This is a genomic window from Pseudoalteromonas sp. PPB1 (assembly GCF_015356275.1).
Lineage (GTDB): Bacteria > Pseudomonadota > Gammaproteobacteria > Enterobacterales > Alteromonadaceae > Pseudoalteromonas > Pseudoalteromonas rubra_D.
The window spans coordinates 115,344-173,014 of record NZ_JACEQV010000010.1; the positions used below are offsets into that span (position 1 = coordinate 115,344).

A 57,671-nucleotide genomic window follows, 5' to 3' on the forward strand; every position below is an offset into this window, starting at 1 on the left:
AAATCCTGGTGACAGCCTCAGCGCGAATAGCCTTTTTACGCGACTGAGCCCGACTGCGCGTGGGCTACAAAGCCACTATATTGCGGCTAATCCCAATCCGTTAGGGAGCAAAGATCAACTGCTGGATGCAGGGGATAACAGCACCTATAGTGCCGTACACCGCCGTTATCACAAAGCACTGCGCGAGTTTCAGGCACGTTTTGGCTTCTACGATGTGTTTATTACCAATCCTCAGGGTGATGTGGTGTATTCCGTATTTAAGGAGCTCGACTTCGCAACATCACTGACCAACGGTCCATTTCGCGAGTCTGGTTTAGCACGTGCCTATGAAGCAGCCCGTACCCAGCATGTACGTGAAGGACACTTTATTGACTTTAGCCCCTATATGCCCTCTTACAATGCCGCGGCAGGGTTTATCAGTTCTGCAATTCTGGCTGATGACGGCACTTTACTGGGGACTTTGATATTTCAACTGCCTGTGGATGAAATTAACCGTATGTTGACATTAAATGGGCAATGGCATGAGCAAGGGCTGGGTGACAGTGGCGAGCTTTATTTGGTCAATCAAAATAAAATATTGCTAAATAACAGTCGATTTTTTGTGGAAGATCCGGGTGGCTTTATTGCTCAGCTCAGATCATTTGATGTCGACAAAGACATGGTGGATAACATTGAACAGCAACATACCACCATAGGCACATTGCGAATTGACTCTCCGGGCACTCGGGCTGCGCTGTCAGGTCAGAGCGGCTTTGCCATTTTCTCTGACTACCGGGCTGTTTCGGTGGCATCGGCTTACGCGCCGTTAGAAATCGACGGGCTACACTGGGCGATCGTGAGCGAAATTGATGAAAGCGAAGCGTTTGCCATGATTTCTGAGCTAAAGTATTCCGTGCTTCGATCCTCAGTATTATTTGTGTCTGTGGCGGCAATCATAGCCAGTGTGGTGGGTTTCTTTGTTGCTAACCGGGTTACACGGCCTGTTATTGCTGCCAGTAATGCGATCCGTGGTATCGCAGATAATAACGATTTCAGGTTGCGTGCGCCCGATGAGGGTGATGATGAGATCCGCGATTTAAGCCGTTCGGTCAATAGCCTGGTTGAGCGGTTGCAGCAAAATTTTGCAGACTTATTGCACAGTGCTCATATGCTCAAAGAAATGTCGACGGCGCTGTCAGAGCGGGTCGCGGGACTGATTGACGGGGTGAATAAGCAGTCTCAGGATTGTGAGCAATCGGCGACTGCCGGGCAGCAAATGCAGCACACAGTTCAGGAGGTGGCAAGCAGTGCGCTGAATACCTCGGAGCAGACCCAGCAGGTAAGTACACTGACTTCTCAGACTAATCAGCTGGTGGAGCACTGTGCTGATGTCTCGGAACAGTTGGCCGAGGAGATGGATAAAGTCGGTGAAGTGATGAATGGGTTGTCGTCTCAGAGTGAACAGATAGGCAGTGTGCTGGATGTGATCCAGGCCATTGCTGAACAAACCAACTTACTGGCATTAAATGCAGCTATTGAGGCGGCGCGAGCCGGTGAATCAGGACGCGGGTTTGCGGTGGTCGCAGATGAAGTTCGTGGCCTGGCTCAGCGTACTCAGCAGGCGACAGAAGAAATTGAACAGATGATCAAATCGCTGCAAAGTGGGGTTGGTGAAGCACGTCAGTCAGTGCAACAAAGTCGTGAGCGCTCTGTTGATAATGCTCAGACATCTGAACGGGCAAAGGGGTCCCTGATCGATGTGTCTGATGCGATTGAGCAGATTGTGGCTATGAATACACAGGTGGCGACTGCGGCGGAGGAGCAGTCGGCGGTGGTTGCACAGATCAGTCAAGCCATCAGTGCCATCAGTGAAGAAGCCAATGGTAATTTGGAACGTAGCCAGGATATTGACGACCGATCACAACATTTGGCGAAGTTAGCCGTACAATTAGACGACATTCTGGCGCGTTATCAAGTGTGATTTTTTCACATCAGCCAGAGTGCAGTGAGCGGGTGCAAAATACCGCATCAGCTCACCTCTTATTACGGGGAGGATCTTTGGCGATATAGGAGGTTTCACCCATAGGCCGGTATTGACTGGGTTTATCTATCTGAATGGCAGCCAGACGTTGATATAAATGGGGGATCAGCAAATGCGTAAAGCGGCCACCATCATGTATTGTGCTGTCCAGCCAGGCATTGAGTTCAGCAGGGTCGGGTGGCAGGATCAGAGGGCTGGCTTTATCATGATAGCAGCGCAGCTTAGGATGTGCTGGCAAGGTGATGACTGAGCAGGAGTAGTGCTTTTGCCCGCTGTCCGGGTGGTACCACACTTTATATAATCCGCCTAAACATAACGCCCCGTCTGCGGCGATAAAATCGTAATAATGTTGTGGTTTACCCTGTGCAAACTGGGTTTCGCCAAAGCCTTTTACCACGATAATACAACGACTGTAGTGAAACGGCTGATAGGCAGCACTGCCTTTGACATGCAGTTTGTCATAGCGGCTATTGAATGAGGTGTATTTAGATGGCTTAAAGCCTTGCCCGGGCTGTGGATCCAGTAATAGCCACCAGGTTGCGTTGCTGAGTTGTCGCTGACCGTTTTCTTCATGCACAATACTGATGCTGTCAGTTGCCTTTTTAAAACGGCCAAAGTGCATTGTCTCTTTGGGGTTTGCAATACCTAACCCTGCTAATACCTCGATCACAAAAGGATCATCGGTGATATTTAATCGTCCACACATACTATGCTCCTGTTGTCTTAATTACTTTAGCTGACTTTGAATGTAACTGCTTGATCTGGATTAAGTATTTTATGCTTTTCGGATACCTTAACGCGCCTGTCTGGTACGCGTCGCTCACAGCATGCTTGCACTTTGCTCAACAGTAATTATACTGTATAAATATACAGTTTGAGGTGTGTTATGAGTAATTTAATCGAACTATTAGAACGTCAGGATCTGGTATGGCAGGGGGCAGGGCTTGCAAAGCGCCAACAGCAGCAGCGGGCTGTCACTGCGACGGGGTTTGCTGAATTAGACAAACATCTACAGGGCGGTTTTCCCAAAGTAGGTGTGGTTGATTTACATACAGAGCTGGGGATTGGTGAACTCAGGTTGTTATTACCCAGTCTGATACAGCAAGACGGCCTGACTGCGGTCATTACACCCCCTGCACGATTGAATGCCGATGCATTACAGAGTACCGGAATGGATACCAGTAAACTCCTGGAGATCACACCCGGATCTCCACAAGAAGCGTTGTGGGCCGCTGAACAATGTTTGAAAAGCGGTGCCTGCAACAGTGTATTGCTATGGCATGGTGAGCTACAGGTACACCAGGTAAAACGTTTACAACTGGCGGCTAGCACGGGTGAAGCGTGCCTGTATTTACTGCGTCATGAACACCATTGCCAGGGGACGTTGCCGGTGTCTTTAAGCCTGGGTCTTAGTCCGCATGCGAGTGGCCTGAATATCACTATTAAAAAGCGCCGAGGTGGCTGGGCTCAGTCCCAGTTTGCATTGGATATGTCATCGCAATGGCCTGAACTGACCGAGCACTTCCATACCCAGCGCAAAGAAATTCCGGATACAGTGCGGCAGTATCGTACTGGCGGATAGTAACCATGACTTTGTGGTTGTATTTACATTTTCCTACTATTCAGCTCGATAAGCTGAAAATTGCTGCTCAGGCGCAAACACCGGATGCTCAACAGTCCGCTGAGGTATTCGCAGCATCATCCCGGCCTTGCATTGTGGTAGGGGGGCGAGATAACACTGTGATGCAACTAGATCAGGCTGCTATGCAGCTGGGGATTTCAGAAGGTATGGGGCTGGCCGGCGCGGCAGCCCGCAGTCGCGATCTGCTTGTGCACCCGTATGATGAAGCGGATGAAAGTCGGACTATGCGTGAAATTGCCCAGTGGCTGTATTTGATCACTGCCGATATCGCCTTATTTGCACCTCAGGGGCTTTTGTTAAAAGTCAGTGGTATGTTGGCTATGTATCGCGATTTATCTCACTATCTGGCTACGCTGCGCTCACACCTCGATACTCAGTCATTCACTTACCGGTATGCTTGCGGTTACTCCCCTGAAGCTGCCAGGCTGTTGGCACAGCATCATGGTGCGTTAGTGAGTGAGGACTCAGCAATGCTTGAAAGTGCTTTGCATAATCTACCTCTGATGGCTTTATCACTGCCATCAAAGCAGCTTGAACGGTTACGGCGGGTAGGGTTTAAAACCGTGGCCGACTTGTTTGCTTTGCCTCTAGTCGAGCTGGGTAAACGTTTTGATTGCGAGTTGGTGCAGTATGTGTCGAGGTTGCGAGGAAAAGTGCCTCACCCTGTGACTTTTTATCAACCGGAGCCAGAATTTGAACGCCATTTGCCCCTGCTATATGACATAGAAAACCTTGATTGGTTAAACAAGCCGTTACTTAAGCTTTTGGTACAACAGGAGCAGTTCTTACGCTTACGTAACCGCCATGCCAGACAATTAACACTGACCCTGTATCAGCGCGATGCTGAACCGCAGGTACTGGAGATAGGTCGCGCAGAAGGCACAGATCGCGCTGATCTCTGGCTGATTTTATGTGATCTCAAGTTGAGCAATGTGACACTCAATGGCCCGGTACAGGCGATAGGATTGAAAGTGACCGAGATGAGTCAGCCTGATGAGCTGATGCCTGACTTATTTACTGAGCGGCGCGGCACCATGACACCAGCCGGGTTGGTTGCGTTATTACAGGCTAAGTTAGGAGAACAGGCAGTACAGGGACTGGCTGTGTGCGATGATCTGCGCCCTGAGCTGGCAAGCGGCTATTGTACGCCATTGAGTGCACCGGGGACGCCTTTGTTGGAGAAGTCTGGCAGGCTCCCTGCCACTGATTACCTTCGGCCCGTCTTTTTATTGCCGAGTACGCAGCCTTTGCAGCATAAAGTGACTGTCCATCTTGGGCCTGAGCGGATCTGTACCGGCTGGTGGGATGCACATGGGGTCGAGCGTGATTATTTTGTTGCTCAGGATGAGCAAGGGCGTTGGTTGTGGGTATTCAGAGATCGCCAGCAGCGGTGGTTTTGCCACGGAGTTTTCAGCTGATGGCCGCGCATAAATCTCCCATGTTCACACTGCCTGCTACGCGTGCAGAGAATGAACAATCAGATCGTCAGTGTACAGGGGAGCCACCAGGAGGGACTAAGCAGCCAGGCTATGCAGAACTGTTTTGTCAAACTAACTTCTCTTTTCTGCAGGGGGCATCCCGTCCGGAAGAATTGGTGAGGCAGGCGGATTTCCTTGCCTATACTGCGCTGGCCATCACCGATGAGTGTTCGCTGGCAGGCGTTGTCAGAGCTCATACACTGATTAAAAATCAGCAACTAGATTTACAACTGATAGTAGGCAGCCTGATGCGTTTTGAAACGCTGGACCTGGTGTTATTGTGCCCGGATAAAGCAGCATACAGTGAGTTGTGTCGGGTTATCACCAATGCCCGTCGACGCGCTGAAAAAGGCCATTATCGATTAGCCGAGTGGGATTTATTGTCGTTGCGTCATTGTCTGCTTATTTGGCTTCCAGCAGGCAATGAGCAGGATGAGCAGTGGGGGACCTGGCTGGCACGCCATCATGAAGGTCGCAGCTGGTTAGGCATACAGCGACATTTGGTCAATCAGGAACAGCGTTTTATTCATCATTGTGAAACGTTGGCTGAACGTTATCAATTGCCCGTCACGGCGTGTGGCGGAGTATTAATGCATCACAGTGAGCGGCTCAGGTTGCAGCATACACTGACAGCGATCCGGCTGAATCAGCCGATTGAGCAAGTTAAAGGTGCATTGCTTGCGAATGCTGAGCGGGCGCTGCGTAGCCGGGAAAAGCTGAGTAAGTTGTTTAAGGCGTCCTGGCTGGCTGAGTCGTTGCGCATTGCAAAGCAGTGTACCTTTGACTTGGAATCGTTGCGTTATCAGTATCCTGCAGAGCTGGTTCCTGAAGGCAAAACGGCTATGCAGCATTTACGTGAGTTGGTCGAGGTCGGTCAGCGGCGGCGCTTTGCGCAAGGTATCCCTGATGAAATTGCTCAGACGATAGACAAAGAGCTGGCACTGATTGAGGAGCTAGACTACCCCTATTTTTTCCTCACCATTCATGATCTGGTGTGCTTTGCGCGTAGCAAAGGGATTTTGTATCAGGGGCGGGGTTCGGCGGCCAACTCTGTGGTGTGTTATTGTCTGGAGATCACCGCGGTTGACCCCCGTCAGGTGTCGGTGTTGTTCGAACGTTTTATCAGTAAAGAACGTAATGAGCCACCAGACATAGACGTTGACTTTGAACATGAACGCCGCGAAGAGGTGATCCAGTATATTTATCACAAGTATGGCCGTAAACGTGCTGCGCTGGCTGCAACGGTGATCAGTTATCGTTTTAAAAGTGCAGTCAGAGATGTAGGTAAAGCCCTGGGGATTGAAGCAACTCAGCTTGATTACTTTATTCGCAATGTCAATCGCCGTGATCGGGGGCAAAACTGGCAGACCCAGTTAACTGAGCTGGGCTTGCAGCCAGAGTCGCTCAAAGGGCAACAATTTATTTCACTGGTCGAAGAAATCATGGGTTTTCCCCGCCATCTTTCACAGCATGTTGGGGGCTTTGTGATCTCAGCTGGCCCTTTGCATGATCTGGTCCCCATTGAAAATGCGGCCATGGCGGAGCGCACGGTTATCCAGTGGGATAAGGATGACCTGGAAAGCCTCAAACTGCTTAAGGTCGATGTGCTGGCGCTGGGGATGTTGAGTGCCATTCGTAAAACGTTTTCGCTCATTGCACAGCATACCTCAAGAGAGCTGGATCTGGCTGAGTTAACCCGTATGGGCGATGACCCTCAGGTATACAAAATGCTCCAGCGTGCAGATACCGTAGGTGTATTTCAGATAGAGTCCCGAGCACAAATGAGTATGTTACCCCGGTTGAAGCCCCTGTGTTATTACGACTTGGTGATCCAGATAGCTATTGTCAGGCCTGGGCCTATCCAGGGCGACATGGTGCATCCTTTTTTGAAGCGTCGTAACGGTGAAGAAGCTATCACTTACCCTTCGGAGTCTGTGAAAGCTGTGTTATCGCGTACCATGGGAGTGCCTATCTTTCAGGAGCAGGTGATTAAACTGGCGATGGTGGCAGCCGGGTTTTCTGGTGGGGAGGCTGATCAGCTGCGTCGGGCCATGGCTTCATGGAAAAAAAGCGGCGAACTGATGCAGTTTAAAGAGAAGCTGATCAGCGGTATGCAACAGCGGGGTTATGAAGTCAGTTTTGCAGAGCGTATTTTTGAGCAGATCTGCGGCTTTGGCGAGTACGGATTTCCGGAAAGTCACTCTGCTTCATTTGCTGTGCTGGCTTATGCATCAGCCTGGCTGAAGTACTACTATCCAGCCATGTTCTATACAGCGTTGCTGAACAGTTTGCCAATGGGGTTTTACAGTGCTTCTCAGCTCATTCAGGATGCCAGACGTCATCAGGTTGAGGTGCTGCCTGTGTGCGTGAATGCCTCCGAGTATGACCACTATATTTTCCAACAGCACAACAGGTTTGCGATCCGGCTTGGCCTGCGCCTGGTTAAAGGGTTACAGCGTAACAGTGCAGAGCAACTGCTGGCTGGTCGTCCTGACAATGGCTTTGCTGATATGCAAGCGTTACAGCGCCTTGGGTTGCCTGGTAATGCATTGGAGAGTCTGGCATCTGCCAATGCACTTAACGTGTTACAGGGCGACCGTTATGCCGCGCGTTGGGCATTGATGGATCAGGAGCAGACGCTCCCCTTATTTGCCGAGTCTTCGGTGGCTGAGGTGTCATCGTGTGCTTTTCAGCCGGATGACATGGATGATCTGGTGGAAGACTATGCTGCATTGGGGCTTACCTTGGGAGCACATCCGGTGACTCTGCTGGATAATGCCGGAAAACTGGGGCGCTTTACTCGCATGACGGAGCTCAGTGCCTGCCGTCATAAATCCTTGGTAACAGTAGTTGGGGTGGTCACAGGAAAACAGGCACCCGGCACCGCTGGTGGCGTGACTTTCTTTACGCTGGAAGATGATACAGGGAATATTAATGTGGTGGTCTGGGCTGGTACTGCACGAGCTCAAAAGCAGGCGTATCTCAGTGCCAAATTACTGGAAGTAAAAGGAATTGTTGAAAAAGAAGGCGAGGTTATTCATGTCATTGCCGGCAGACTGATTGACCGCAGCGAGGTACTGGGCACGTTACACAGCAAATCGCGCGATTTTCATTGAGTGCATCATGCTGTGCAGAATTGGAGCTAAAAGCCAAAGGTAACCTGCAAGTTACCTTTGGTTATTTGATAGGATCTGCCCACAGGCAGCCTATACCGTTAATTAATGGATGCGCTCTAACGTTACCTTACCGCTAGACAACCCTCCGCCGCCATTGTAATCCAGTTTAGCGTAAATTTTGCCACCATCGACTTTGAATTTGATACGGCCAACTCCCGAGGTGTGATGTACTTTGGCGTATTTACTTGCGCCATTCCAATTGAAAATAGCGTACTCTTCCAGCACCGGCTCATAACCATCTCGAATACCTGAGATCATCACTTTATAAGCGCTGTTGCCTGCAATCGCCATGTAAGGTGGTAATGCAACCCAGCTACTATTTGCAGGTAAGCTGATGCTGGCTGTAAGTTTACCCGGCAAATAGGTTGAACCTGAGTCTGCGCTTGCCGTCCCACCAATAGCTGGAACATGGCCTTTCACTTTGGTGTTTTTTAGCACTACATTATGACTCCACCAGTCTTGGCCAGTCATGCCGTTGACTGTGATCACACCGCCGTTATCAGCATCAATGACGGCATATGCTCGCGCATTGCTTGGGCCCCCTTGAGCAAACACGCCGTTAATATCCAATGTTCTTGAATTTTTGACCTTGAATACGGTTTTCACGCCTTCAGCATAAAAATTATCGATCTGGTTGTTCCAGGTTTTGTGCTCAGCTGGGCCATAGATCTCGACACCAATCTGGGAGTTCTGAACGGTAGAGTTTGTGATATTACTGCCCATAGCGGCAAGTTTGATACCCGTGTGTGAGCCTTCAACATACACGTTGTCGAATACGTTGACATTGTTAAACCAGCCGTTTGGTTCAATATTCCAGTACGCCGGATCACTACCATTGCCATGTAAATGAATGCCGTAATTGACGTTGGCAATAAACAGGTCTTCAAAGCGGCTCCAGATCACCCATTTACCGTAAATACCATTATCAAACCCGGAAATATCCAGTTTAGAAAAATTTGAACGATAAGATGCAAAAGGGATATCAATTGCAGTGCCTTGCTTAAAGCTTGCCGTCTGCACCAGAGCCAGATCATGTACTTCTACATTGTGTGCTACTTTCAGCAGGCTGATATTGGCATTGGTAGTCAGTCGAGAGAGATTACGTTTCTCACCATACAACTTAACTCGTGAGTTGTGCGAGCCCTTTACACGCGTTACGTCCAGTGTGCTGGAAACATTAAAAGTACCAGCAGGGATGTAGATGCTTTTATTATTCTGTACTGCGTAATCTATTGCTGCCTGAATTTGTGCAGCGTCATCACGGTTATCGTTGGCAATGGCACCAAAACGTGGGTCAGTAATTGAAATCGTGTCTGCGTCCAGTGCAGCCGCGGAGGAGGAGATCAGCACAAGACCGATCAAAGAAACTTTGTAGTTCATAATTATCCTTATAATTAGATGAAAATATCCGATAAGAGCTGGGTTATTACCCATTAAGGATACTAATGAAAAGAGCAGGAAAGTGCACTGTTTTATTTTAAAAACATGCATTTATTGAGTCTGGACTTGAGAAATCAGCAAATATAGAAAATGACAGGTGCACAAAGTGTACACCTGTCATGATAAGCTTCATATTGCATGAACAGTGCTAACTTCTCAGCCTGAACTTACGCACTAACTGAGCCAGTTGCTCTGCTTGTTTATTGAGCTCCTGTGCGGACAGGGCGGCAACCTGGGTATCTTGCAAAGAACTTTGGCTGGATTGCTCGATATTTGAAATGTCTTTGGCCATTTCGCTGGCAACCACAGACTGCTCCTCAGTAGCTGTGGCAATAGCCTGGATCATAGCGGCAATTTCTGATGCACCCTGCACAATATCATCCAGCTGGGTTCCTGCAGCCTCGGCCATAGACACACTTTGATCAACCTGAGACACACTGTTTTGCATTGAACTGACAGCATGCTCTGTCTGAGACTGAATAGACTGTACGGTTGATACGACTTCTTCTGTTGCTTTTGAGGTCCGCTCTGCGAGTGTTCTGACTTCGTCGGCGACTACCGCAAAGCCGCGCCCCTGCTCACCTGCACGGGCTGCCTCAATGGCTGCGTTTAATGCAAGCAAGTTAGTCTGCTCTGCAATGCTGCCAATGACACCAATTACATTACCAATTTGACTACTCAGTTCACCCAGATGAGTCACATTTTCAGCGGTTTTCTGTACGTTTTGTGAGGCGGTTTTTATCTTGCTGACGGTTTGTCCGACGGTATCTCCACCACCAGATGCTAAAGTACGAGCCTGATCTGCGTGGCTTGCAGCAACCTGACTTTGCGATGCAACTTCAGAGACGGTGGCGCTCATCTCTTCAATGGCGGTAGCAACCTGAGTTGACTGATCTGCCGAAGAGCGGCTGCGAGACGCGATTTGATCGTTGGCCTCAGCAATATCCTGACTGGAGGTACGAACATCATCGACGACTTGTGCAATAGAGTGAAGCAGTTCGTTCAAAGAGCGGGCCATTTTATTGGTGGCTTCAGCGAGCCCGTCAATTTCGTCCTGCCCTTTGTGGTCAATGTCTCTGTCGGAGATATCACCGGCACTGATCCGCTCTGCCACGCCCAGTACCTGGTTCAATCTGGAGACAATTGAATTACTGATCAGATAGGCAATGACCATGCCCAAGATAGCGGCGATCAGTGTGATCACAATGATGACAATCGACGTTGATGTGAGGCCTTCAACTAACAGCTCCAATGCCCCGGTTGCATCGTCGATTTCCTCTCGTGCAGACACATCGAGGATTTTTGCGATATCCTGAATGTGCTTTTTGTCCAATTCGCTGAGTGTTGCGGTGGCCTGCTTAAATGCAGTGGGATCATAACTACTGAACACCGTTGTTGCTTCATCCCGGATGGCTTTATATAAACGCTTGATGGTAGCGATGTCCTGCAGCTCGTTAGGTTTTTGTTCCAGTGGGATTAGGAGGTTTAGGTATTCTTCAAAGCTGGCTGCATCGTCGTTAAAGTCTGCTTCTGCATTTGTATTACCAGTCGTATGAGAAATGACCGCCGCTATCATATCACCTGCTTCGTCAACCAGCTCCAGATAGTACCGAACGCCAGGGAGGTCATCATTGAGCGACTCCTGCAAATCGGTTGATTGCAATGCGTCATTAAACTCTTGTTCTTTCAATTTATCTAACAGAGTTTCTAACTGCTCTCCGGTGGAGGATTCCAGGCGATCAACACGTGCTTTAACGCGTTGGTATGCATCAGGGTCATAGCGGCCAAAAACATCTTGATTCACGCGCTGATGGTAGGTCGTAATGCTTTTGAGGATATGGGCCATTTTTTCCCGATCTGCTTGCTTAGCAGACTCGTAACGATACAACTCTGTGTGTACTTCTTTATATTTCGCGAATACGTCATTAAAAACGGATTTTTTACTGGTATCGCCATTCATATATTCGAGCGCTGCACTTTTGAGCTGATGCTCGGTATCCAGTAACCGGCTGTAGAGGATCATACCTGGCAGATCGTCGCCTATCACTTCCTGCGCACGGGCTGTTTCAGTTGCTACCTTAAACCACACGAGCGTACTGGACATGACCATTAGTACTATAAGAACACCAAAGGCTGAGTAGAGTTTATTACTGAGTTTCATAGGATCACCAAGTTTGAAAGAGGCGTCATCCGTGGCTTACTTTTCATTGTGTTATCGTTCATAATTAAAGTCGTAAATTGCAAAAAGTGGCAACTTTTATCTTTGGTGTAGCGTAAAATTTAGCACTGTCATGACGACTATCGATAAATGAGCCGTATATTCTTGAAACGTTCCAAAAAAGAAGAGGAACTTTGCTGTTTCTGAATGTAACTTTGCGAGAGAGCAGTGTGCTGGGCTATAGCTTGGTTTTATATTTACGCCACAATTAGAAAAGCACTATAAAAATAGTCTTAACCTATTTCCATATAGATATTGCTTTTATTGCAGTTTTATTGATTTAAACCAATATGCTTCGAATATAAACGAGTGGCTTATGAGATATTTAATATAGCTTATTAAATATCTCATATTTGAGCTTTGCTTTATCGTTAGTCTCTTTTTGTAACAGAGGCTGCCTTTTCACGCTCTGACTTTTTGGCATAGCTAAATTGACATTATTGGCTGTATTCTATCGAGCATCCCATAACACTGCTTTCACTGAACCTTCATTCTGCGATACTTTTCAGCAGACAGTATTATAGTGCTATCGGTCGTATAAAGTTATGTCAGAGCGACACCCTTAAAACAGGGTGGTAGGTGTAGTGCCTGTCTAATATTCAATGCCGGAGTAACTACCTAAATGAGGCAGTTACTTATCAACATGACTTTAAGGCTTGATTTGACAGGGCGCAGGACCACATAGCGGCGTGGTTGCGGGTTGTATTTCATATTCATATGCATACTGAATATAGTTTCTGTCATGAATGTTTGTGCACTGTCCGGTTTCAGTCCTAAGGATGGATTCATTGGCCGTTCTCTGGCCTAATTGGACAGTAAAAAAGCGCCCATCATTAATGTTTTCATTGAAATAAACTCTGTCCTGAACTGCATTTATTCTTTTGGGTCCGGTGCAGCCATGTATGCGGTAATAGTAGACAAAATCCTGTTTATGAAATGCTCTACGAGGGTATACGGTTTTTACATTCTGGCTAAATTCATCAGGCATGATCATAACAGCCAGGTCTTCCCATTGTCCGCCTTCTTCTAACTTTAAGATACGGCCTAGCTTAGTAACGCCGTCACCTTTGTACAAATATAACACCGAATCATCACTGTATTTTTGTTGTACACGAATGGAGTGAATACGCTCAATACCAGGGCTATCCTGGCAATCGCCAGCGCCCTGAATAGTTACTGGTTTTTGTTGCTCAAAGGCATTAACCAGCAAAGCATAGCTGGCTTTACCACTGGCTGTATTCAACGATAAAGTCCAGTGTTGTTGGTACTCACTTGCAACACAGGCCGCTGGTGTTCTTGACTGCGCTGGGTTGACTAGTTCTAACTGTACGATATCACCCTGAATCGCCATTGAGTCTATTTGGCTACTGGCATAACACATTGGACTGGCACACAGTATGGCAAAGGTAAATACACGTGCTTGAAAAGCAGAGTTAAACATGTGAGAAGTTCCGTATCTATTTTATTTTTAGGGATTTTACATTGCTTTTCAGAGACCGAAAAGCGAAAATAGGTACTAACTGAAATAATAACAACAATGTTCATGGCTATTAAAACCGGCTTGTTTATGATTATTTGCCTGATAGGGCTTGGGAAAGTGTTCGCAGAGCCAATAAATTCAATGCCTCGTGCATTTTTAGGCGAGGTACAAATCGTAAATGATGTGGTGTATTTTCAGGCCCCTTTACCTGACTTAACCTCGGTCAGTTGTGCTAATACAGATGCGCCATTTCATTGGGCGTTCTCACTAAGTTCTGCGAAGGGCCCCTCTTTGTATCGAGCTATATTGGCAGCCCAATCCGGTAATGTTCAGTTGGCTGTTACTCCCGCGGGGGACTGTGCAGCGGCACCAGGGGTCGCGCGTCCGGCAGCCATCACACTATTAAAACCAAAACATTAACCATATGACTCAGCGGCAATGTTTGAGTCAACACGAAGGAAATTGCCGTATTTTCGGCTTTATAATCTAGCATCAGGGACATTATGAAATTCTCACCCGTGTTATTGTTGATGGCTATGCTGTGCCACATTCAGGTTAATGCATCATTGCTCTCACTATCGAGCTATGATTTGCTCGATACCCGTCCTGAAGTGCCCGTACGAACACCAAATGCCCGTCAGGAGTGGGATGATTACCTGCTGACGCTTAAGCACTTAGAAGATGGCGAACGGGTGTTAACCTGGCATCCTCAGGCCGGCCAGACGATGTATAAAGTGGCATACAAAACCTCTGATGGGACCTGGACAGAAAAACTCATTACAGATACTCAGTTTGCGATTGATGCCTCGTTGTCGGGGGCGGTGGAATTTAAAGTAACCGGGTGCGAAAGCGAACTGCTGTGCCGTGACTATGGCAATGAACTCAGTACGATATTAGATGTACACAATAACAGCTTTCTCTATCTGCCACAGTATGTGCCGGGTAACACCGCTTTTCGTGTTTCTTATACCCAAGTTGCTGATGCCACGCGTTATACCTTGCAGCGTAGCAAAAGTGAAAATGAATTTAAGGACATAGCAAACTGGGTACATAGAGTGGGTTTTGCACAAGGACATTACGATGAAACCGTGTTGGCTGCAGGGCGTTATTGCTATCGACTGGTGACTCACAGCGCAACACAAGCTGCACGGGTTTCTGCGCCAGCATGTACCGAAGTTGACATGAGAGCGATGCGAGCGCCGGAACACTTTGTTGCGCAAGCCCAGGCGCAGGGCATCTATAAACTGAGCTGGCCAGATGTTGAGCGCGCCGACTACTATCGCCTTGAGCGGGAATCGTTAACTCTGGTTACATCAGAGTCTGAGTCTGGGTCACAAGTAACTGGGCCTGCAATGATACCCGTGGACTCAACGCCACGTTTTGCACGCAGCACGCGAATGGTGCAAGCAACACCGACAGCAAAACGTACCTACCTTAAATCCTGGCAACTAGTCGGAGATGATAAGAATACCGACAAAACTCAGGTCCATACCTTGGATACTTTTGAGCTTGCTGGCGCACAAAATTATCGTTTATCAGCGTGTGATAAACACGCTCAATGTTCAGCGCCTAAGACACTGTCTTATACTGTGCCGGTAGCACATATGGTAAAAGGGCTGCCTGAGTCAGCAACAGCTCAAGCACTTAATCAGAACACGGTAAAACTAAGTTGGGCAGACGTGCCTGGCGCCGACACTTACACGGTGACTATGTCGCGTAAAGGCGCTTACTGGCAGTCCCGTTATACCGGGATCACCGACACTAGCTTTACTCAGGAAATTTATTTGGCCGGAGACTATCGATTTGAAATTCAGGCATGTCTTGATTCCGGGTTTTGCGGTCAGACAAGTCAGGTCGGCACTGAGCTGCGTTTTTCATTGGGCTCAAACTCAAGTATGACGCCCTCTGTGTTGGTTGTGCCTGAGGAGGTAAATCCGGGGGCAGCGTTTGAGATCAAATGGGCAGCGCCACGCAGTGGTGAAGTGGCCCAATACGAAGTGCAGGGCGAATTACAAAGTACGCTAATCAAGGGGGATTTCGAACAAGGTCTTGATGGCTACTACGCTTTTCGTCGCCCGGCGCTGCCTCATGGCAGAAAGTACTGTTACAAAGTGCGCGCCTGGTTCACCACAGGAGAAGCGGGGGCTTATACCCCGACCCAATGTGTTGCCGTTGGCGAGACGGTATTTGATGAAGTAGATAACTTCCAGATAAATCACGTTTCTCGCTATGACTTTAATGTCAGCTGGAAAGCAAAGCCGGGTGCTAGTGCCTACCTGCTTGAGCTGCAAACGCGTACTGATGATGGCAAAATTCGCTGGCAGCCAGTCTATTATGGCCAGCAAACGCGAGTAATGCAGCAACTTGGGCCGTATCATTTGCATCATTATAACCGCCTCGGGCATTTGGCCATGCGTGTATCAGCGTGTAACAGTGAACGCGTGTGTGGTAACCATATGCGCGCTTACCTGCGTAATATTTCCACCGCTGCGTTTTTAAATCCGGTTTATTTACCACACAAAACGCCGGCCTGTATTTCAGTGCCCCAGCAGATTGAGTCTGGTGAGCCACTCAGTGTGAATTGGTGTGAAACACAACACAGTGGTGTTGCAAAATATGAATTACTGGGGGAGTTACAGAATGTGATCCTGACCGTGACGACGGATACTGCACGGCGTGATATGCATCAGTTAATGACCACGACCCGAAACAACTTAGAAGCTGGCCGGGAATATTGTTATAAAGCCCGAGCTGTCTATCAGGATGGCAGTGTCAGTGGCTTTACCGATAAGGTGTGCACCCAGATTGGGCCCTTGGAGTATCCGGCTCCGACGGACTTTTCAGTCAAAGCGCTCACTGAGAAAAATCACTTTGAGCTCAGCTGGAAAATAGTCTCTGGGGCTTCTTCCTATCTTATGGAGCAGCAAACTCGCCTGGGTGTCTGGCAAACAGTGCCTTGTCAGCTGAGGAAAGTCGCGTTTGGTTGGCTCGCTTGTACCGTACAATTGGGTGCAACTCCAAAAGTACCTGAACTAGACAAAGTCGTTTACCGAATTGCTGCCTGTGGCCGTAATGAAAAGTGTGGCAACTTTACGCGTTTAGCTTTTAATCCAAACCCTGCGCCTGTTATGTACCGTGATTCACTGGGCAACTTATATCAGGCTGAGCAAGCTGTGGGCGTAGGTGCGATTGCATATTATAAGTGGGTGAAAGGGCCACAAGGCTGGTATTGGCAGGCGTTGACTTTGGTACAATGGCAGCAGCTTGCGTTACAGGTGTTTAAATTATCGCCGCCTGTTTTAGAAGTGCACAAACAGTAAGTCCAAGCAGTTTGGTAACTGACTTAATGAGTAAGTGCTTTTGCATCGTATGATGTACTACTGACAACTAATAATGAAAAATGGATCTGAAATGAAATACGTAATTTGCGCTGTAAAGTGTAGTAGATTGTTTAAGGAGGCTTCATGAGCAAGTCGTTTGCCACGAACTATAACTGGCTCGCTCTGAGTTCACTACTTAGTTTTGGTATTTGTGCAGCAGAGCAACAAGAGGTGTCTTTTACGCTGCAATGGAGCAGCGTTGAGGGAGCCACTCACTATTTACTTGAAGAAGGGAGTCGTGATGGAGCCTGGCAAAGTGTCCATAGTGAGCCTATTGCAGAGCAAAAGTCAGTAATTAGAAAAAACAGCCATGGTCTTTATATTTATCGAGTCAGCGGATGTATCTCAGATAGCAGCAATACGATACATTGTGGGAATGATGTCGCAGAGTTTAGTGATCCTCTGATCATTGATTCAACTCAATCCGGAGTGTTTAAACTGTCTCTGAATGCACAGGGCAGTGTACTTAGCTGGACTGAATTGCCTACCAGTCGGTTTTACCAGCTAGAAACAACACCTTGTGCTTCGGGGTGTACTGACACCGAACAGCTCACATGGCAGGCAGTATCATTGTCCAGTAATGCAGCCCGTTATGATGTTTCTGCACAAAAAATGGCTGCGTTATATAGAGTCAGGGCGTGTTTTAGCGACACTGTTTGCAGCGAGTGGAGTAACAACTTACTTTACGACCCTAATGCACAAACACTCTCTTATGAGGTGAATCGTCTCTTTATAAATGGCTATAAAGTACTGTTCCGCCTGGCTGGAGACAGCTGTAAGACTACCGAGAATGGCATGTATTGGTATGTAGATTATGGTAAGTCGGATGGGGCGGTTAAGTATAATCTATTAAAAGCAGCTCAGGCCGGCAAGCGCCGAATATTTGTTAAAGTACCGTCTTGTTTGCCTGGGAAATATCAAGAAGTTATAGATGTGTATCAGGACTACTAATCCAGGTCGTATTTTAACTAGCAAGGAGAGCGTGTAGTTTTTCGTTACCTAATTACGCGCGACTACCTGGCAAAGTAATGAGCTTGTAGTCGAGGTGGACCGTTTATTGAGTGATAATAATTATATTGGGTAAATATGGTTATTCGTAGACGGTCTGCCAATCACTGCTAGAAATGGTTAATGCCTACGTTTTAAAAAAGCTCCTGTGAGTTGTGCGATTTGAGTAAACGGTCAGATGTAATTTTTGCTATGTTTGGTGTTTATTCGCACCATATGTTCTTTCATGCCACTGGCCGTTTACAAATATCGTTCAGACTGTATTATTAATCACGATATCAATACCTTCAGATGCGCAGGAATTTGCTCTATTGCAGACAGTCTGCTCCGTGCCACGCTTGCACAAGCAGCTATCATATCAATTTAATACCTGTTCAATTTGAAGGCGCAAAGATAACGCGAGCGGCGTTAAAAACTTCTTATTTAGAACGACTAAATAGCAAGATTCTAGCCTTGTTATTGACCTTATTTTCTCGCCTTACAATAGAGCACTTGATTAAGCAAATTGATATAAGTTGGCGTATCTAAGTCAAGTTTCATCATTGAAAACACTAAGCCCTGCACAGCCGAAAATATAAGCGAAATAAAGTCATCAGAGTCAGACGGGGTTCAATCACCAGCCTGGAGAAGTGATGCGCTTTTTCTTTCGGAGTCTGCTTTTGGTAACTGATCACACAATGCCAAATTAGTTCAATGAGTTAGGAAACAACACTCATTAATTGCCTTAAATCCCAATTAAGGTACAATCTGCCCAAATAAAAAGTTCGGTTAAACGAACAAGCCAATCAGCTCATTCTCCTGGAAAAAAGGACTTTACAATGAACCTCAAATTACTCGCTGTTGTGGCGGCGATAGTGCCGGGGGCGGTTTGCGCTGCCTCTGCGGTTAAACAACTGGATGTCTTGGGTAATGCTGTTACTTTTACGCTTGAGCAGCCTAAATCACACGCCATTCCTGCCTGTGTGAGCGCCGATAACCTACAAAAATGGGCGATAAACTTAAACTCCCTGCAAGGTCAGGCGATGTACAGCCTGCTGGTTACAGCGGTATCGAAAGAACACTTGGTGAATGTCACCCCGGCTAATCGTTGCGAAGTGATCGCTGATATCGAACAGGCGGGTTCATTATCACTAAAAACTAACCCTGCTCAGGGAGGCGTTGGGGTCTCTTTATACAAAGGGGATGGTGTGACTAAGCTGGGAACGGTTACCAATACGTCAAACGGCATACAATATGTGCCATCAGAAGGTACCACTTGGGTACAGCATTATGGGCCATCAACACTGAATCTTGTGTACTATGTTGATGAACAATGCAGTGGGCAGGGCTATATCTATCATACGCCCAGCTCGAGCCCTTATCTGCTCCTGCCTAAAAATCGGTTCTATACCAAATCAGACTCTAAATCCGAAAACCTATTGAGTAAAAATGGCAACGTCCCTGTCTATCAGTATGTTTCATATGCAGAGGAAGGCAAAAGGTGCCAGAAAACTCAAAATACGGCCAATCAGTATGACGCGCGTTATACCAAGCTTTTGGATGCTGAACATCCACTGTGTGGCATGCATGCCTGTGTCATTCGGTAGTGGCTGAGTAGCGCAACAATAACAACAACGAAACAACATTCTAATATTCGGAATAATAATGAAAAAATCGGCTATAACAGCCTTACTTTATCTGCTTAGCACTTCGGCTATGGCGGGCTCTGCGATTAAGCAACTCGATGTGTCGGGTGATGTCGTCACTTTTGCGCTGGAGCAGTCGAAATCACACGCCATTCCTGCCTGTGTGAGTAACGATAACCTACAAAAATGGGCGATAAACTTAAACTCCCTGCAAGGTCAGGCGATGTACAGCCTGCTCGTTACAGCGGTATCGAAAGAACACCTGGTGAATGTCACCCCGGCTAATCGTTGTGAGTCGGTTGCGGATATTGAACAGGCCGAGGCTATTTCGCTGATAACCAAAACGGTCGGTGCAGCAGACAGCGGCATTTTACTCTATAAAGGCGATGGCAGGACCGTGCTGGGTAAAATTATGTCAACAAGTGCTTATGGAAATCACATTTACAGCCAGGATACCTATTCGTTTGCACCGGTTGGTGGAGCAACTCGCCTTGAAACTGTGACGTTTTATCGTGTGCCGGATATTTATTATGCAAATTCACAGTGCCAGGGAGAAGCGTATATCAACAGGAATGTTGCACCGGATCAGCCCTTTTACAGTAATAAACTTGATCTTTATTATCACACACCAGTCAACCCTACTGACCAGGATTACATCAAGATACATGGAGATGCTGAGGTATATAAGCTCAATGATAATACTGCAGAGTGCACGGCCATCGGGAGTCAGGCCAAGCAGTGGACTAGCAGTATGCTGAGGTTAGTTCCAATGGAACACCCTCTTTGCGGTATCAAAGGCTGCATTATTAAATAAGCATCTATTAAAACGATAAACTAATTAATCAGCACTCGGAATAACAATGAAAAAACTAGTTGTAACTGCGTCATTTTGCCTGCTTAGCAGCACGGCTATGGCGGCTTCTCAGATCTCTCAGCTCAATGTAAGCGGCGATGTGGCGATATTCACTCTGGAGGCGCCCAAAACACACACAGTGCCTGGTTGCGTGACGGCAGAGAACCAGAATAAATGGGCGGTTAGCCTGAGCTCGCTGCAAGGACAGGCCCTTTACAGCTTATTAGTAACGGCAGTGTCGAAAGATAAGCTGGTTTCGGTGCTATCGGCGCAGCGATGCGAATCGGTCGCCGATGTGGAGCAGGTGCAGGGCCTGAACTTAAGCTCGAATAAACTGAACACGAATTCAGCCAGCGATACCTGGATATACAAGGGAGACAAAGTCACTAAAATAGGTAAAGTGGTGACGATTGAAGGGAATACTTTTACTTATGTACCAGTGGATGGAACGCTTAAGGTTCACAATTATACGCCCTCAATCGCACCTGGCTTATCATCATTCACTTTTCTGGATGCTGAATGTAAAGGTGACCCTTACCAATCTAATTATGGATACCCGTTCTTGACCTTTATTGAAAGTGAGGGGGCTTACTTTACATTTGCTGACTCCAGTATCAAAGGGAATCGCATGGCAGATCATGGTCATAAGGCCGTTTACCGTCTTGGCGGTGAAGGTCAGTGTTACCTGGAAGATAGGTATCTGGCTTATCAGGAGACCCGCGCTGTAAAGCTAATAAAAACAGAACACCCTTTATGCGGCAAAACGCCTTGCTGGATTAAATAACAAGAATATAAGGCTTATTAGGGATGAACGTGATCAGAATAGCGCTCAGCATATTCATTATTAGTATGTGTCTGTTGGCAACGCCTGTGTTGTCCGCGGGACTGGACTTTCCCACACATATGCAATTTATGCTCAAAAATCTGCGAGATAATGCGCAGGCCAATACACTTCCTGTGATCACCGAAGACCATATTACACTCGATGAAGATCAGGGCTCGGTGCTGGATTTACTCAGTAATGATCTTGACCCGGATCAAGACCCGCTCAGGATAGTGTCTGTCTCAGCAAAGTATGGCCAGGTGACCCTGATGCCAGACGGTCAGGTAAAGTATGAGCCACCGGCCAACTTTTCCGGGCTGGATGAAATTACCTACCTGCTTTACGATGGTCGCTCGAATCCGGTGAGGGGCCTGGCAAAAATCACGGTAAACTCGGTGAATGATGCGCCCGTGGCCAACGACGATGCAGTGACCCTGATAGCCAATACTCAAGCCGTTATTAATGTATTAGAGAATGACAGTGACATTGATGGCAATGTGTTAACTATTACTCAGGTAACCGCACAGTATGGCACTGTGCAGGTCAAAAACGGAGCTATCGAATATCGGCCCTATACGGAATATGATGGTAGCGACGTGATCAACTACACCATTCAGGATGCCGCTAACGCCTCAGCCAGCGCTAAAGTTCTGGTGACTGTATTAAAAGAAAACAAAACGGCACCGGTGATCACCGGGCAAAAGCCGCTGACAATGGACGAAGACACCAGCTTTGTGCTTGATATCAATCAGATTAACTATCTTGATGCCGATTCACTTGCAACAGATATAACTTTTGAAGTAGCTGGTGGGCAGCACTATACGTTAGATGGATTTACACTCACACCGGCACAGCACTTTAACGGGGAGCTAAGTGTTCCCGTTGCGCTATTTGATGGTAAGCACCGCTCACAAGAGTACCAACTTAAAATCGTGGTGAATGAAGTCAATGACCATCCCGAAGCTGGACAAATAATCTGGGAGTCGGTTAAAGACGAGAAGTTTGCCTTGTATATGCGCGGCATGATGCACGACCCGGACTTTAATTATTGGCCGCTGGGCAGAGATGACCCAAGACTTGAGCAATACACATTTATTTTCTCTAAAAATGCCCGCAGAGAAGACCATGGCGGCTGGACTAACGCCGGTGGTCGTTTTGTTCAGGTGCCCGGCGCTCGCAGTGATTTATATGAATACACACCGCCTGCTAACTTTGTCGGTCGCGATTACGTGTTTTTCTTTGTTTATGATGAACAAGGTGCACCATCCGGTCGTGGTGACATTGCCATTGATATTAAAAATGACAAAGGGGCACCTGTGATTATCCGTCACCTTGATATTGCGACGGTGAGAGAGGACACCCCATTTAGCCTGTCTGTGCATGACCTATATATTCGTTACAAAGGGTCACATAGCCGCAACAGCGAACTGACCCTGGAAGTGCTCGATATGCCGGGCTTTTATTCGGTTGATCAGGCAACGGGCCAGATCACCATAGATCCCTTGTATGAAGAACCGATACTGAATGTGATGGTGCAAGTCACCGACGGCACGACCACATCTAACAAACACAGAGTGGCGGTGCCGCTGCAAGCCGTCAACGAAGCTCCGCAGGTATCCGATCTGGATATCAGTATTAACGGCTTACCAGACGGCGAGATTGATTTCAGAACCCAGCTGATGGTTGACCCTGAGGCGAATAAAACCCCAGGTTTGTTAGACAGGTTTAGCTATCAGTTTGTGACCGCGACAGGCAGTGCAAACAATCAAACCAATTATGGCCAGTTGGTCAGAGTACCGGGCAAACCGCATGGTGTGTTCCGTTACGTTCCGGGCACCTCATTTTATGGTGACACTTTTGCGTTTTGGGTAACAGACGAGCAAGGTCTGCAATCGAATCAGGGCACGGTTGTGATCCGTGCTGCAAAGCCTGCAGTGCCCAACAAGCCGGTTGCGCAAAGTAACGGCAGTCAAGTCACGGTGAACTGGGCTGAGGTAGGTGGTGCGTCTTACTATATCGTCAGTAAAGCAAGCTACAGCACTGAAGTATCAGTCACTGAGCACCGGGTTACGAGTAACCAGTTTGAGTCTGCAGATGATGAAAACGCGTATTCCCAGTATCAGGTTAAAGCGTGCAATGATGCCGGGTGTTCGGAGTTTTCTGACTGGTCTTTGCCATCCAGAACTTTGGTTACCACGCCGGTTGCCTCTTTGCTTCGCAAGAATGAAATCGAAGTAAACTGGCACAGTGCACCATCGGCCCAGTTTGATGTGCAAATTAAATACAATGATAACGCATGGACTTTGCCGGGGCGCTATGTCAGCACTGACAATCACATATCCTGGTCGAGTCTGGAGTCAGGCAACAGGCGTTACCGGGTACGTGGTTGCGATGATAATCTGACCAACTGTACAGAATGGTCAGCTGAGTCAAACACCGTGACTATTCCAGTCTGGATCCACAAAGTGAGTGGAGAGGGTAGCACGACCACGCTCGAGTGGGGTCCTGTGCCGGGCACCAGTTATTACGACATTTCCATTAAGTACAACAGCAATGACTGGACGGTACCCGGGCGCTATACTGCGCCAGGTGGTAATGAGGCGGGTAATAATCAACTCACCTGGCACAACCTGGATGGGGGCATGCGCGCTTATAAAATTCGTTCTTGTATTGGAGCAATGGGTAATGCGGTCTGCTCTGACTGGTCATCACCGACAGGGGTTTATACAACACCTGAAATACCCGCAGACACGCCCGCGCTTAAGGTATCATCTGAGACGCTTACATTCCTGGATAAAGCTGAAAGCATCGACTGGCACTTTGTCAGTGAGCCGAGTCAGAGCTTTATCACAACCTTGTTTGTTTTACCTCCAAATGCACGTGAGATGATTGCGCTGAGTAGTCGTGAGCGAAATCAACCGGGCACTTACAGGTATCGTTTTGCGCAGCCAGGCATTTACCGCTTCTTCGCGCAGGCATGTGGTCTGGTTGCGGGTGTGAATGTGTGTAGCGAACGCTGGGAGACCGAGCACAGGGTAGAAGTAATTAATCAGCGCTTTACTGTTGAACATACTGGCACGCACCTGAGGTGGTCGAAGTTAACGGGCGTAAAACAGGTTGTGATTGAAAGCGCACTCTGTGGCCTCAGATGTGATGTGGCATCAGCAACCTGGAAGCCTGTGGAGACGCTGACCAATGGTGAACTGAGTCTGGCAGTGACAGAGCCGAAAGGGACCGCATATCGTGTTAAAGCGTGCTTCAATGAGGGTTCCTGTACGTCCTGGACGATTGTCAGAGACAAAGCTGAGAAGCTCAAGGCGCCTAAACTTTACAGAGCGAATTGACCGAACAGGCTGCGGTGCTGAACCGCGGCCTTTACTAACAAAGGTTTGAATAACGATGACGAAGAAAAAACTGACTATTTTAATGAGTGTAGCGCTGTCGCTGACAAGTGCAACCACTTTGGCTCAGGCCCCGGCGAAAGTAACGTCACTGAATGTACAGGGTACCACAGCAACATTTACCCTGAATGCTGAGAAAACCCATACATTACCTGCCTGTATCAATGGCGATACACGTCAACTTTGGTCTCTGGATATTACTTCTATTCAGGGGCGTGCACTGTATAGCCTGTTGCTGACGGCGGTGTCTAAATCCCAGCTGGTTGTCGCACAGTCGGCCAACAACTGTGATGTTCTGGCGGGTATTGAGCAAGTTGCCGGACTCAACGTGTCATTCAATGATGCGCAGCCTGCTGGTAGCAGCACCGTGGCGCTTTATAAAGGAGATGGGGTGACCAAAGTTGGAGATGTCATCACTGTGGCGAGTGGTTATGTGATGTATCACGATAAAGCCAACAATTGGTATGCACATTTTGCCCGGAGAAACTCTAACTCGCCTATGTATTATCTGGATGCGCAATGCCAGGGGCAGCCCTATGGGCTTTCAGGTACCTGGAGTGACAGCCATAATCAGGGCCCCACCTACTCAACAATATTAAATGCGTTTTTGCTCGCTTCCCCATCCTGGGAGACGAGCAATCGGCTTAATATATATGGTGGTAATAAAGTGTATGCACATCTTGAGGATGGCAGCTGTGTTGAGAATGGCGTGTCTTATGAAAAGGATGCTAGTTACACTAAATTGTCAGAAACAACGCACCCGATGTGTGGAGATAAACCATGCGTTATTAAATAACGCACGTTTATATTAGTTAATTGACACTGCAGCCAGTTTCTCAATGCCGCTTTCAGGTATACATTGTTCGGTACTGGTTAAATAAACTGGTGTTTGGCTGTCAAAAGCACCAAGCAACAGGCTGTATAAGTTATTACTGCCATGGTCATTTAGTGAAATGGCCCAGCTATCTTTGTTATTTGCATCAACACAAGAAGGCGTGTTGGTTGCTTTTTGTGGCTGAGTCTTAAATGTGACCAGGTTATTAATTACCTGAAACTCGGTGATTAAATAAGCCTGGCTGTTAGCAAAACTAAATGTGCTGGCGAATGCCAGTGGTAATAAAAAAAGATTTTTCATAGGGCACCTCAAACTGTTTTTCTGATCCTAACGGGTTTTAGGTATGGTCGTCTACGGTTTGAGGGACAAAAAGAGAATAATAGTTAATCGGCGATGTATCGCTGGTATTTAAATTTATAGGATTATTATAATGAAAAAAGGGCTCATGCGTTTTGGCTTGATGGCGTTACTCGGGGTTGCTTTCACGGGTCAGGCAAGTACCACACAGGAGTGTAATGGTGCCTATGTTGATACCATTGCTATCGAGGGCACTCGGGTTGATATACCCGGGTTAAGCAAAACTTTGCTGATCAGCTTTAAAGATGCCAGTGGTAATTTGATGACCTGTGGCATGGGATCGGGGCGATATGTCTACCTCAAAGCCCGCGAAAACCCTGAAGTATTTGATGCCATGCTGTCGGTTGCTTTTATGGCACGTGCAAACAACCTACCGGTCCGTTATATGGTGTTGGCAGACAGGGCAATTGCTTCTGCCAGGGAATTGTCGTTCCTACAGTTGCAAAGTGATGTTCCTGGTTTCTACGATACTAAGTAACAGAGGCTGCTGTTATGTCTAGGTATTTTAAATACCGGTCAATGATGTCTTGTGCCGGTCTGATGCTGGCCTCAGGGCCTGTGCTGGCTGTGAGTTTGCAGATGCCCAGCCTGGTGGAGTACGTGCTGAATGATGACCCGCCATATCAGAGTGGCAGTCTCTGGCTACCGCCTGTCAGTGAAAGCGACACGGTCCGGCTTGGCTGGCAGATAGATGCTCAGGCTGAGCGCTTTGTATTACAGCAAAGTAATAATGGCGGCGTTAGCTGGCAAACTGTCTATGAGGGCACTGAGCAGGATATAGAACTGGGTGGTTACACCAATGGGGTTTATTACTTCAGGGTACAGGCATGTGCGTCAGGTGCCTGTACTGGCTACGTAAAATCTGCGCCGCTCAAAGTCGCAATCCCAGAGGCCGGTCCGCAAAGCGTAGTAGCCACTAAGCAAGGAGAAGAGGTCAACGTAGCCTGGCAACCAAGAAGTAGTGCACCAGCAACACAATATCGGGTATATGAGAGCTTAAATGGTGAGGAATACCAGATGGTGAGTGCCACTGTGCAGCCGAGGATCCAGCTTCAGCAGGCAAAAGTGGCAACGACCCGATATAAGGTAAAAGCATGTACTGATGAGCTTACCTGTAGTCGGTTTTCACCTGCTTCTAATGAGGTCGGTGGGCTGCCTGCACCAGAAAATTTGAGTGCAGTAGATAAGGGCGCACAGGGCGTGCAACTAAGCTGGCAAAGTGTGGGCACTGATACACAGGATGTGTATTATCAAATTGATTTTAGCCTCAACTATTCAAACTGGGTGGTGCTTGCCAATAGCACAGAACCGAGCTATTTGATGCAGCCAGTTCCTGAAGGAAAGATCAAATTTCGGGTAAGGGCGTGTGATAAGACAAGCTGTTATGAAGTGTCTCAGGCGACCAATCAGATCTCCCGTTTTAGTTCACAGGCTTGTCTGGACAGTACCAAAGGACTGAATGTTTTTGCTACGAATGATGGCTACTATCTGCGCCGTCAATTGGCCTATACCAGTAGTAAAATTCTGCCAGGTAAAGTGCTCATTCCGTATGCCAGTCAGTCACATAACTCAGCGGCATATTGGTTTGTGAGTAAGAATAGCCGCGATCAGTGGCAGCTAAGTAACTCAGATCATCAGCAATTTAATAACGCGAAAAAGCAGCAGAGTAATATGCTGGTGACTTGTCACTTGGATCCGCGTTCTCAGCGACCAACTTTACAGCTAAAAACCATAGGTTCGACACAGAGTATTGATTTGCAGGCTGATCTACTGAAGGGAGAGGATAATTCAGAGCAATATTTCTTCTTCCCATTGGTCGTTCACATTGGCCAGGCTGCTGATATCCGCTGGCAGATCCCACAAGGCACGGAGTGTCGATATGAAGAGTTACTTTTTGTTGGACGCGGTGCAGGTGAATTTGTTGCGGTTAAAGCACGCAATGAAGGGATTGAGTTCATTTGTAGCAGCCAGGGAAGTGCATGGCCCTATCTGGTGCCTGTACAAGTACAGAAGCTGGGAGCCCCTAAATTTGTTAGTCCTGTCAGAAATTAAGGGTTAAGTGGTGCTAGTTTAGCGGCGCCATATTGTTTGATTAAGGACAGTTAGGTTTAACTGGCAATAACTAAAAAACGAGGCCAAACTTAAGCTTGGCCTCGTTTTTTAATAGGTGCTAGTTATTTACCCTCAGTTCAGGCGCTTTCAACTTGATTAGCGTTGGAGCGATATAGACCCAGTTACTACACTGCCCAGCAAAGAAACAAGCACGCATCCTGTATGCACGATTTTGGCTATTAACCAGTTGATATGTAGTTGTATCGGCACCTAACTCAGCGTCAGTTTGCCATTGGTAGTTGCCAGCACGCAGACAATCTTTGATGCACAGGGTATTTTGCAACTGATAACTCTGGGCGTTTTGTAGTTTGCGCCAGGTTAAAATCTCGTCTGTGCGCGTGACTTCAAGCGTTGCCTTGACAACATTAACCGCAAGCTCGGTAAGTTGTTTATCATTGCAGATCTCCGGGTGTTTGTTGTCACAGATCTCAATATAGAAATAGTACTCACCAGTTTGTGTTAAAGGGGTACCCTCAACGTACTGGCTAAGTGTTGCACTGCCCGATGAGCGCAAAAAGAAGGTAGCAGAGACATCTTCAGAGAAGTTATCAGGCATGTGCCAGTTAAATTGTGGCGCAGAAAAGCGTGCTACCTCATCAGATAGGAGAGTAAAGTTCGGCGTTGGCAGTGTGTTGCCTTGCAATCGATAGTGTACTCGGCTTGGAATTCCACATTCTCCGTTACTTAAACAGGGAGAAACTTCGACGAAAGTTGTGCCTCTTCTGAATATCGGTCCACGGCGAATACTGGTTTCGGTCACACCATTTTGCCAGATAAAACGCTCTGTGGGTTCACCAGCCTTTGCACTGGGTTTTTCTATAGCAATGCGATAAAGCACTGGCTCATTAAACTGGGCTGGTTTTTGCCAACTGATCAAAACCTCATCGCCATATCCTATATTCGTTTTGTTTACACTCAGTTGCCCAACCCGAACCGTGTTAATTGAATTGACCACTTCGATGTTAAATGTTTCGGTGAAGTAATCATTCACTTTAACTGTAATGTGATAAGTGCCGGGGTCGAGGATGCCAAAGTCATAATGATAATGTTGACTGCCTGGCACGGTGCGCCATTCTTCCTGATTAACTTTGACTTTCAGGGAGTCAATATATGGACTACTCAGTGTGCTGGCTTCCAGTGTCAATGGATGCTCCCTTGTGATCACTCCATTATTCACATGACTGAACTTTAACTGGTAATCAGGCTTGGCTGGCACTGAGAGAATTCTCGCAACAGAGCTCTTGGGGCCGCAGCTTAGGCTGCGGTCCATACCAGGCGCAACTCGGTTACACGCCCGCACAGTGGCATTGAGTAATCCTGTTTGGGTTATCTTCGCTCTGACGTGGAAGTTACCGTCATTATACTGGCGACGCAGAAAAGGTACGACACCATAAATGGAGCCAAGCCATTGATCATTGAGCTCAAGCAAGTAGTAACCATTTGGTGCGGCAACGACCTCGTCTGAAGGTTGCCAGTGAAAGAGCACTTCCTCACCGGTCTGAACATTCAATATGTCGGTGGGGCGTGGCTCGAGCACGTCTGCGGAGACATGGAAATCATCCACTACTTTAACTGGTCTGACATACGGGGTAGGCGGCACACCGACAAAGGCATACACAGTTTGGCTATGGGGTCCGCAATACTCTGTACCAGCCAGCTTGTTACACCCTTGAATCGTTATCTGATGAGCGCCTGTGCCAAGGTGATGTAGTTCAGTATGAAAGGCACCCTCACCATATTTACGGTTCAAATGGGTAAGAGAACGATATATGGTGCCATCGCGGTTGCCATTGATAAACAATTTATAATAGCCCACAAGTGGCGGTGCAACTTCCTCGGAGGCTTGCCAGTGCAACACGAGCGTTTGCTGGGTGTCGACTTCAATAGCCTGCTGCTGATGGAAATCTAGTGTGTCAGGTAGCCCGATAGCTATGCCCTGCGGTGCGTGTAACGGCTGAGCATATACCCTGAAGTCGACAGGCTCGATACGTTCTTGGTTTACTTTAAGGTGAAGTGTATACGCACCAGCGGGTTTGGCTTCAATAGAAAAGACATATTGTCCGTTTACCAGCGTAAGAGGGTGCCAGGTTTGACCATCTAAACTGGCCATAACGGAATCTGTTGGCGCATCAGTCAGGGGGGCTATCCAGATTTGCCCAGATTGGTTTGCTGTCAGTACGTCATTGTTAGTACCAAAGTCAAAGTCAAAGCGGCGCACTACATCAAGAGTGAGAGTCTCGGAGAACTGGCTACACTGCACACCGTCGCAGGCTCTGACTTTAAGCTGATGTTTGCCCGGCTCTGTAAAGTACAGGTCGAGGCTATTCTCACGGACTTGTCGAGCGGTGCCATTATGCCAAAGCTCATGGTAAGTGGCTTCTACAAATGGTTGCCATGACAGAGTGAGTTGTCGATGTGTTGTAATATGCGCAGGTGTAGATAACCAGCTCATTGTACCGGCAAGTGTTTTTGCTGGGTGTTGCGAAATAAGTTCACTGGTTTGCTGTGGCAGCCAGCCTTCGGATTTCACCTGTGTGGGTAAAATCATCGCGCCGCCAAATAGTATCAGCAAAGTAAGCAGTCTGTATATTGACATTTTAATTCCTTAACCTTACCTTGCTCAGCCGCCTTGCAGCCGGGTAACTCTGGCAGGTTTGCGACCCATCGACTTCTACTTCTTTGTTGCTGGTGTAGGCAGAGAGGAGTAGGGTATAGAGTGCATGATCGCTGGCACTCGTTGGGTCAAGCCACCAAAGCTGGGCATTGTCGCTTAGATTAACCTGACAACCCGTTTGGCTTGATGTGGCACTCAGGGTTACTAACACCCGAGTTGCCTGGACTTCTATGTTCAGAATGTTGGTCTTTGCCATCACTGAGCCACAAGCCAACATCAGCAACGCTGAGCAAAGTCGTAAGATTTTCATTGTGTTATCCTTATCAGAATGACAGTTCAGTCTTCTTTGACCAGACACAATCCTGCGCCGCAGATTGGGTGTTCAGTTTCAATGATCTCGTAACTGGTTTTGTTTTGGCGATTGAAGCAGCTGTAGTTTTGGGCGTTTCTATCCGCTGAGCTGGTAAAAGGTGCATTTTTATCACCCATAATGTAGTTACCATGGTGATAAACAGGAACACCATGTGTAGACAACCCTTGTCTGCCTCGGCAACCGCTATATTCGTGTTGGATCTCTGCGTTGTTATAGTGGATATTTAAGGTTTTATAGTCGACGCCACCTTCATCATCGATGTAAGTCCAACGATACTGACCGCTATCGTAGGCACTATTTTTATAGTGCGCGGTATCCACCAATGTGCCAATGCGAGTAATGCCGTCGCTCGCGTACAACCCAATTGAGCGGGCATTTGAGTTACCGGCGTTAGTATTGGGCGCCAGACGAAGACTTTGTACTCGCTCTACCCCAGCCAGATCCGCACAGTCCTGAGCCGACGTGACAGCCACAGCTTGTTGTTTTGCTACAGCAGTAATAAGCAAAGAATACATGGCACGGCCTGAGTGACTGTCCAGACTGACCGAGCGTAACTGGTTCTTGTTCTCTGCTACACATGCAACTGTGCTGGGTGCCATGGAGCTGGTTGAGAATAAAACGATGTTGTTTTCTATCTCAATTTGAGTAATTGGTCCGGCAATTGTTAATGGTGAGCACAGTGCGCATAGTAAAGCGAGCTTGTTCATGTATTTGTCCTTTGATTTGTCATTATATAAGTCTATTAATCGGCGCAATCGTAACACATTTGGGAACTAATCATATCCACCTCAGGAATAAGTGGTTGCTTTATAACTTTTTTCATCATTGGTTAAACTGGTCAGATGTGTTAGGGTTGGGTGTTATTTTATTCAACAGGTTAAGCGTTATGGCAACACCCTTATTAAAAACCTACAAGAAGTTTAAATGGTTGCCCTTTGGCAACTGGCTATTCAGCAAGGCGGTCTGCAAACGAGCGCCTTATTTTGGCACCATCAAGCCTAAGATTACTCACCTCAGTGAAGGACGGATCACGGCGCAGATGCCTAACCGAAAGGCGGTCCACAATCACATTGGTACAGTCCATGCGATTGCGCAGTGTAACCTTGCAGAGTTATGTGCTGGTGTGGTGACTGATGCCAGCATTCCGTACAAAACACATCGCTGGATCCCTAAAGGGATGACGGTGCAATACCTGAAAAAAGCCGAAACAGACCTGCGTGCAGAAGCGACGATTTCGCTACCACGCCAATGGCAGGATAAAGAGGAGCTAATCGTTCCGGTTGAGGTATTCAATAGTGAAGGGGTTAAGGTTTTTCATGCCGATGTCACTATGTATATTTCGGCGAAAAAGTAAAACAGGCCCGCGATTAGCGGGCCTGTTTTAATCAGAAAGTGTAGCGGTACTTCACTTCTGATTGGGTGTAATCCACACCATTGGTGTACTCAAGGATAACACTTGAATGGTCAGTGAAGCTAAAACGAATACCTGCATTTAAATAGACGCCGTTTTCGTTTTCAATGGGGCTTGGAAAGTCCATCATTTCATACCCGAGCTGCGCAAATCCATCCACGCGTTTGCCGAATGAATGCTCGTACTCACCATAAATACGGCGGGTATCTACAACTGAGTTAGAGCGATTAGTGGATACTTCAAACTCACCAACCTGAGCGCCAACTGCCAGGCGTCCATTGTCCGTTGAACGCAGAATGTAGCCCAGATTAAATGTCGTTTCGTCAACGTCATAGTCGTCATCTAAAAGCTTGTCGAAGAATGCCAGACTGTCTGAATGCTGATCGATTTTGAGTCCCATAAAGATACCGTTGGCAAATTCATAACTACCAGCAATGATAAACCCCTGAGGATCAACTGAATTCGGTGCGCCATCCAGGCTGGTCTCACCATAACCTACTTCCAGGTAGCTTTTGCTCAGCTCTGCAGCCTGAGAACTCAAAGATGCCGTTGCCAGTAGCAGGCCTAGTATATGCTTGTTCACTATATATCCTTTTAAACGTTAAGTGAGGAATAAAAAACGAGCTGTGAAAGCTCGTTGTTTTGTCATATGCGTGAAATGTATCACTATTGGATACGATATAGGAAGGTTAAGTTGATGTTTTTGTGTTATTAAATGTTACCTGGAAACATTTTCTGATACTCACACTTCGCTGGCTTTATCCAGTGGTGTGACGTTAGAAGGTTCAACACGATGATTCAGCTGACCCTGAATATGCGCACCGGCCTGAATTGTCAGCGTGTCATGTTCGATATCACCCGTGACTCTGGCACTGGGCTCCAGGGTCACACTGTCTGCACGTATACCGCCTTGTACCTGACCGCGCACCTGCACTTGCTTGGCAGTAATATTACCTTCGACGATACCTGAGTCACCAATAATGAGCTGGGTGACATTAAGATCGCCAACGACTTTACCATCTATCTGGATTTCGCCATCGCAATGAATGTTACCTGTGATTTCGGTGTCGGGAGAAATAAGCGAGAAAGGAAGTGAAGTTTTCTTTTTATTGAACACGTTTGAGCACTCTTGCCAGTTTTACAGGGTTTATATGCTTTTTATCCTGTAACACCTCATAATGCAAGTGTGTACTGGTACTACGACCTGTGCTACCCATCAGGGCAATTACATCTGATTGCTTAACCGTTTGGCCTCTTTTCACTTTGATGGTGTGCAAATGACCATAGCGGGTCACTATGCCATTGGCATGTTGAATCTCAATAAACTTACCATAACCGCCATTTTTGCCAGCTTTTTTGACCACACCATCAGCCGGAGCAATGATTTGAGTTTTGTGCCAGCCTGCCATATCCACCCCTTTATGATAGGCACGGCGGCCTGTGATGGGGTCTTTGCGAAAGCCAAAGGCGCTGGAAATATAATACTTGTCGTGCGCTACGGGCATCATTTTTGGCGTGGAGTGTAGTAAGTTTTCCAGCTGATTGAGTTGCACCGAGTCATCGATAAGCTGGGTATAGCTGTCATTTAGCAGCGTTGCATCAACCTGGTGATATGGACCACCCTGAGCGGAGTTGCTTTCGGTTGACAGTGTCAGGCCTGCTTCATTAAACCCGGCCATCAACTGATTGTGACGCGCCGAAATAACGGCCTGTAAGGTGGTAAGTAATGCAGCCTGAGCATCATTCAGCTCTGTACTTTGTTCCTCAAATTCATGACTGTCACTGATCGCGGGCTGTGTTTCCGCCTGCGGTGTACTATCTGGTAAAGAAGTCGGAGAGTCTGTTTGTTCGGTGATAGAGGTTGGCAGTGCACTGACAATTTCACTGAGCACTGTGTGTTGTTCGTTTAAAGTTGCCAGCTGAGTGTGCTGCTGCGCCAGTTTTGCGCTCAGTTGTTGCTTTTCTTGTTCCCAGCTTTGCGCTTTGGCTCTAAGTTCAGATTGTAAGGCATTGACTGTATCTTGCTGCTTAAAAAACGCTGATGTACTGATAACTAACCAGCTAAGAGCACTACAAACCAGCGCTAGTGCGATAAATTGCAACCAGCCGGGCACAACCATCAGACTAACCTGGCCGTTCTGGCGCAGCATTAGTTGTTTAGGTTGAAATAGTGATGTGATCAGGCGTTTGATATAGCGAAACATAACACGTAAAAATTAAAAATAACGACTCACTTTAACAATTTTTATGCAAAAAGCCAGTATTTACTTACAAAAAAAAGGTGTACTTAAGCACACCTTTGTTTTGTATAGGAATAGTTTTTCGCTTGCGATTATTTCGCTGGCAGAATAGTGCCTTCGACTGAACCGAAACCGATACGTGCAAAGCCGTTGGCTTCACACCAGCCACGCATAATGACCTTGTCACCATCTTCCAGGAACTTACGCTCTTCGCCATTGTCCAGGGTGATGGTCTCTTTACCGCCACGTGATAGCTCTAACAGTGAACCCGCTTCTTCGTGCTCTGGACCAGACTGAGTACCTGAACCCAGCATATCGCCTGGCAGGAAGTTACAGCCGTTTACTGTGTGGTGAGTCACCATTTGCGCCACTGTCCAGTAGCTGTGCTTAAAGCTGGATTCTGACAGCTTGCTAGGCGCAGCATTGGCTTCGCGCATTTTCGCTGTTTCAAGTAGTACGTCCATTTGGATATCGAACGCACCAGCTTCACGGTTGTGTGCAGACTCCAGATAGTCCAGAGGCTGAGGATCTTGCTCATCACGGTGCCAGTTGGTGCGATACGGCGCCAGGGCTTCTGTAGTAACAATCCAGGGTGACACAGTTGATGCAAAGTTTTTCGCCAGGAATGGACCTAATGGCTGATATTCCCAAGCCTGAAGATCACGAGCAGACCAGTCATTGAACAGGCAGAAACCAAATACATGGCTTTCGGCATCTTCAATTGAAATAGAGTCACCCAGTTCATTGCCTTTACCCAGGTAGATACCCAGCTCCAGTTCGTAGTCCAGACGCTTACAAGGGCCGAAAGACGGTGTATCTGCATCAGGTGCTTTTGTCTGACCTTTAGGACGAGGGAAGTTCTGACCAGACACATCAATTGAAGAAGCACGGCCGTGGTAACCGATTGGTACCCACTTGTAGTTAGGCAGTAAAGGGTTGTCCGGACGGAACAAACTACCTACCGCTGTTGCGTGGTAGATTGAGGTGTAGAAATCAGTGTAGTCGCCAATGTGACAAGGTAATGCATATTCAACGTCAGATTGTGCAACCAAGGCCGCCTCTAGTGCGCCCTGATGCTCTGAGCCTTCACGAAGTGCACGAGACAATGCCAGGCGTAGTGCAGACCAGTAGTTCTGGCCCATACCCATGAACTCATTCAGTTTAGGTGCATTGGCTGCTTCAACGGCATCCTGTGCTTCACCACTGAAAATACCTGCACCAGCAACCACTGCCAGATCCAGTACCTGATCACCAATGGCGACACCGCCACGGAACTCTTCAGCGCTGTCTTTGCGGCGGAATGAAGCAAATGGCAGGTTTTGAATTGGGAAGTCGGTACCGGCCTGGTTCGCGCTGGCAACCCAGCTTTTAAGATTAATGTCGTGCGTTTCGTTGATAAAAGACATGGTCTTTCCTTTTTGCAAGTTTGAGGCTGCTCTCAGATGTGGTGATAGCGTTCTGGTTTTTCAATGCAACATCTGAGTCTCAGACAAATTAAACGGCAAAAGCAGCCAGAAGGCATGGCCCCAAGCTGCTTTTAATTATCCACTCTCAAAGGAGAATTAGATCACGCCGCGGCGTTCCTGATCACGCTCGATAGACTCGAACAGTGCCTGGAAGTTACCTTCACCGAAACCACCGTCGTCTACACGCTGGATCATTTCGATAAAGATAGGGCCGAACAGGTTCTTAGTGAAGATCTGAAGCAGGTAGCAATCTTCGCTCTGGCTGTCTACCAGGATCTGGTGCTCTTTGATCTTGTCACGGTCTTCTTTAACCCAAGGTACACGGTCAAAGATAGTGTCGTAGTAGTGATCAACAATATCTAATGTTGCAATGTTAGTCTGGTCAAGCTTGTCCAGTGACGCAACCAGGTCATTGGTCAGGAATGCCAGGTGCTGTACGCCCGGGCCATTGTACTCGTCCAGGTACTCGTCGATCTGGTTGTTGTTGTCGTCTTTACCTTCGTTAATTGGAATAGAGAAGGTGCCACATGGAGACTTCAGTGCGTATGACAACAGAGCAGTCTTCTGACCTTTGATGTCGAAGTAACGAACTTCAGTAAAGCCGAATACGTCTTTGTAGAAGTTTGCCCATGTTTCCATGGTGCCTTTGTATACGTTGTTAGTCAGGTGGTCGATGCGCAGGAAGCCTTTGTCTTCAACGATGACTTGCTCTTCCAGCTCAACGAAGTCTTGCTCAAAGATAGAGCCTTTGTCACCGAATACGTCGATGAAGTAGATCAGGCTGTCACCGATACCGTAAATAGCTGGGTAAGGCAGATCTTTGTGTGTTGAATCGGTCGCTGGTTTTGCACCACGCTCTACCGCGATTTCAAACGCTTTTTGCGCGTCTTCTACACGCCAGCCCATTGAGCAGATAGCTGGGCCGTGGCTCTTAGCGAACTCTGCAGAGAAACCGCCGCGCTCTTTGTTCAGCAGGAAGTGAATGTCATGCTGGTTGTAGTATAGGATGTCTTTGTCTTTAAACTTTTTCAGTTTAGAAAAACCAAAATCGGCAAAAATCTTTTCCATGTAGTCCGCATCTGGTGTTGCGTACTCGGTAAACTCAATGCCTACTAGGCCTAGAGGATTTGTTACTTCACTCATTGTCATACTCCCGCTTTAAAGCACTGGATCGCTATTTGTTTTGTGCTGTGGATGATTAATCAAAATGACCAAAAGGGGAAGCTATGGGGGTGAATTAGCAAGAGGGCGAAATGTAAATTCTGTCGTACAAATTGTCAGGGTTATACGGATTGAGTGAACAGGATAATTTTTTCGATTATAAGTCTCGATTTGTTCTGTAAATTGGATTGCTTGGCTCCAGTATATTTCAAAGGAAATAACTTATCCATATGATAAAAAAGTACTTTTTAGTTCATTGCTGACAGCGATATTATGGTGGAACTTTTAAGGGGACGGTCTCTGTGAGAGGTAAATTTTGCCTAGGTGTATCGGTAAGTTTACAAAAGAGAGTCAGAAACAGAAAAGCCGCACAAATTTAGTGCGGCTTTTTACATGAATCACAGAACGAAAATTACTGTCTTTCGCCCGAGATCTCTAATTCTTTCTCAAGATAATGCTCCTGAGTGTGTGGCTCGTCAGTGCTTCCCTCAGCACCATGCATCCAGTCAACCAGCTTATTACTGAGCAGGTACATCGCCAGAGCAGACAACAAGGCAGTCGCACCCAGGCCGATGAAAATGCTCATGGCGTTGTTCATTGCTTCCTGGCCTTCACCAATGAATGAACCAACGAAACCAGCGATCTTGTTTGCAACCGCTGTACACAGGAACCATAAACCCATTAATAGTGATGCCAGACGTAGCGGTGCAAGCTTACTTACCATAGATAAACCAATTGGTGACAGGCATAGTTCACCCAAAGTATGGAACAGGTAGAAAAGTACCAGCCACATCATGCTGATCTGTAAGTTGCCAGGATCGCTGCCTTCAGTGATAAGCGCCATCATCATGGTCAAAAAGCCGAGCGCCAGGAATACCAAAGCGATGGCGAACTTGACTGGTGAATTAGGCTCACGTTTGTCGAGTTTAAGCCAAATCATTGCCACCAGGGGTGCAAAAATAATAATGAAGATAGAGTTCAGAGACTGGAACCAGGAAGCCGGAATTTCAAAGCCCATCAGCATACGGTCTGTGTAGTCAGCGGCAAATAGGTTCATCAGACCACCTGCCTGCTCGAAGCCCATCCAGAAGATAATACTAAATACACTCATAGTGAAAATAACACGGATGCGGTCTTTTTCCTGGCTTGTTAGTGGCTCTTTGGTGTTGCTGTTAGATTGCTGCTGAGACAGCTTGGCAGCAGGCACCACACCGATGTCGCCCAAATATTTCTGGCTCAGGAGTAGTTGCATTACAACGGAGATCACCATACCGATACCCGCAGCGATGAAACCTGCTTGCCAGTTGATCTGTGCTGCAACATAACCAGCGATAATTGGACCCAGCGCGCCACCTAAGTTGATACCCATGTAGAAGATAGTGAAAGCTCCGTCACGGCGTTTATCACCTTCCTGGTACAAATCACCAACCATAGTTGAAATGTTTGGTTTGAACAGACCATTACCAGCACACAGCAATGCCAGACCGACATAGAAAACTTGCTCTTCCATACCGGCAACCAGGCTGTGTGGTATACCCATGGTGAAGTGACCTGCGGCCATCAAGATACCACCCAGGATAATGGCTTTACGTTGACCCATGACATTATCAGCCAGCCAGCCACCAATTAATGGTGTCAAATATACCGCCATGGTAAAGGTACCATAGAGGCTTAGTGCATCGGCATTGGTCCAGCCGAAGCCACCATTTTGTACCTGAGCAACCAAGTATAAAACCAGAATTGCACGCATACCGTAGTAGCCAAAGCGCTCCCACATTTCCGTGCCGAAGAGTAAGAACAGGCCTTTTGGATGACCCAGAAACTCACCGCGATTAGGTAATGAATTCATATTATTCCCATTTCAATCAAATGTGTTGTGTTGGCCTTAATATTATCGATGCTGTAGGTACTGCTGATGACAGTATTACTCTGCATACTTTGAACGGGTGGCCAGTCCCCAAATGATTTACAAGTTAGTGCAATGTTGACTAACTATGCATTAAAAGCGCGTCAGTATACCTAGTGGGGTGGCGATGGGGAAGCCTTACCAGCTGGGTTAGACGCTTTTTGTATACAAAAAAACAGCCGGTCTGGCTGGTTTTTGCGCATATAGAACAAATGTGCCGGTTATCGGCAGAAATTGTCGACAAACGTCAGGTCATTGATGTGCTCAGGACCTTCCATCACTAATGTCGCAACGGCGGTATTTGGATTGAGCTGCCAGATTTGTGCATTGCTGCCATCTTCACGACCAGATACATACAGTTCGCCACTGTCTGTGATTGCCAGGCCTGATGCCCAGTTCACGCCGTGTTCACCAATCTTCGTAAGTTCCATGTTACCTTCGTCAAGGGTATACAGCGCCTTGCCGGTTAAGACGTAAAGCACGTTCCCGTCTGCTGAGTAAGCAATGTCACCATGGCTGAAATCGTCGCCTGAGTAAGACAATTTACCAAGCACGGTTTTTTCACCGCTGGTCATGTCAAAATCGTACATATACGTCTTACTGGTGCTACGTAAAGAGATACCGTCAGGTGTGACCGCAGAGCGATATAAAGGCCATGATTTAGTCTCAGCTACGCTGTACTGCTGATTACCGTTCAGGTCCAGTGCCCACAGAGTGGACGCTTTAGTGCTATTGTTGGTCTGTTCCATGAAGTACAGTACGCCATCTTTACTGGCGATATTCGAGGCGGTGTGTGTGACACCCGATACTGTGCTGTACTGACCTGCATCCAGGTCAAAGTGGTAGACGAAACCGTTTTGTGCAGAGCCGTAGTTATTGATGCCAAACAGACCAGTTACACAATCTGCGGTAACAGACACATTGTCCAGTAATGCGCCGTAGGAATCTGAATTACCTGCACCCACGAATTTCAGTGTACTTTCAGCGCTGTCAGCCGTCACTGTGATGGTGTAATGTTGCCAGCCGCGTTGTGTACCGTTTAGTTCCGCGATTACCTGGTCGTCCCAGTAAACGGTTGCTTTGTTGGTGTCTGCATTATTGGTAACACGCGGTGAGTAGTAGAAGCTCACGACATACTGCTTGCCCGCTTCAGTCGCAACACTTTGGTACGCACTGTAGTTACGGGTTGAATCCAGCTCCAGGTATTGTTCACCATCCTGAGCCTGGATAAGGCCAAGGCGATTAGTTTGAATTTCAAATTTTGCAGAGCTGCGATTCCAGCCAGGTAGGGTTCGCATCAGGCTCCAGGAGCCGTTGATGGTGTTTGATTGCTCAAAAGAACCGTTAGTGATCAGATTGTCACTGGCATTTGTAGCAAAGCTACTGATTAGGGCGGCACTCAGGCCAAGCGCGATAACTGATAATTTCATAGATATACTCCAGGGCTTCACTCTATTCGTGTAAATAAAATGTTATCCCTAATCAATTTTAACTAGTCCCATTTTCTTACTTTTACACGGTCTGGTCAATTACAAATCAAAAAATGACTGTTAGTTCCTATTTATGCCTCAATTTTAGAATATAAAAGTAGTACCAAAGGGTTGGTTTTTACACGCTGTGTTCCTAATACTTTTACATGTCATCTGATCTACTGTCGTTTCGCATTTTGCACATTTTTGCGTTTTGCATGTCCATCAGGGCCATTTGGCTTGGTAAATTAGCAAAATGCGAAAACAAACCATCAAGTGAGACGCTCAATATCGAAAGAAGCAAGGAGCGTGCCCACTTTTTATTTATATGGGCGAAGGTGGAGGTATGCTAATCCTGGCCGCGGTTAAGCCAGCGTTCTGTCAGCCAGCCAGGTTTTTGACCTCGGTTTAATGCGGCCAAAACTGTAATGGCGCGCTCCGGGGTGATCCGTTGCGATGCGATGTCCTCATATACCTGTTGTGCGGTTTTCTTGCGCTTAACGGCGGCGCCAGCATCTAGAAATGACTCCACGACTTGCAGTATAAAGCGGGTGAAGCCAGATAAACTTTCAGGACCTGCAGCCTGATCATCACTGGCACTTTGCTGAGTGAGCCGCTCGGCCAGATGGCTGAGTTCGGCCTGGGCAAATTCGCTTTGTGCCTGAGGCAGTTTACTGAGGGTTTGTAGCATTTTGGAGAAATAGTCTCGCTCAATTCGATTGACTTTATCGAGTTGCGTGAGTTTATTCAGGTCGCGGCGAAACTGAGCATGACTTATCTGAGGTTCGAGCAGCCGTTCACAGCTGGCATGCAGCGTATGCCAGTGCTGCCAGGCATAGACGTAATTGAGCCCGGGACCTTTGATGTTTTGCATGCCCACAATTAATTGATGTTGGCCGGCCAGGCCCAAGCGAGCGATACGGTTGGTCAGATCGTCTGCGGTGATATGGGGATTATCCAGCAGCAATAACTTGCTATGCAGGATGCTGAACAGTACACGTTCCAGTTGTTTCTGGTGGCTTGTTAAATCCTCCAGGCTCAACAGTGACTGGGCCAGTTGCCAGTTTTGTATTCGCAGCTGGATAATGCGTTGCTGTACTTTATTGTCAATATGCTCGGTCAATGCAATACCCAGTAAATCTTCATCGTACAGGTGAGCGGTTTCGAGCCAGGGGGTGTCAAACAAAGCGTTCAGCTGGTCGACATAGTGCGCGGGGGAGGCATTGTATTTCCATTGAGTCAGCAGACGTATCAAATCTTGTTTGTCGTTATTGCCAATTAGTCGGCTTAAGCGGGTATTCAGTGCTTGATCCAGGTAGGCCTCAAAGCCATCGACGTTACTACCAATCACCACAACATGATCGAAACTCAGATCTTCAATTAACAGTTGCGCAAAGACCTTTGAGCGTGCAACCCGGTCATTGCGGTTATTGAGCAGGGCAATGGTCTGTGTTTCGGGTTTGTCGTTGAGCTCAAATAAACCAAGGCGACGCCAGTTTTCCAGCGTGGCGAGGCGCTCGTTCGCTGACATACTGTTGACAAACGATTGAGTTAGATGGTCCACCGGGGCTTTGGTAAAGTGCTGTAGTACTCCGACATCTGGCACAATACGTTCGGCGGTTTCTTTGTAGACATAATCTTTGTCTATCCCTATATACTGGGCCATTTTACATACCAGTGCGATATTGTCCGGGTGCTCTTCATAAGGATATAGAGCACGAATATCCGGGGTGATCTGAAAACCTTCCCCCCAGTGCAGCTGGATCAGTGTGGATTGCTTGTGTTCGGCTGCCCGGTTGAGGATGGGGGCCATGGTTTGTTCAGCAGTGAAAATCTGAGTGTGGCTGCCAATAAAGGCGGCCATTTCTTGTGCCACATCAACGCCGCTCGGGCCCAGAATATCCTCGTGATCCGGGTAGGTATTAGTAATGGTGGTGAAGTTGTCTCGCATCCAGCGGCGCAGGATCCGCACATATCTGGGTGTCAGGCCCATACACTCCCATAAAAAGACATCAGCGCGCACTGAGCGGGCAAAGGCCAGGACATCGCTCTGTTCCCAGATACTGGCTTTGTCAAAAGGCCGGAACAGGGGGAGCTCATATTGCTCTCCGGAGCTGCGCGCGAAAATCATCATGGCTTCACAACCGGTGGTTTTGGTGACTACGCGAAGTGCCAGACTACTGAATAGTGCTGCTTTGATCCGTTCTGTACCAGATTTCCCTCGTGTACCCCAGCCACCTATGGTAACGGGGATCTTCGCGCGATTAGTGCGGATTTTTCGATTCAGGCGAACATGTCTCATCCAGAAATAGAGGATAAATGTCGACACAAAAAACACCAGCTGTCCGATGCTATTTTGGTAAATGGAATACAAATATTCCTTAAAGCTATAACCCAAATTGACTAACACACCTGGTATGCCGGCGCGAGCGAACAAGTTGGCAATACCAGACTCAACCTCAAAGGTACAATCCAGTTCACTGCCATAGGGCTTAAACTCCAAGCCAAAGCCGAGTTTACGTATTCGGGCCAGGTAGTTTTGCTGCTCAAGCGTATTGCCTTTTCGTAAGCCGTCTATGTCGGCGTACTGAATCGACAATTGCCAATAGGCGCGAACACGTTGCCAAAGATGTTTGGGTGGTGTCACGATTAAAATGCCATCGGGGGTGTAACTTTTCTTACTGGCTTTGATATTGTCCTGGCTCAGCACGGATAATAGGTAGTCAGGTAGCGGTAAATGGGGACGTGCACTGGCCTCCTTGAGATGATAAAGCGCTTCGCCGGGTACATTGGTTGCGCTGATCTCTGCGGTGGTGCAACTGGGCACATGCAATTGTGCTGACGGGATTTTGGCACTGGTATGACTAAAGCTTTGACGTTTATCGGTGCTTGGCGTGAAAAACTCATGCCATATACGCCAAAAACGGCGACGACGTTTGTAGCCAATTACAACCCGCCAGCCTTGTTTGTCCTGATAGGCGTTAAAGCTTTGCTCATGCTGCGCCAGCATACTGAGTGCGCGGCCGAGTGTGTCCTGGTCGATATCTGCTGGCAAATAAACGGTCTCGTGCTCAGCCAGACGCTGTGCGAGTTGCGCATGCAGGCTTTGCTGGGTGAAGCTGAATAACTGCTCACGGGTTCGTGTAATATAGCGTCGCACGGCCAGGTCAGGTTCACGCTCTAGCGCCTCATTCAACACACCTATATAGCGTTGCATCAACACCGCATCCTGATTTTTTGAGGTATCGTCCAGTGTTGCTTCAACGGCTTCATTTAGCATAAGTCTGGGGCTTTGTTCCAACAGTATTCGCTTAACTTCCAGACATTCCTCACCAAGGAGGTGGGTATACCATAACCCAAATGCATACTTGTTAGCAGAAAAACGGGCAGCGGTAAGCTGTTTAACCAGAGTGAAACGCACCGCATCGACCGTTTCATCCGCAAAACGTTTTTCAAGTAGTTCCATGGCCAGTGTATCGGGCAGATTGCGCAGTTGCTCAATACATACTTGCCGTACCCGGGCAAACGGATGCTGCGCCAACTCCCGAAGCAAGGGAATATCCCGTTCCTCCAGGGGGTATTTATTGGCGAGGATACGGGGCATCGCAGCGATAATAAACAGCTGATCGCTGTGCTTCTGTGCTGATGTAGTGCCACTGAGACTGGCTTCCACATAGGCCCACATGTAACTGCGCACAAAGGTCGGACGCTGGTGGATCAGAATTTCCAGGATATCCACAACGGCCTGATAGGGCGTATTCTCGGCATCAAGTAACTCTATGAGCTCAGCAACCAGCTCGCTGTCCAGATCTGGATTGGCTTTACATTCATTGATCACGGAAACCTGATTGACCAGCGCACGGATCATCCCATGGCGCACATGTGCATTGTTACTGGTGGCCATCAGCCTCAGGAAGAAAGGTTGTAGATCTAGTTTTTTCCAGGCCTCATCCAGGTTATCTAGCGACAGCCTGAGATAGCGAATCGTAAGTGCACCCAGCTTGGCGATAAGAAACCTCAGATCCTGTTCTAAGTCGGCGACTAAGGTTTGATAGCGGCCGATAACGGCACCCTCATCAAACCAACGTGAGAATGCCTGTTTATCTTTTTGTAGCTGGGTGGTTGAGGCCCCCAGTGTTTCAGCATACTTGAGGATATGCAGTTGTTTTTCCGTGGCCAGCTCTGCTTTGCCAAGACGTTCTACAAACGACTGGTAGTCGGCGTCGTGACCCTGAAGTTGTTCATGCAGGCGTTCAATTTTGTGGCGTAAAAAAGCAATGGTTTGCAATAGCTGCCAGTAGTTCAGCTGTTCGTCTTTTGGCTGGTTTTGTAATAGCTCCCAGCCTGCTAACTCCTCGAGCAACTGATGGTACTTATGGCGGTGCAGATTGAGCCAGAACTGTTCTGTATCGGCAAATAAGATAGCCTGAAGCTGGGTTTTTAATCGGTTATCGGCCATACAGGTCCTGCTCTAAGAAATGCGTTAGTTGCAGTGATTCAAAAATGATTTCGTCGTGTGCAAACGGGTCAAAGCCACTGCGTTGTAAATTACCCAAAGTCACTTCAAAACGAATGCTGTGGTTATTTCGGAACCAGTCTTGTGTCCAGTTCAGGCTGATCCAGCCAGCAGTGTGTTCACTGAAGTCAAACAAGGTTTGCCAGCCCAATGTCGTCAGATACTGCCAGGTCGCATTTGGCCGGTGGTCATCGGCAAATACATAGCTGCTGCTTAGCCCGACAGAGAAAATATGGCCCTGATAATACTGCTGCCAGACTCCACTTAACGAAGCGACGTCCAGTGATGTCCAGTCCGAATTGGAGGTGGTTGTCAGTTGGGCACTGAGCTGGCTGTCTACTTTGCTCTGATGGCGGATGCGATAACCACCACGCCAGCCATCGCTGTGGTTGTAGCGATAAAAATTGAACATGGCATTACTGATGGTTTCGTCCGCCAGATAGTCTTCTTTATCAATGCTGGTGTAGTAATAAAAAGGTTGCCACCACCACTGGTGACGCCAGTGTTGATCCTCTCGCCAAATTTCGCCGATTGCGACAGTCCATTGACTGGTCAGGTGGGTTTCCCGACTCAGTGGTGATTCCTGCCAGCGATTGTACCACTGCGCTTTGGCAAACCAGTCGTCTTCATCATCAAGCCAGTCATACAAACCATTGATACTGAACGACGGTTCGCTGGTATTGTTCAAACGAAAAAAGCTCTCCAGTCGATACCAGTGCTGTTTATAGCGGTTACGCAGTCGAATACCCAGATCCAGCGTGTGCTCTGAGCCAAGCGGTTCACTGCTTTGATAGATGCCATCACGGTTATACTGCATCACCCCCTCAACGTGTGTGAGATTCCCATCGGCCTGCATAATAGCTTGATGATAGGTGTTCTCATTCCTGGTGTATACGAGTTCTGGCTGGGCCACCCTGTAGGGCTGCACGGGGGGAGCCACGGCCAGCTTGTGGCGATTGGGGTCCAGTTGCCAGCGATAGAATCTTGCCAGGCTCGCGGTTTGTGGGGACAGGGTGAGTAAGCCGGCTGGGTAAAATCCGGATTGTTCGCGTCGTGCTCCCTGCTCCACATACTCCAGTTTAAGTATCGCATCTTGACTGAGTTTTGCCGTGATCGGATTGGCCTCGTCACCATAATAAAAGAGCTGTTCGGCGGCCAGTTCAATGGCCTGCCAGCGGCCTTGCTGATAGGCTTCGACTTCAACACTGAGTAATTGCGCGGCAAAAGGGTTAAGCCAGCGCAATGTCAGGCCCGGAGCACTCAGATCTGCGCGGGTTAACCCCAATTCACTGCGATTGTTATCGAGACGCCACAGTAGGTTGCCAGCAATACGGTCAATACTGATCTGTGGGCGCTGATGCTGTTGCAGTAATTCAGCATTGGCAAAATGAAAGACCAGTCTGACTTGCAGTGATTGCAATTCACTCAGGTTAAGCGCCAGGCTATGATTCGGGCGCAAGATCAGCCCAGGCAGCGCATCGTCGCGGCTGGTATGGCGGCTAAATTGCTCAGCGGCACTGCGCTTTGACAGTGCTGATAAGTCGATAAGCTGGGTACCTGCATAATTTTGGTAGCTATTAAATGCCTCCCAGTGGCCAAAGCTTTGAATACGGCCATACAGTGTAGCTAATGACTCTGCTGGAGGGTGCTGCATCAACCTGGCTGATAAAGCCGTGAACTCATGCTCGCTGAGCGATTGAGTTTCAAGTCTTAACAGAGCATTAAGCAGCAGGTCGCGCTGTGTGGCCACCGTGCTTGCGCTGCCCAGGGGCGTTCGATATAGCAAGGATATAAAGTCTTCCTGCCACAGTGTCCCGGCCAGATCCAGAGCGTTGGTAATATTGTGTGAGGGAGGCAAAGCACTGAACTGAAGCAATAGTAGCTTTTCGCTGCTTAGGGTCAGTTGTTCGCCGGCACTCAGCGCAAAGTAACCGGTACTGGCAATAGAAAGGCGAGGTTGATCGTCCTCATCAATGTGCAATACGGTTGTCGCAGGTATGTCGTCAAATATCGGCATGATTTTACGCAGCTTAGCCTGGTGGGCATGTAACCAGGACATCTGGCTTTGCTCTGTCTCAATGGCTTTTGACCGGGCGCTGACTCTGATCACCATGGGTTGGTGGGCTGTGATAGTAATTGACTCATCCGCCAGTGGGTAGGCAGTGGTGTTACTGGTCTCGCTGAGCACGGTGCTGACGCCATGATGACGCAGAGAATAATCAAGCACGGGCGGGTTACTGACTGGGTGCGTATACCCAAGTTGCGCACTTAAAGGTTGCAGCGTGTGATTGTCGTTGCGTGTGTCGTGGCCCAGCCACAGTGCATAAAGGTCTTGCTTGAGTTCGGCAAAACTGCTGATAAGTGCATCCCGGCACTCTGGTAAGGCGTTGCGCCACAGGCTGCATAATCCGAGAATGCTTTGAATGGCCTGGGTTTTTTGGTAATGCGCCAATAGCTGCTGGGCTGCATAACGTTGCAGTTCTGGGTATGGATGACCGAGCAGGGCGCCCAGATAGCGCTGGGCGGTATTGTGTTCTCCCAATGCCCAAAACGCGCTCAGGCGCAACTGCCAGGCTCGGATCACAACCTCCTCATGGGGACTGGTGATCAGGGCTTTCAGTAAAGGCAGCGCCTGTTGTGGGTCCTGGCTGACCAGCATTTCAGCCTCTCCCAGGCGAAAGTGCCAGTGGCTGGCACTGAGGCTGGTTGTGGTGTCTGCCTGCTGTGGGTGAGCGAGCACAAACCGGGATTGGGCTTGCTGATAGCTATGAGCCAGGCGTTGTAGCTGTTGCTCCAGACGATAGGCAATAGCAGGACTTTTGTCTTCAAGCAAGCCTGGGCGCTGATATAAAACGGCGTTGTTTGGCAAAGCTTGTAGCTCCCTGACTCGGATTGCCAGGTCTACCTGGGCATCGTCACTAATCGTCACACTCACCTGACTGGCATCCAAAGGCAGAGGTAATGAAATCATGGTAAAGCGGTTGGACGGCAGCAGGTTTATTGTGTGCCGATAACTGTCAATGACCAGCGTCAGCTCTGCGGCATTGGTGCTGCGGGTATACAGTCTAAGCGTATCCGACAAGCGTGGTTGTTCAGGTAATTCAAATTGCACGGCGCCGGATACCGCATGATAGTGCAAAGTCTGGCGCTGCTCGGTGGCAAACAAGCGATCTATAGCCGGGCGGTAAGCATGTACAACGCTTTGCTCACTGAAATGGCTGGTGAAGGCGTTGTCTGATTTTTTGGGTAATAAAAAGCGCACGGTACCCAGTGTATCCTGGAGCTCGGACAGGCGTTGTCGCTCAAGCGCGCTGGCCAGTGCTGCATCGGCCGAGTGCAGCGATGAAATGTCATGGTGCTGGTAGACCTGTTCGAGGTGCCACTGTAAATTATCCGTCCAGTAAGGGTTAAACAAAGGTTCCGGCCAGGTTTGCGCCGCGTCGGTATCGTAAAGTCCTCGCTCCATGCGGACTAAATTCAGCAAAGTGTCACCCTGAGCCTCAATACGCAGGTAGTTACCTGCCTCAACCGCTATATAGTCGCTGCTACTCAGGCCAATGACCTGATCATTGCGCAATTTCACATCGTGAGTCAGACGGTATTTGCGCAGCTGAGGCGTAAACTCATCGGCAGGGGTGTCACTCAGCGATAGCTGACTGATAAGCGCACCATCCAGCCTGGCCGAGAGTACACCGGGCTGAGCTGGATCGGGCAGGATGCGCCGTGCGTTGAGCCTGAGTTTGGTGGCTTCTGTGAAAAATAATTGAATGCTCTGCCCATCATTTAAGCGATAGTGCGTAGTATGCGTTTGTGCTTCATAAAGCTGCATTGCCGGAAGCGCTAGTTTGACGGGGATGCGAAACGGGTCTCTGTGCCTGTGAAATAGACCTTGCCAGGCAGAGACGCTTTGTATTTCATCGGTTGGGTTATAAAAGCGCAGCAAGCGGGTCGTTGCAGTGGCTGGCAATTGACACTGGTGTTGTGTGCAGCGCATGTCGGCTTGGGTAACGCGTTGCATGGCATAGGGAGATTGCCCCTGCCACACTTGAATAGCGCGTGGCTGGTTTTCAAGGCTCAACCAGTGTCCGGCTGGTAGTAAAATCAAACGTGATTGTCTGGCATCCAGATTGACAGTCGCTGCGCTGCGCTGCAATTGTAGTGTGTCCGGCTGGTACCAGCTGGGTGCACTTTGCAGCGCCGCAGGCTTGGCCTGAGCGGGCAACAGACAACTTATCAGGAGCAATACAATCAAATAAGGCATAAAGTAAACTGTTCCATAATGTCGGGCTGTGCGACCAGTCGCTCGCGCATGGAGCGACTGATCTCAATATGAATAAAGTAGCCTGCCGGTAATCCCAGGCGGTGCATAACATTGCGTGTACCGCCTAATTCAGACACTTGCTGTGGGTACTGATAAGTATGCTCGCTCAGTTTTGATAAACACATCTGCAATTGTGACAAAGCGTCGGTACTTTGTCTGCCCTGGCTGATAATGAAATCCGCCTGGCGTGCCTGAGGCGTGCGACGTTTGCTTTGGCTGAAACCATGTAGCTGGTACAGGTGACTGGTTGGGTAACGTCGTGCAAACGCCTGTGCCGCTGCGGCGTGCAAGCCACTTGGACGATGCGAATAGTCCATGCTGTATAAGTCCGGGCTGGGCGCTTTGCGGTGCTCTGTGTTGATCACCAGCACCTGACATCGTGTAGCGAACACGGCTTTGCCTATTTTATCTGTCAATTGGTCATGAAACTTATGCGGCACAGATAGCATGCAGGCAGAGCCTTTGGGCCGGTAATATAAATCGCCGCCGCCAAACTGTGCGGAGCTGGCTTGCAGCATAATCAGACCTGGCTGACTGCGCAATTGCCAGGGAGGTAGCGCCATGGGCTTTGCAAACCAGTTGTACACTTGTTGCCAGCTGGGAGAGGGCAACTCAGCAGCGTCACTGGCAAAACCTTTGCCAGTAAGGAGCATCAAAAACAGGTACGGTTTAAAATTCATGTTGCCACCATTGCGGTTGAGGAGGTGGAGTTGCATATTCTTCCAGTAAGGCAAACCACAGGGGTTGCTCCGCTGACACGATTAGCTGATTGAGCTGTTGTATATCCGTCCCGATTGTAAGCGTGACTGACGGGTAGGCGGTCAGGGCCGGATCTTTTGGGTGCAATAAGAATGCTGACTGCGCAAGATCAGGCGCCAGAGCATAGCGTTTGCGAGCAATACTGTACTCATCTGTCACCACCTTGCTGAATTGTCCGTCCAGCTGTGTATTGAGAATGAGTGGTGCGACAGGATGAGTGCCTCTGACGAAAGGCTTGATCACAATCGCCATTGGCTTGTCACGGCCTCGGTAATCTTGGCTTAAAGTCTGCCCGGGTTGTAGCTGAAATAGCCGTACTTTCCAGTAATCACGTGGTGTTCCCTGATTGATAAATAGTTGCAAAGCTGGGTCAGATAAGTCGGGTGCCTTGTCCAGCTGGTCGATTTCCTGCTCGGTGTAGCGGATCCCGGTATTACTGAGAGTGATGATTTTGGGCACGGGCGCTGCTACCAACTCAGTTTGCTGCATACTGAGTTGGGCGTCATACAGCTGTGCCAGATCAACGAGTGGTCTATACTGAAATGGTTCAGCCGGCTGTGGCAGTGCAAAGTACTTTGGCGGACTGTAAACCAGTGCAGTGTTGGAGACCGGTAAACTGACGAACAGAGCTTGTGATAGATAGCCGCTTTGTTTCTCCTCTACGGGGGGAGGCGCGCTGAATAACCGCACTTTGAGGATTAGTTGCTGCTCAATAAAGTGGAACTCATTGTCGGCACTTTGGCTGAACCAGGCGCCAACTTCGGTGAATCCATTTTGCGGTGCGTCACATAAGGTGGCACACACATAATTTTGGTGATGCATTGCACTATGTCTACTTTGCAATTTCACGGCCACTGGATCTGCGCTACTCACTGTTACCCGGTGTGCCTGATGGCTCAGGCGCAGATAGCGTTTTTCACTGTCCGTAATGGCTTCGCGGCGGGTTTCCGGGGTGATCAAACGGTCAAAACCACTGTTCAGCCCTGTCAGGGTTAACGTTTCTGAGCGCAGTAGCTGTTGCTCGGCATCATACACGCTGAGCTGAACTGAGCTGCCTGGGGCACCTCGCATATCGAGTTGCAGATCGCTGCCACCTTGCACAGTGTATTCTGCCTGGTTCGCTTCGTTAAGGTGGTAGTAATAGCTGTGTAAGGGCGCAATCACCTGCTCCAGCTCATTGCGCCACGTGGTGATCATCTCCACACGGGAGCGGATCACCAATAGCCCCGGTTGCATATCTGGCAGCAAGAAACGTGTGGAGTCATCGGTGCTAACTGGCTGCAGTGTCAGCGGTGCCTGCTGCTGGGTGAGATCATACCATGTCAATTGCAGGTCTTTTATATCTCCCTGGGTTTGTAAAATCACATCACCGGCTTCAGACAGGCGGATTGAGGCGGCGAGGCCGGGTCGCGTATAGTATCCATCCAAATCAAACTGTTCCGCGGAAAAGTCATAGGTAATAACGTTGTATGGCAGCGATTCATAGAGAATGTCTGCGTCAAAGTCGATCCCCGGGATCCCCTGTGGTGCGAGTTTGCGCCAGTCGTACGATACCGCATTGGCTATTTGCTGCGGCTGTAAGCCGCTATCGCCCAGTGTATGATAACTGGTCATACGCTCCCGCCATTGCTGGGGCAGCTTAAGCCAGGTGCGTGTTACATCATCCGCGTTGGTGGGCGTTTTACCATGGATACGGACCACCACGCCGCGCAGGCTGGGCTCTTCCGGAATGAGCCGCAGCGAAATTTTACTGGCTCGCGTCAGTTGTTGCCAGTCGACGTAAAACGACTGACCGGAGGTGACAGCCAGTGCCTGTCTGTCTTCAATTAGTTGCTTAACCTGTTGCTCACCTTCTTCAAGCGCAAGTTTGGATGCGTGGTGATAGGTGTGCATTTCCAGCTCGTTATCCTGACTGTCCAGCAGCCGGTATTCAATTGCATAATTGATAGGCTTATCAAGCACGGTTTGGCTGGCAAAAATGGCATTCGACAGTACTCGAATAGCCACAGTTCGTGACGTTGGGAATGTATAAATAAGTGGTCTATCTGGGCTCAGCCAGTGCACCACAGAGCGGGTCTCTTCTTCGCTGCGTGCAGCTATTCGCTCTGCCGAATTCAACCATACATATAGATGCAGTGCGACCCGATACCCCGCAGCCAGCAAAAGGATGATGAGCAGAACCTGGAGTATGCGTTTAATCCAATACATTCGGGCCTCCTTGCATCATTTCCTCAAGCGCTTCCAGGGTAATAAGCCGGTTACGCTGAGCAAGGTATACTGCAGCGGTTTTACCTGCTTGTTGTACTTGTAACCCAAGCAGCCCATTGTCGGTAAGCCGGATAGCCTGTAAATTGCATCGAGGCAAGTCCTGGCAGAGCGCATTTAACCAAGGCAAGTGCTGGGTTTTTGCATAGCGATCCAGGGTTATATCAAGCCTCTGTTTTTGCTCATCAGATAAGCTGACCCAGTCACCCGGGCCGGTCGCAGCGAGGCGTACTTGTAAGAATTTGGGTTGGGCGGATACTGCGAGTAATCTCTCCTGCAGTGCCTGCTCCGAGACGGCGTAGTGTTGCTTAAAGTCGGAGGCCAGCCAAAGAGTTGCCAGTTCACTGCCCGGGCTAAACAGGCGATAACCCGACTGCGGAGATGAGCCGATTTCCAGTCCTCGAGTAGCAATTTGACCCGCTACTTTCTCAACACTGATCCCAAGCCGTGCCATGGCTTTATGTAGGGCATTAATGGTTGAAGTATGACGAAAATCCGGCTGAGTGAACTGATAGGCGATAGCGCTGGGGCGGATCTGTGATGGTGCGCTGTGACTGCGTACCTGCAAACTTAAAACAGACATACTGGGGTTATGACGTACTGCGCTTTGATGTACCACATTATATAATGTCCGTGTGTTAGTGGGAGACATCACGTTCGCTTCTTCGCTGGCATAGGGGTGAGCGCCGGCAATGAGCAGCGCCCTGGCACCACTGACCTGAAACAGATCCGTGGCAAATTGCAGGGTGTTACTTTCGAATAGTGGCCTCGGTACCTGAATGGTCAGCGGCTGTGTGGTATTGAGGTTAATGGCATAAAACCCCTGACCCTGCTGATAGTAGCCAATTTCAGGCAATGGGCTGATGACCACCAGGCGCTGGACACTGTTGATGATAAGTTGCAGACGATAGCCTACCATATTGGCGAGTCGGTTTAGCTGTTCCAGTTGGTTCAGATCATCGTCCTCTAATGTTCTAGAGCGCAACTGATGGGACAGCCTGAAGAGGGGCTCAAGTACTTCATACTCCCATAACGCTGCTTCATTTTCTTCTAGCATACGAAAATGGCCACTGCCTTTGGCACTGATGTGCTGTGAGAACTCGGTGACCAGGTCTTCGAGTGGCAGGTTGAGCCGCTCTACGGGATATTGTGGTGCATTTGCGTTACTCCTGGCGGTGTGCGAGAGCAGCGTGGAATAACTCAGGTTATCGAAAAAGGTCTCCAACATGGCACCCTGATAGCCTGGGTAGGGCAGGTTGTCTTCACTAAGCAGCCCAAACTGACTGCGGTCAAAGCCTAATAACCGGGTGAGCTGACGTTGCGACAGTGAATCGGGCAGCTGATTGTAGATCCAGAACTGACTTTGCGCGCTAAACCGGGTAAGCCGAAGCTGAGGCCGTGTATACTGATTGACGGCACGCAGCTGCAACACCTGATCCGTGTTCAGTGCTGCAATAAAGGCCTGGTAATAGGCACTTTGCGGTCGTGTTTGTTGGCTGGCAGCAGACGGTGTTACGCGGGTGCCGAGTGCCAGGGCACTGCTGCCTAAAATGGCAAAGAGTTGCCCTGCGGCATCGCCCGCTAAACGCTCACTGGTGGGGTAGGGCACAGTTACTATGTGTTCTCGTACCGGAGATTTGGCGAGGGCAAACAAGCCCCTTGGATGCGTTGTCTGGGCGTCTTTAATCACTAAAGTGGCTGGATTATCAATAAGCACAAAGCCCAACTCTGCCAGTACCTGTGCGGCACGGCGTTGGGTATCCGGATCCTGGCGGTTTTCATTCAATAAGCGAATGGCGCCCCGGAAGCGCTGCAATTGCTGCGCCTGCTGATAATGGCTGAGATTCAGTAAATCATACCGTGCTGTGTACAGATAACTCTTATATTCACTAACATGGTGACTCAGTGGTGCACTTTGGGCCTCATCTACTGATACGGGTTGTGCCGGGCTCTGAACTAAAGAAGGCACAAACATGATAGCGAAACCAATGCCGAAGGCCAGCAGGCCACCGACCATAGAGGTCTGAAAGGTCGCACGCAGTACCAGGCCGAGGGCGTTCTTCTGGAAAATTTTGAGTGCCAGCAAGGTTGATAGCATATAGCCAAAGGCGAATGTATCAGTGGCTTTAAGGGTGGGAAAGTAATCCACCACAAAGTAGTTTAAGACCAGCTTGTAGGCGAAGCCGATGTTAAAAAACAGCAATAACAGCCGCGCCCCTTCAAAGTTAGCATGCTTGAGCCGGGTAAAATTGAGCAATATCGCGCCGAGTGACAAAATCACTGTGGTTTCAATGAGCGTTGTCAGTAGCTTGCTGGGTTGCATCAATTGCAGTGCCAGCAGTGCCGGAAGCATAATGCCATTGAACTCCCAGCCATAGCGAATATTGGCCCGGGAGGCCAGAAAAGCGGTGATCACCAAAATGATATAGGCTTTGGGCGCAGCCAGAATCGAAGCGGCGACCGCCTCATACATAATGGCAAGATTAGCGATACTGAAATTGGTAAACGGCATCAGCACAAAACGCACTAACACAAAGGTAATAGCAAGCTGGATCAGCGTGACGCGCATGCCATAACGAAAGCCGCCATTCCACATTACGTTAGCGGTGAGGGCGATGATCACCAGGCCCAGGCTGTATAGCTGTCCTGCGTAATCAAAAGTAACGTCCCATAGCGCCAGTATCTGACCTATCTGAGGCCAGAACAAGGTGTCCATAAACACGCGAACGAGAATACTGATCAAAATAATGGCAAAGAAACGGTCCCGGCCAAACATCTCAGCGTAGCCCAGTCGTTCCATCACCACTTTGGCACTGAGGCGCATGAGCACGTAAACCACAATGGCCTCAATGATGATAACGATGGCTGAGACAGGGCTGACAATCAGCAGAGGTACCAGATAGCCGGGCACCACCAGACCGGTGAGTGGAAAGCCAAACCGCAAGTTCAGCATGCATACAACGGCAATCCCCACCCAAACAGTCGTTATGACAGACTGGCCGAGTCCGCTTCCATCCGGAAAAAGAGGTAACACCCACTCCATTACAGAATGTGCTCCTCGTTGGTGTCTTCACCGCTGTCTGGGGTTGCAGACGCGAGCTGGTCTAACAGCGCATGAGGATCCTCAAGCTGCTGCAATAAAGTGGTAATGTCGATGAACTCAAACAAGATCCCCGCAACAGAGAAAGGTTCACCTATGGTACTGCTTACCTGACTGGCTGACAGCGAGCGAATATTCAAAATATAGGTGTCGTTACCAAGTGTGGCGGGCAAAAATAGCTCGCCTTGTTGTAGGGTCAAATAGCGCAATTTGCCTTTTAGTTTTTCTTTTGACATCGGGGTGATTTTATCCAGCAGATCTAATGCTGTCATCTCGAACAGGGCCAGATGATGCTTTTTAGCCAATTGCTCCAGCGGCTGGTTAGTTTGAACCACCTGGCCAAACAAATTAAACAACACCGCGGCGGTTCGGATCTGATTGAACACTTGCTCGAGCGTGGATAATTTTTGTTCCATTTCGCCAATGGCTGATTTTACTTTCTGGCTGAGTGGTTTCTCCAGTGTCAGCGTTAGTGCCCGGGTTAATGGGCTCAGCGATGCCCGTTGCTGGTTTTGCAGCATTCTGTAATGGAACAATAGCTCGCCAATCTGGCTGGCAAACCGATTGACATTTTTAACAAAGGCCTTTTCATCAAATTGTTCGTTGGGTATCACTGTCATAGCCCAAAAGCCGCGGACATCACCCGCATACATCAAAGGCACAACAAACTGGCGCTCCAGCTCCTGAAGGCCACTGAAAAAGGGTCGACCCGTTTGTACCGCACCAAACGCTTTGATGGCATCAGAGTAGGGAGGACGTTGGTAATCCCGACGCTGTTCAACAATGTCTTCAATATGACAGTTAATGGCACGGATCTCTTCGAGTCGATGATCACCCTCAAGACGTGCTAGAAAAATTGAACGATTAAGGGCAAGTTGTTGATTAACGAGTGTAATTATGGCGTCCCAGGGAGTGCTCTCTGTGCTGAACGAGCGGGGCAGGTAGCGCCCCATCATACGTTGATGGACATTGGCAATAAGCTCTAACAGCTCATTCTCCTCAAGCCATTTGCGTGAGAAGAACACCCACAACATAGTCATCACATTGATCACCAATAGTTGACCAATAGGCAGCAGGTAATACAGCGATAACATTACCACATAGCTGCTCAGTAGGCCGACAACGGATAAACTGACCGCGATAATGATGCTCAGGGTAAGCGTATTTTTTTGATAAATAATGAGTAGTAAGGCTAACAAGCTCAGTTGCAGAGCAATAGACTGCCATTGCGCCAAGCGGGTGACTAATTGCCCCTTCTCCAGGCTATCAGCGACATAGGCATGCAGATAAACCGGATTACTGACACCACGCAATTTAGGTGCGCGTAGCGGTACGCTGAAGCCTAACTGTTGCTGGGCGATTAACACGACTTTGCCTTCCAGCTGACTGGGTAGCACATCTCCTTCGAGTAATCGGGTACTCGAAAATTTGGGTAAGGCACTGAGAGAAAGCGCAAAGTTGATTAGTTTACCGGTGTTAAGATGCTGCGGCCCATAGAGGCTTTCCCAGACATTCTGACATTGCCCTGCCGGTGCGCTGAGCACCATGTTGTAACCAAGCCAGGGTTGTACGGCTGGCAGGCAATAACGCGGATCGGCAAAGGGGAAGTACACGTTGGCAAAGGACATGCTTTGCTTAGAAGCAACATCAGACAGCACTACGATGGCAGCCACATCCTGTTTGAGCAATTGACTGATCAGATCGGATTGTTGCTGTTGTAAGTGCGCCGATTCGATCACCACAACCTCACTGCTTTGTTGCTCAAACAGTTGATTAAACTGACTATATACATAGGCGTTCAGGCGTGCAAAAGAGCCGTGTACGGCAATCACCAAAACCACCAAAAATAGAAGTAAAATCGACCAAAATGGCTTTTGCCGTTTGATCATAAAAACTTGTTGTTTGAGTGACACACGCCCCCCGAATTAGTATGGCTAATTATTTGTAAGCAGAAAAATGCAGTGTCACCGTGATGTCACTGCTCGTTTGTAGCATGAGAAAATCCATCCCATGCATACCTTCTGCTTGCCATAACCCATTGTTGAGACTAAGAGGTTTTTGCCAGGAGATCAATGCAAGTTGATCCAGCATCAGGGTTGCTTCGCCTTCTTTCGGCGGTGCGTGTTTGAATGCCAGTTTGACTGCACGAGCAGGCAGCAGCTCCGGCCCCAAAGTTTGGCTGTCATCTGGCAGAGTAATATCATGCCGAAAAGTCTGCCAAT

Annotated in this window: 37 protein-coding genes (2 of these 37 cut by a window edge); 15 read left to right on the forward strand and 22 right to left on the reverse strand. The window is 48.4% G+C overall.

Annotated features, from left to right (window positions below; translation table 11 throughout):
* A protein-coding gene (locus tag IY568_RS25300; protein ID WP_194867664.1) for a methyl-accepting chemotaxis protein crosses the window boundary here: on the forward strand, positions 1-1,960 show its 3' portion. Its footprint begins 347 nt before the window's first position; 1,960 of the gene's 2,307 nt are visible here — the last part of the coding sequence; its start codon lies beyond the left edge, outside the window; its stop codon occupies positions 1,958-1,960.
* A 52-nt stretch (positions 1,961-2,012) separates the two neighbouring features.
* Here IY568_RS25300 and IY568_RS12060 read toward each other — a convergent pair whose 3' ends face one another.
* Positions 2,013-2,726 carry an SOS response-associated peptidase family protein gene (locus IY568_RS12060; protein ID WP_125562363.1) on the reverse strand — a complete coding sequence of 238 codons (714 nt, stop codon included), beginning with the start codon at positions 2,724-2,726 and terminating at the stop codon, positions 2,013-2,015.
* Positions 2,727-2,906: 180 nt separating this feature from the next.
* On the opposite strand from IY568_RS12060, the gene imuA reads away from it, so the two are divergent.
* Genes imuA through IY568_RS12075 form a run of 3 tightly spaced genes read left to right on the forward strand, consistent with a single transcriptional unit; the run spans position 2,907 to position 8,256 of the window.
* A complete protein-coding gene (imuA, locus tag IY568_RS12065; protein ID WP_194867665.1) occupies positions 2,907-3,602 on the forward strand; it encodes a translesion DNA synthesis-associated protein ImuA in 696 nt (231 codons plus the stop codon).
* Positions 3,603-3,607: 5 nt separating this feature from the next.
* Positions 3,608-5,080, forward strand: coding sequence for a Y-family DNA polymerase (locus IY568_RS12070; protein ID WP_194867666.1), 1,473 nt, complete (start codon positions 3,608-3,610; stop codon positions 5,078-5,080).
* Positions 5,080-8,256, forward strand: a complete 3,177-nt coding sequence (locus IY568_RS12075; RefSeq protein ID WP_194867667.1) for an error-prone DNA polymerase — start codon at positions 5,080-5,082, stop codon at positions 8,254-8,256. The genes IY568_RS12070 and IY568_RS12075 overlap by 1 nt, the downstream gene beginning before the upstream one ends.
* A gap of 102 nt (positions 8,257-8,358) precedes the next feature.
* Here IY568_RS12075 and IY568_RS12080 read toward each other — a convergent pair whose 3' ends face one another.
* From IY568_RS12080 to IY568_RS12090, 3 genes are all read right to left on the reverse strand, one after another.
* Positions 8,359-9,696 (reverse strand): glycosyl hydrolase family 28-related protein, encoded by a 1,338-nt coding sequence (locus IY568_RS12080; RefSeq protein ID WP_194867668.1) that lies wholly within the window; start codon positions 9,694-9,696, stop codon positions 8,359-8,361.
* Positions 9,697-9,904: 208 nt separating this feature from the next.
* Positions 9,905-11,917 (reverse strand): methyl-accepting chemotaxis protein, encoded by a 2,013-nt coding sequence (locus IY568_RS12085; RefSeq protein ID WP_194867669.1) that lies wholly within the window; start codon positions 11,915-11,917, stop codon positions 9,905-9,907.
* 706 nt (positions 11,918-12,623) lie between these two features.
* On the reverse strand, positions 12,624-13,415 hold the full coding sequence (locus tag IY568_RS12090; protein WP_194867670.1) for a hypothetical protein: 792 nt from the start codon (positions 13,413-13,415) through the stop codon (positions 12,624-12,626).
* 102 nt (positions 13,416-13,517) lie between these two features.
* Between IY568_RS12090 and IY568_RS12095 the strand changes: the two genes are divergently transcribed.
* The 8 genes from IY568_RS12095 to IY568_RS12130 all read left to right on the forward strand — a co-directional run bounded on the left by IY568_RS12095 (position 13,518) and on the right by IY568_RS12130 (position 25,340).
* A complete protein-coding gene (locus tag IY568_RS12095) occupies positions 13,518-13,874 on the forward strand; it encodes a hypothetical protein (RefSeq protein ID WP_194867671.1) in 357 nt (118 codons plus the stop codon).
* Between the two features lie 83 nt (positions 13,875-13,957).
* Entirely contained in the window at positions 13,958-16,774 is a 2,817-nt protein-coding gene (locus tag IY568_RS12100; RefSeq protein WP_194867672.1) for a hypothetical protein, read from the forward strand.
* A gap of 144 nt (positions 16,775-16,918) precedes the next feature.
* A complete protein-coding gene (locus IY568_RS12105; protein WP_194867673.1) occupies positions 16,919-17,785 on the forward strand; it encodes a hypothetical protein in 867 nt (288 codons plus the stop codon).
* 875 nt (positions 17,786-18,660) lie between these two features.
* Positions 18,661-19,428, forward strand: a complete 768-nt coding sequence (locus IY568_RS12110) for a hypothetical protein (protein WP_194867674.1) — start codon at positions 18,661-18,663, stop codon at positions 19,426-19,428.
* A 58-nt stretch (positions 19,429-19,486) separates the two neighbouring features.
* A complete protein-coding gene (locus tag IY568_RS12115) occupies positions 19,487-20,281 on the forward strand; it encodes a hypothetical protein (protein WP_194867675.1) in 795 nt (264 codons plus the stop codon).
* A gap of 46 nt (positions 20,282-20,327) precedes the next feature.
* Positions 20,328-21,104, forward strand: a complete 777-nt coding sequence (locus tag IY568_RS12120) for a hypothetical protein (RefSeq protein ID WP_194867676.1) — start codon at positions 20,328-20,330, stop codon at positions 21,102-21,104.
* 29 nt (positions 21,105-21,133) lie between these two features.
* On the forward strand, positions 21,134-24,487 hold the full coding sequence (locus IY568_RS12125) for a cadherin-like domain-containing protein (RefSeq protein WP_194867677.1): 3,354 nt from the start codon (positions 21,134-21,136) through the stop codon (positions 24,485-24,487).
* 55 nt (positions 24,488-24,542) lie between these two features.
* Positions 24,543-25,340 (forward strand): hypothetical protein, encoded by a 798-nt coding sequence (locus tag IY568_RS12130; protein ID WP_194867678.1) that lies wholly within the window; start codon positions 24,543-24,545, stop codon positions 25,338-25,340.
* 12 nt (positions 25,341-25,352) lie between these two features.
* Here IY568_RS12130 and IY568_RS12135 read toward each other — a convergent pair whose 3' ends face one another.
* Complete coding sequence (locus IY568_RS12135) at positions 25,353-25,679, reverse strand: hypothetical protein (RefSeq protein WP_125562392.1); 327 nt, start codon at positions 25,677-25,679, stop codon at positions 25,353-25,355.
* A 130-nt stretch (positions 25,680-25,809) separates the two neighbouring features.
* Between IY568_RS12135 and IY568_RS12140 the strand changes: the two genes are divergently transcribed.
* Entirely contained in the window at positions 25,810-26,214 is a 405-nt protein-coding gene (locus tag IY568_RS12140) for a hypothetical protein (protein WP_194867679.1), read from the forward strand.
* A 14-nt stretch (positions 26,215-26,228) separates the two neighbouring features.
* Positions 26,229-27,788 carry a fibronectin type III domain-containing protein gene (locus tag IY568_RS12145; protein WP_194867680.1) on the forward strand — a complete coding sequence of 520 codons (1,560 nt, stop codon included), beginning with the start codon at positions 26,229-26,231 and terminating at the stop codon, positions 27,786-27,788.
* 118 nt (positions 27,789-27,906) lie between these two features.
* On the opposite strand, the gene IY568_RS12150 is transcribed toward IY568_RS12145, so the two are convergent.
* The 3 genes from IY568_RS12150 to IY568_RS12160 are packed head-to-tail and all read right to left on the reverse strand — an operon-like array spanning position 27,907 to position 31,542.
* Entirely contained in the window at positions 27,907-30,444 is a 2,538-nt protein-coding gene (locus tag IY568_RS12150) for a hypothetical protein (protein ID WP_194867681.1), read from the reverse strand.
* A gap of 1 nt (position 30,445) precedes the next feature.
* Positions 30,446-30,772 (reverse strand): hypothetical protein, encoded by a 327-nt coding sequence (locus tag IY568_RS12155; protein ID WP_125562401.1) that lies wholly within the window; start codon positions 30,770-30,772, stop codon positions 30,446-30,448.
* A gap of 26 nt (positions 30,773-30,798) precedes the next feature.
* On the reverse strand, positions 30,799-31,542 hold the full coding sequence (locus tag IY568_RS12160) for a hypothetical protein (RefSeq protein WP_194867682.1): 744 nt from the start codon (positions 31,540-31,542) through the stop codon (positions 30,799-30,801).
* Positions 31,543-31,721: 179 nt separating this feature from the next.
* Here IY568_RS12160 and IY568_RS12165 point away from each other — a divergent pair, with 179 nt between their 5' ends.
* Positions 31,722-32,189 (forward strand): hotdog fold domain-containing protein, encoded by a 468-nt coding sequence (locus IY568_RS12165; protein WP_138539371.1) that lies wholly within the window; start codon positions 31,722-31,724, stop codon positions 32,187-32,189.
* A gap of 31 nt (positions 32,190-32,220) precedes the next feature.
* On the opposite strand, the gene IY568_RS12170 is transcribed toward IY568_RS12165, so the two are convergent.
* From IY568_RS12170 to IY568_RS12235, 14 genes are all read right to left on the reverse strand, one after another.
* Positions 32,221-32,829: an outer membrane beta-barrel protein gene (locus tag IY568_RS12170; RefSeq protein WP_164517587.1), complete on the reverse strand. Its 609-nt coding sequence runs from the start codon at positions 32,827-32,829 to the stop codon at positions 32,221-32,223.
* Between the two features lie 159 nt (positions 32,830-32,988).
* The gene (locus IY568_RS12175; RefSeq protein WP_194867683.1) at positions 32,989-33,363 is read right to left on the reverse strand and encodes a bactofilin family protein; all 375 of its coding nucleotides are present in this window, start codon (positions 33,361-33,363) and stop codon (positions 32,989-32,991) included.
* Entirely contained in the window at positions 33,353-34,450 is a 1,098-nt protein-coding gene (locus tag IY568_RS12180; protein WP_194867684.1) for a M23 family metallopeptidase, read from the reverse strand. Before IY568_RS12180 ends, IY568_RS12175 begins: the two co-directional genes overlap by 11 nt.
* A 128-nt stretch (positions 34,451-34,578) precedes the next feature.
* Positions 34,579-35,892, reverse strand: coding sequence for a fumarylacetoacetase (fahA, locus tag IY568_RS12185; protein ID WP_194867685.1), 1,314 nt, complete (start codon positions 35,890-35,892; stop codon positions 34,579-34,581).
* Between the two features lie 156 nt (positions 35,893-36,048).
* A complete protein-coding gene (gene hppD / locus IY568_RS12190; protein ID WP_010385091.1) occupies positions 36,049-37,095 on the reverse strand; it encodes a 4-hydroxyphenylpyruvate dioxygenase in 1,047 nt (348 codons plus the stop codon).
* Positions 37,096-37,525: 430 nt separating this feature from the next.
* A complete protein-coding gene (locus IY568_RS12195; RefSeq protein ID WP_138539366.1) occupies positions 37,526-38,962 on the reverse strand; it encodes a peptide MFS transporter in 1,437 nt (478 codons plus the stop codon).
* Between the two features lie 278 nt (positions 38,963-39,240).
* Entirely contained in the window at positions 39,241-40,449 is a 1,209-nt protein-coding gene (locus tag IY568_RS12200) for a DUF642 domain-containing protein (protein ID WP_138539365.1), read from the reverse strand.
* A gap of 388 nt (positions 40,450-40,837) precedes the next feature.
* Positions 40,838-44,947, reverse strand: a complete 4,110-nt coding sequence (locus tag IY568_RS12205) for a poly-gamma-glutamate synthase PgsB (RefSeq protein WP_194867686.1) — start codon at positions 44,945-44,947, stop codon at positions 40,838-40,840.
* On the reverse strand, positions 44,937-49,265 hold the full coding sequence (locus IY568_RS12210; RefSeq protein ID WP_194867687.1) for a hypothetical protein: 4,329 nt from the start codon (positions 49,263-49,265) through the stop codon (positions 44,937-44,939). Before IY568_RS12210 ends, IY568_RS12205 begins: the two co-directional genes overlap by 11 nt.
* Complete coding sequence (locus IY568_RS12215) at positions 49,253-50,005, reverse strand: hypothetical protein (RefSeq protein ID WP_194867688.1); 753 nt, start codon at positions 50,003-50,005, stop codon at positions 49,253-49,255. Before IY568_RS12215 ends, IY568_RS12210 begins: the two co-directional genes overlap by 13 nt.
* Positions 49,995-52,292 (reverse strand): hypothetical protein, encoded by a 2,298-nt coding sequence (locus tag IY568_RS12220; protein ID WP_194867689.1) that lies wholly within the window; start codon positions 52,290-52,292, stop codon positions 49,995-49,997. The genes IY568_RS12215 and IY568_RS12220 overlap by 11 nt, the downstream gene beginning before the upstream one ends.
* Positions 52,279-55,392, reverse strand: coding sequence for a poly-gamma-glutamate biosynthesis protein PgsC/CapC (locus IY568_RS12225; RefSeq protein ID WP_194867690.1), 3,114 nt, complete (start codon positions 55,390-55,392; stop codon positions 52,279-52,281). Before IY568_RS12225 ends, IY568_RS12220 begins: the two co-directional genes overlap by 14 nt.
* Positions 55,392-57,338, reverse strand: a complete 1,947-nt coding sequence (locus IY568_RS12230) for a hypothetical protein (RefSeq protein ID WP_194867691.1) — start codon at positions 57,336-57,338, stop codon at positions 55,392-55,394. The genes IY568_RS12225 and IY568_RS12230 overlap by 1 nt, the downstream gene beginning before the upstream one ends.
* 49 nt (positions 57,339-57,387) lie before the next feature.
* Positions 57,388-57,671 carry the end of a CapA family protein gene (locus IY568_RS12235; RefSeq protein WP_228553308.1) on the reverse strand. The gene runs 1,651 nt beyond the window's last position, so 284 of the gene's 1,935 nt are visible here — the last part of the coding sequence; its start codon lies off the right edge, out of view; it ends in the stop codon at positions 57,388-57,390.

What these genes read in the sequence shown, in the direction of transcription:
- IY568_RS12220 (WP_194867689.1), bottom strand. Translation starts at nt 52,292, where the DNA reads ATGTATTGGATTAAACGCATACTCCAGGTTCTGCTCATCATCCTTTTG.
- IY568_RS12100 (WP_194867672.1), top strand. Translation starts at nt 13,958, where the DNA reads ATGAAATTCTCACCCGTGTTATTGTTGATGGCTATGCTGTGCCACATT.
- IY568_RS12060 (WP_125562363.1), bottom strand. Translation starts at nt 2,726, where the DNA reads ATGTGTGGACGATTAAATATCACCGATGATCCTTTTGTGATCGAGGTA.
- IY568_RS12210 (WP_194867687.1), bottom strand. Translation starts at nt 49,265, where the DNA reads ATGCCTTATTTGATTGTATTGCTCCTGATAAGTTGTCTGTTGCCCGCT.
- IY568_RS12130 (WP_194867678.1), top strand. Translation starts at nt 24,543, where the DNA reads ATGACGAAGAAAAAACTGACTATTTTAATGAGTGTAGCGCTGTCGCTG.
- IY568_RS12095 (WP_194867671.1), top strand. Translation starts at nt 13,518, where the DNA reads ATGGCTATTAAAACCGGCTTGTTTATGATTATTTGCCTGATAGGGCTT.
- IY568_RS12070 (WP_194867666.1), top strand. Translation starts at nt 3,608, where the DNA reads ATGACTTTGTGGTTGTATTTACATTTTCCTACTATTCAGCTCGATAAG.
- IY568_RS12225 (WP_194867690.1), bottom strand. Translation starts at nt 55,392, where the DNA reads ATGGAGTGGGTGTTACCTCTTTTTCCGGATGGAAGCGGACTCGGCCAG.
- IY568_RS12180 (WP_194867684.1), bottom strand. Translation starts at nt 34,450, where the DNA reads ATGTTTCGCTATATCAAACGCCTGATCACATCACTATTTCAACCTAAA.
- IY568_RS12200 (WP_138539365.1), bottom strand. Translation starts at nt 40,449, where the DNA reads ATGAAATTATCAGTTATCGCGCTTGGCCTGAGTGCCGCCCTAATCAGT.
- IY568_RS12215 (WP_194867688.1), bottom strand. Translation starts at nt 50,005, where the DNA reads ATGAATTTTAAACCGTACCTGTTTTTGATGCTCCTTACTGGCAAAGGT.
- IY568_RS12115 (WP_194867675.1), top strand. Translation starts at nt 19,487, where the DNA reads ATGAAAAAATCGGCTATAACAGCCTTACTTTATCTGCTTAGCACTTCG.
- IY568_RS12105 (WP_194867673.1), top strand. Translation starts at nt 16,919, where the DNA reads ATGAGCAAGTCGTTTGCCACGAACTATAACTGGCTCGCTCTGAGTTCA.
- IY568_RS12150 (WP_194867681.1), bottom strand. Translation starts at nt 30,444, where the DNA reads ATGTCAATATACAGACTGCTTACTTTGCTGATACTATTTGGCGGCGCG.
- IY568_RS12080 (WP_194867668.1), bottom strand. Translation starts at nt 9,696, where the DNA reads ATGAACTACAAAGTTTCTTTGATCGGTCTTGTGCTGATCTCCTCCTCC.
- fahA (WP_194867685.1), bottom strand. Translation starts at nt 35,892, where the DNA reads ATGTCTTTTATCAACGAAACGCACGACATTAATCTTAAAAGCTGGGTT.
- IY568_RS12195 (WP_138539366.1), bottom strand. Translation starts at nt 38,962, where the DNA reads ATGAATTCATTACCTAATCGCGGTGAGTTTCTGGGTCATCCAAAAGGC.
- IY568_RS12165 (WP_138539371.1), top strand. Translation starts at nt 31,722, where the DNA reads ATGGCAACACCCTTATTAAAAACCTACAAGAAGTTTAAATGGTTGCCC.
- IY568_RS12135 (WP_125562392.1), bottom strand. Translation starts at nt 25,679, where the DNA reads ATGAAAAATCTTTTTTTATTACCACTGGCATTCGCCAGCACATTTAGT.
- IY568_RS12085 (WP_194867669.1), bottom strand. Translation starts at nt 11,917, where the DNA reads ATGAAACTCAGTAATAAACTCTACTCAGCCTTTGGTGTTCTTATAGTA.
- IY568_RS12205 (WP_194867686.1), bottom strand. Translation starts at nt 44,947, where the DNA reads ATGGCCGATAACCGATTAAAAACCCAGCTTCAGGCTATCTTATTTGCC.
- IY568_RS12155 (WP_125562401.1), bottom strand. Translation starts at nt 30,772, where the DNA reads ATGAAAATCTTACGACTTTGCTCAGCGTTGCTGATGTTGGCTTGTGGC.
- IY568_RS12160 (WP_194867682.1), bottom strand. Translation starts at nt 31,542, where the DNA reads ATGAACAAGCTCGCTTTACTATGCGCACTGTGCTCACCATTAACAATT.
- IY568_RS12140 (WP_194867679.1), top strand. Translation starts at nt 25,810, where the DNA reads ATGAAAAAAGGGCTCATGCGTTTTGGCTTGATGGCGTTACTCGGGGTT.
- IY568_RS12075 (WP_194867667.1), top strand. Translation starts at nt 5,080, where the DNA reads ATGGCCGCGCATAAATCTCCCATGTTCACACTGCCTGCTACGCGTGCA.
- hppD (WP_010385091.1), bottom strand. Translation starts at nt 37,095, where the DNA reads ATGAGTGAAGTAACAAATCCTCTAGGCCTAGTAGGCATTGAGTTTACC.
- IY568_RS12090 (WP_194867670.1), bottom strand. Translation starts at nt 13,415, where the DNA reads ATGTTTAACTCTGCTTTTCAAGCACGTGTATTTACCTTTGCCATACTG.
- imuA (WP_194867665.1), top strand. Translation starts at nt 2,907, where the DNA reads ATGAGTAATTTAATCGAACTATTAGAACGTCAGGATCTGGTATGGCAG.
- IY568_RS12230 (WP_194867691.1), bottom strand. Translation starts at nt 57,338, where the DNA reads ATGATCAAACGGCAAAAGCCATTTTGGTCGATTTTACTTCTATTTTTG.
- IY568_RS12145 (WP_194867680.1), top strand. Translation starts at nt 26,229, where the DNA reads ATGTCTAGGTATTTTAAATACCGGTCAATGATGTCTTGTGCCGGTCTG.
- IY568_RS12110 (WP_194867674.1), top strand. Translation starts at nt 18,661, where the DNA reads ATGAACCTCAAATTACTCGCTGTTGTGGCGGCGATAGTGCCGGGGGCG.
- IY568_RS12120 (WP_194867676.1), top strand. Translation starts at nt 20,328, where the DNA reads ATGAAAAAACTAGTTGTAACTGCGTCATTTTGCCTGCTTAGCAGCACG.